At 51.3% G+C, this 56,454-nt stretch carries 56 protein-coding genes (1 of these 56 running past the window's edge); 29 read left to right on the top strand and 27 right to left on the bottom strand.

Annotated features, from left to right (window positions below):
• The 3 genes from acs to PsW64_RS05940 form a co-directional block, all read right to left on the bottom strand.
• Positions 1–51 carry the 5' end (the start) of an acetate--CoA ligase gene (acs, locus tag PsW64_RS05950; RefSeq protein WP_063303007.1) on the bottom strand. Its footprint begins 1,899 nt before the window's first position, so only the first 51 of its 1,950 coding nucleotides appear in the window; the start codon lies at positions 49–51; the stop codon falls past the left edge of the window.
• Positions 52–227: 176 nt separating this feature from the next.
• Positions 228–626 carry a DUF1761 domain-containing protein gene (locus PsW64_RS05945; RefSeq protein ID WP_082831024.1) on the bottom strand — a complete coding sequence of 133 codons (399 nt, stop codon included), beginning with the start codon at positions 624–626 and terminating at the stop codon, positions 228–230.
• Positions 627–789: 163 nt separating this feature from the next.
• Positions 790–1,392: a glutathione S-transferase family protein gene (locus PsW64_RS05940; RefSeq protein WP_063303121.1), complete on the bottom strand. Its 603-nt coding sequence runs from the start codon at positions 1,390–1,392 to the stop codon at positions 790–792.
• 463 nt (positions 1,393–1,855) lie between these two features.
• Here PsW64_RS05940 and PsW64_RS05935 point away from each other — a divergent pair, with 463 nt between their 5' ends.
• Together PsW64_RS05935 and PsW64_RS05930 are read left to right on the top strand one after the other, a co-directional pair.
• Positions 1,856–3,199: a D-alanyl-D-alanine carboxypeptidase family protein gene (locus PsW64_RS05935; RefSeq protein ID WP_063303006.1), complete on the top strand. Its 1,344-nt coding sequence runs from the start codon at positions 1,856–1,858 to the stop codon at positions 3,197–3,199.
• 64 nt (positions 3,200–3,263) lie between these two features.
• Positions 3,264–4,352 (top strand): CobW family GTP-binding protein, encoded by a 1,089-nt coding sequence (locus PsW64_RS05930; RefSeq protein WP_082830703.1) that lies wholly within the window; start codon positions 3,264–3,266, stop codon positions 4,350–4,352.
• Positions 4,353–4,418: 66 nt separating this feature from the next.
• On the opposite strand, the gene PsW64_RS05925 is transcribed toward PsW64_RS05930, so the two are convergent.
• The 6 genes from PsW64_RS05925 to PsW64_RS05900 all read right to left on the bottom strand — a co-directional run bounded on the left by PsW64_RS05925 (position 4,419) and on the right by PsW64_RS05900 (position 8,805).
• Complete coding sequence (locus PsW64_RS05925) at positions 4,419–5,300, bottom strand: 3-hydroxybutyryl-CoA dehydrogenase (RefSeq protein ID WP_063286202.1); 882 nt, start codon at positions 5,298–5,300, stop codon at positions 4,419–4,421.
• A gap of 146 nt (positions 5,301–5,446) precedes the next feature.
• Positions 5,447–6,376, bottom strand: a complete 930-nt coding sequence (locus PsW64_RS05920) for an electron transfer flavoprotein subunit alpha/FixB family protein (protein WP_063286201.1) — start codon at positions 6,374–6,376, stop codon at positions 5,447–5,449.
• Between the two features lie 24 nt (positions 6,377–6,400).
• On the bottom strand, positions 6,401–7,150 hold the full coding sequence (locus PsW64_RS05915; protein WP_063303005.1) for an electron transfer flavoprotein subunit beta/FixA family protein: 750 nt from the start codon (positions 7,148–7,150) through the stop codon (positions 6,401–6,403).
• Between the two features lie 290 nt (positions 7,151–7,440).
• Positions 7,441–8,016 (bottom strand): cob(I)yrinic acid a,c-diamide adenosyltransferase, encoded by a 576-nt coding sequence (locus tag PsW64_RS05910; RefSeq protein ID WP_057464634.1) that lies wholly within the window; start codon positions 8,014–8,016, stop codon positions 7,441–7,443.
• Between the two features lie 23 nt (positions 8,017–8,039).
• On the bottom strand, positions 8,040–8,234 hold the full coding sequence (locus PsW64_RS05905) for a twin transmembrane helix small protein (RefSeq protein WP_063286199.1): 195 nt from the start codon (positions 8,232–8,234) through the stop codon (positions 8,040–8,042).
• Positions 8,235–8,274: 40 nt separating this feature from the next.
• Complete coding sequence (locus PsW64_RS05900) at positions 8,275–8,805, bottom strand: TspO/MBR family protein (protein WP_208980591.1); 531 nt, start codon at positions 8,803–8,805, stop codon at positions 8,275–8,277.
• Positions 8,806–8,987: 182 nt separating this feature from the next.
• Between PsW64_RS05900 and PsW64_RS05895 the strand changes: the two genes are divergently transcribed.
• The gene (locus PsW64_RS05895; RefSeq protein ID WP_063303004.1) at positions 8,988–10,139 is read left to right on the top strand and encodes an MFS transporter; all 1,152 of its coding nucleotides are present in this window, start codon (positions 8,988–8,990) and stop codon (positions 10,137–10,139) included.
• 8 nt (positions 10,140–10,147) lie between these two features.
• Complete coding sequence (locus tag PsW64_RS05890) at positions 10,148–10,633, top strand: GNAT family N-acetyltransferase (RefSeq protein ID WP_063303003.1); 486 nt, start codon at positions 10,148–10,150, stop codon at positions 10,631–10,633.
• On the opposite strand, the gene PsW64_RS05885 is transcribed toward PsW64_RS05890, so the two are convergent.
• From PsW64_RS05885 to PsW64_RS05865, 5 genes are all read right to left on the bottom strand, one after another.
• Entirely contained in the window at positions 10,630–13,179 is a 2,550-nt protein-coding gene (locus PsW64_RS05885) for an SEL1-like repeat protein (RefSeq protein WP_063303002.1), read from the bottom strand. The two genes, PsW64_RS05890 and PsW64_RS05885, sit on opposite strands and share 4 nt — an antisense overlap.
• Before the next feature lie 149 nt (positions 13,180–13,328).
• Positions 13,329–14,759 (bottom strand): cardiolipin synthase, encoded by a 1,431-nt coding sequence (gene cls, locus PsW64_RS05880; protein WP_063303001.1) that lies wholly within the window; start codon positions 14,757–14,759, stop codon positions 13,329–13,331.
• Between the two features lie 63 nt (positions 14,760–14,822).
• Positions 14,823–15,134, bottom strand: coding sequence for a YrhK family protein (locus PsW64_RS05875; protein WP_063303000.1), 312 nt, complete (start codon positions 15,132–15,134; stop codon positions 14,823–14,825).
• 94 nt (positions 15,135–15,228) lie between these two features.
• Positions 15,229–16,080, bottom strand: a complete 852-nt coding sequence (locus PsW64_RS05870) for an SDR family oxidoreductase (RefSeq protein WP_082831022.1) — start codon at positions 16,078–16,080, stop codon at positions 15,229–15,231.
• An 18-nt stretch (positions 16,081–16,098) separates the two neighbouring features.
• Positions 16,099–17,340, bottom strand: a complete 1,242-nt coding sequence (locus tag PsW64_RS05865; RefSeq protein ID WP_063286194.1) for a ubiquinone biosynthesis hydroxylase — start codon at positions 17,338–17,340, stop codon at positions 16,099–16,101.
• Positions 17,341–17,467: 127 nt separating this feature from the next.
• On the opposite strand from PsW64_RS05865, the gene tesB reads away from it, so the two are divergent.
• Together tesB and PsW64_RS05855 are read left to right on the top strand one after the other, a co-directional pair.
• Positions 17,468–18,349, top strand: coding sequence for an acyl-CoA thioesterase II (tesB, locus tag PsW64_RS05860; RefSeq protein ID WP_057464641.1), 882 nt, complete (start codon positions 17,468–17,470; stop codon positions 18,347–18,349).
• Between the two features lie 88 nt (positions 18,350–18,437).
• Positions 18,438–18,818, top strand: coding sequence for a VOC family protein (locus PsW64_RS05855; protein ID WP_057464642.1), 381 nt, complete (start codon positions 18,438–18,440; stop codon positions 18,816–18,818).
• 20 nt (positions 18,819–18,838) lie between these two features.
• On the opposite strand, the gene PsW64_RS05850 is transcribed toward PsW64_RS05855, so the two are convergent.
• Both PsW64_RS05850 and tlpA read right to left on the bottom strand, forming a co-directional pair.
• Positions 18,839–19,303, bottom strand: coding sequence for a YccF family protein (locus PsW64_RS05850; protein ID WP_057464643.1), 465 nt, complete (start codon positions 19,301–19,303; stop codon positions 18,839–18,841).
• A 67-nt stretch (positions 19,304–19,370) separates the two neighbouring features.
• Complete coding sequence (tlpA, locus tag PsW64_RS05845; protein ID WP_063286191.1) at positions 19,371–20,039, bottom strand: thiol:disulfide interchange protein TlpA; 669 nt, start codon at positions 20,037–20,039, stop codon at positions 19,371–19,373.
• A 29-nt stretch (positions 20,040–20,068) separates the two neighbouring features.
• On the opposite strand from tlpA, the gene argH reads away from it, so the two are divergent.
• The 5 genes from argH (at position 20,069) to PsW64_RS05820 (ending at position 26,703) form a co-directional block, all read left to right on the top strand.
• Entirely contained in the window at positions 20,069–21,469 is a 1,401-nt protein-coding gene (gene argH / locus PsW64_RS05840; protein WP_063302999.1) for an argininosuccinate lyase, read from the top strand.
• Between the two features lie 139 nt (positions 21,470–21,608).
• Entirely contained in the window at positions 21,609–21,878 is a 270-nt protein-coding gene (lptM, locus tag PsW64_RS05835; protein WP_057464646.1) for an LPS translocon maturation chaperone LptM, read from the top strand.
• Positions 21,879–21,926: 48 nt separating this feature from the next.
• Positions 21,927–23,198: a diaminopimelate decarboxylase gene (gene lysA / locus PsW64_RS05830; protein WP_063302998.1), complete on the top strand. Its 1,272-nt coding sequence runs from the start codon at positions 21,927–21,929 to the stop codon at positions 23,196–23,198.
• A gap of 96 nt (positions 23,199–23,294) precedes the next feature.
• Positions 23,295–25,940 carry a TIGR02302 family protein gene (locus PsW64_RS05825; protein WP_063302997.1) on the top strand — a complete coding sequence of 882 codons (2,646 nt, stop codon included), beginning with the start codon at positions 23,295–23,297 and terminating at the stop codon, positions 25,938–25,940.
• A gap of 130 nt (positions 25,941–26,070) precedes the next feature.
• Entirely contained in the window at positions 26,071–26,703 is a 633-nt protein-coding gene (locus PsW64_RS05820) for a TetR/AcrR family transcriptional regulator (protein ID WP_063286458.1), read from the top strand.
• Between the two features lie 56 nt (positions 26,704–26,759).
• On the opposite strand, the gene PsW64_RS05815 is transcribed toward PsW64_RS05820, so the two are convergent.
• The 4 genes from PsW64_RS05815 to PsW64_RS05800 all read right to left on the bottom strand — a co-directional run bounded on the left by PsW64_RS05815 (position 26,760) and on the right by PsW64_RS05800 (position 30,148).
• Entirely contained in the window at positions 26,760–28,061 is a 1,302-nt protein-coding gene (locus PsW64_RS05815) for a S41 family peptidase (protein ID WP_063302996.1), read from the bottom strand.
• A gap of 166 nt (positions 28,062–28,227) precedes the next feature.
• Positions 28,228–28,626 (bottom strand): response regulator, encoded by a 399-nt coding sequence (locus tag PsW64_RS05810; RefSeq protein ID WP_057464650.1) that lies wholly within the window; start codon positions 28,624–28,626, stop codon positions 28,228–28,230.
• Positions 28,627–28,640: 14 nt separating this feature from the next.
• Positions 28,641–29,186, bottom strand: a complete 546-nt coding sequence (hpt, locus tag PsW64_RS05805; RefSeq protein WP_057464651.1) for a hypoxanthine phosphoribosyltransferase — start codon at positions 29,184–29,186, stop codon at positions 28,641–28,643.
• The gene (locus PsW64_RS05800) at positions 29,183–30,148 is read right to left on the bottom strand and encodes a zinc-ribbon domain-containing protein (protein ID WP_063302995.1); all 966 of its coding nucleotides are present in this window, start codon (positions 30,146–30,148) and stop codon (positions 29,183–29,185) included. The genes hpt and PsW64_RS05800 overlap by 4 nt, the downstream gene beginning before the upstream one ends.
• Before the next feature lie 423 nt (positions 30,149–30,571).
• Between PsW64_RS05800 and ftsE the strand changes: the two genes are divergently transcribed.
• From ftsE to PsW64_RS05775, 5 genes are all read left to right on the top strand, one after another.
• Entirely contained in the window at positions 30,572–31,231 is a 660-nt protein-coding gene (gene ftsE, locus PsW64_RS05795; RefSeq protein WP_057464653.1) for a cell division ATP-binding protein FtsE, read from the top strand.
• A 25-nt stretch (positions 31,232–31,256) separates the two neighbouring features.
• On the top strand, positions 31,257–32,303 hold the full coding sequence (locus tag PsW64_RS05790) for a cell division protein FtsX (RefSeq protein WP_063302994.1): 1,047 nt from the start codon (positions 31,257–31,259) through the stop codon (positions 32,301–32,303).
• A gap of 102 nt (positions 32,304–32,405) precedes the next feature.
• Positions 32,406–33,113 (top strand): YdcF family protein, encoded by a 708-nt coding sequence (locus tag PsW64_RS05785; protein WP_208980590.1) that lies wholly within the window; start codon positions 32,406–32,408, stop codon positions 33,111–33,113.
• A gap of 65 nt (positions 33,114–33,178) precedes the next feature.
• Positions 33,179–33,958 carry a lysophospholipid acyltransferase family protein gene (locus tag PsW64_RS05780; RefSeq protein WP_063302992.1) on the top strand — a complete coding sequence of 260 codons (780 nt, stop codon included), beginning with the start codon at positions 33,179–33,181 and terminating at the stop codon, positions 33,956–33,958.
• 158 nt (positions 33,959–34,116) lie between these two features.
• A complete protein-coding gene (locus PsW64_RS05775; protein ID WP_208980588.1) occupies positions 34,117–34,488 on the top strand; it encodes a hypothetical protein in 372 nt (123 codons plus the stop codon).
• A 13-nt stretch (positions 34,489–34,501) separates the two neighbouring features.
• Here the strand turns inward: PsW64_RS05775 and PsW64_RS27010 are convergent, their stop codons facing one another.
• A complete protein-coding gene (locus PsW64_RS27010) occupies positions 34,502–35,026 on the bottom strand; it encodes a gamma-glutamylcyclotransferase (RefSeq protein ID WP_082597033.1) in 525 nt (174 codons plus the stop codon).
• 94 nt (positions 35,027–35,120) lie between these two features.
• Here PsW64_RS27010 and PsW64_RS05765 point away from each other — a divergent pair, with 94 nt between their 5' ends.
• Positions 35,121–36,164: a DUF2125 domain-containing protein gene (locus tag PsW64_RS05765; protein WP_057464657.1), complete on the top strand. Its 1,044-nt coding sequence runs from the start codon at positions 35,121–35,123 to the stop codon at positions 36,162–36,164.
• A gap of 14 nt (positions 36,165–36,178) precedes the next feature.
• On the opposite strand, the gene PsW64_RS05760 is transcribed toward PsW64_RS05765, so the two are convergent.
• Positions 36,179–36,640, bottom strand: a complete 462-nt coding sequence (locus PsW64_RS05760) for a GNAT family N-acetyltransferase (protein ID WP_057464658.1) — start codon at positions 36,638–36,640, stop codon at positions 36,179–36,181.
• A gap of 268 nt (positions 36,641–36,908) precedes the next feature.
• Between PsW64_RS05760 and PsW64_RS05755 the strand changes: the two genes are divergently transcribed.
• Positions 36,909–37,811 carry an HpcH/HpaI aldolase/citrate lyase family protein gene (locus tag PsW64_RS05755; RefSeq protein WP_063302991.1) on the top strand — a complete coding sequence of 301 codons (903 nt, stop codon included), beginning with the start codon at positions 36,909–36,911 and terminating at the stop codon, positions 37,809–37,811.
• Positions 37,812–37,902: 91 nt separating this feature from the next.
• Positions 37,903–38,109, top strand: a complete 207-nt coding sequence (locus PsW64_RS05750) for a DUF1737 domain-containing protein (protein WP_057464660.1) — start codon at positions 37,903–37,905, stop codon at positions 38,107–38,109.
• A 64-nt stretch (positions 38,110–38,173) separates the two neighbouring features.
• Here PsW64_RS05750 and PsW64_RS05745 read toward each other — a convergent pair whose 3' ends face one another.
• From PsW64_RS05745 to PsW64_RS05730, 4 genes are all read right to left on the bottom strand, one after another.
• The gene (locus tag PsW64_RS05745; protein ID WP_063302990.1) at positions 38,174–39,223 is read right to left on the bottom strand and encodes an ATP-binding protein; all 1,050 of its coding nucleotides are present in this window, start codon (positions 39,221–39,223) and stop codon (positions 38,174–38,176) included.
• A gap of 72 nt (positions 39,224–39,295) precedes the next feature.
• On the bottom strand, positions 39,296–39,985 hold the full coding sequence (locus PsW64_RS05740) for an outer-membrane lipoprotein carrier protein LolA (protein ID WP_063302989.1): 690 nt from the start codon (positions 39,983–39,985) through the stop codon (positions 39,296–39,298).
• A 254-nt stretch (positions 39,986–40,239) separates the two neighbouring features.
• Positions 40,240–43,137 (bottom strand): DNA translocase FtsK, encoded by a 2,898-nt coding sequence (locus tag PsW64_RS05735; protein ID WP_063302988.1) that lies wholly within the window; start codon positions 43,135–43,137, stop codon positions 40,240–40,242.
• Positions 43,138–43,141: 4 nt separating this feature from the next.
• Positions 43,142–44,338, bottom strand: coding sequence for an aminotransferase class I/II-fold pyridoxal phosphate-dependent enzyme (locus PsW64_RS05730; protein ID WP_063302987.1), 1,197 nt, complete (start codon positions 44,336–44,338; stop codon positions 43,142–43,144).
• 202 nt (positions 44,339–44,540) lie between these two features.
• Between PsW64_RS05730 and PsW64_RS05725 the strand changes: the two genes are divergently transcribed.
• The gene (locus PsW64_RS05725; RefSeq protein WP_063291262.1) at positions 44,541–45,545 is read left to right on the top strand and encodes a CorA family divalent cation transporter; all 1,005 of its coding nucleotides are present in this window, start codon (positions 44,541–44,543) and stop codon (positions 45,543–45,545) included.
• 59 nt (positions 45,546–45,604) lie between these two features.
• Here PsW64_RS05725 and PsW64_RS05720 read toward each other — a convergent pair whose 3' ends face one another.
• Positions 45,605–45,868, bottom strand: coding sequence for a DUF1674 domain-containing protein (locus PsW64_RS05720; protein WP_063302986.1), 264 nt, complete (start codon positions 45,866–45,868; stop codon positions 45,605–45,607).
• Between the two features lie 212 nt (positions 45,869–46,080).
• Between PsW64_RS05720 and htpX the strand changes: the two genes are divergently transcribed.
• From htpX to PsW64_RS27745, 9 genes are all read left to right on the top strand, one after another.
• Positions 46,081–47,109 (top strand): zinc metalloprotease HtpX, encoded by a 1,029-nt coding sequence (gene htpX, locus PsW64_RS05715; RefSeq protein ID WP_063302985.1) that lies wholly within the window; start codon positions 46,081–46,083, stop codon positions 47,107–47,109.
• Positions 47,110–47,412: 303 nt separating this feature from the next.
• Entirely contained in the window at positions 47,413–48,861 is a 1,449-nt protein-coding gene (gene rsmB / locus PsW64_RS05710; RefSeq protein WP_082831021.1) for a 16S rRNA (cytosine(967)-C(5))-methyltransferase RsmB, read from the top strand.
• A gap of 273 nt (positions 48,862–49,134) precedes the next feature.
• The gene (locus tag PsW64_RS05700; RefSeq protein WP_063291264.1) at positions 49,135–50,793 is read left to right on the top strand and encodes a heparinase II/III family protein; all 1,659 of its coding nucleotides are present in this window, start codon (positions 49,135–49,137) and stop codon (positions 50,791–50,793) included.
• A gap of 163 nt (positions 50,794–50,956) precedes the next feature.
• Complete coding sequence (purH, locus tag PsW64_RS05695; RefSeq protein WP_063291265.1) at positions 50,957–52,573, top strand: bifunctional phosphoribosylaminoimidazolecarboxamide formyltransferase/IMP cyclohydrolase; 1,617 nt, start codon at positions 50,957–50,959, stop codon at positions 52,571–52,573.
• 168 nt (positions 52,574–52,741) lie between these two features.
• Complete coding sequence (locus PsW64_RS05690; RefSeq protein WP_063291305.1) at positions 52,742–54,271, top strand: ArnT family glycosyltransferase; 1,530 nt, start codon at positions 52,742–52,744, stop codon at positions 54,269–54,271.
• Positions 54,272–54,367: 96 nt separating this feature from the next.
• Positions 54,368–54,835 (top strand): GNAT family N-acetyltransferase, encoded by a 468-nt coding sequence (locus tag PsW64_RS05685; protein ID WP_208980587.1) that lies wholly within the window; start codon positions 54,368–54,370, stop codon positions 54,833–54,835.
• Positions 54,836–54,957: 122 nt separating this feature from the next.
• On the top strand, positions 54,958–55,692 hold the full coding sequence (locus PsW64_RS05680; RefSeq protein WP_063302984.1) for a carbonic anhydrase: 735 nt from the start codon (positions 54,958–54,960) through the stop codon (positions 55,690–55,692).
• Between the two features lie 12 nt (positions 55,693–55,704).
• Positions 55,705–56,157 (top strand): GNAT family N-acetyltransferase, encoded by a 453-nt coding sequence (locus PsW64_RS05675; protein ID WP_057464672.1) that lies wholly within the window; start codon positions 55,705–55,707, stop codon positions 56,155–56,157.
• An 86-nt stretch (positions 56,158–56,243) separates the two neighbouring features.
• A partial coding sequence (locus tag PsW64_RS27745; RefSeq protein ID WP_206599542.1) for a hypothetical protein occupies positions 56,244–56,454 on the top strand: 211 nt, incomplete at its 3' end.

Here is a 56,454-nt window from a genome sequence, read left to right as displayed (position 1 = left end):
CAGAGCGTTTTCGGCAATCTCAGCCGGTACTGGATATACATCACCAGTCATGGTCAATCTCCCCATTTCCTCCACGGGTAATCACATACCCAACTCCTGTGGCGTATTATGGGCAGCTGCCGTTGGGGCGTCTAGCGAATATGCTTCGAACTTTCGTAGGTCCCATTGTCTCTAGGTTCGTTTGGCCTACGAAAATTCAGCAATACGAGATATCAAGTTACCCGGAACTAGCCAGAAATCAGCGCATAAACTGCGCCTTGAACCATCAAAACACCGAGCCAATGGCCAGCATCGATGAGCGTCAGCATCCATGAAGCCCGTTGGAATTTGTGATTGACGATCAGGCCTGTGAGTACAAAGCCACCCCAGATTACGATTGCTGCAGTCACGCCACTGGCAATGATGACTGAGCCTGAGTAAACGAGGATCCCGGCAAGGAAGAAAGCCATGATCATTTCGCAGAGAAAAGTTATGACGTAAGTGGAAGGAGACATTTGAACGTCTTCTTCTGATATGCCGACAGCTTTCATCCAAGAATATGAAAGCACATAGTACCAGATAGACCCGAAAATATATGAAGCGATTCCCGCAGCAAGCACACCCGGTAAGTAAATTCCTTCAATCATATCAATACACCTTGTAAAAAAGATGGTGTGCACATGACTTGAGTATCTATTATTCGAAAAATGTATTGAAAATATTTGGTAGCTTCAAGTGCCAGCGGATTTGTAGCTGGCCGTTGAAACAATAGGAGAGGGTGGACAAGACCACCCTCAAAATTTGAGTAGGTTATTGCATTACCGCAGCTTTTTCATTGGCCTTTGCAAGAGCTGGGCGACCTAAAACTCTTGAAAAATATTCGCTAACGGGTCCTTCCGGCCATTCGAACTTGGAGACTTTGGCCCAGATTGCACAATGACCGATGATGATATCAGCAATTGTGAAGGTGTCGCCCATTGCCCAAGTGTTTTCGCCAAGGCGTTTTTCAAGCTGCTGCATCGATCTGTTCCACTCAAATCGGCAGGCGGGTTTGATGTCTGGTACGCGTTGGTCTTCTGGGTGAATGAATGAGTGTTTTGCAGCCATCCAGAGAATGGAGTCCATTTCATCGAGCGCAAAGTTGGTAAAACTATCCTGCCGGGCACGATCTAAAGTTCCTGATGGGAACGACAGGCTGGAATGTTTGTCTGCCAAATAGGTACAGATTGCTGTTGAATCGTAGATGGTTTCTCCATCAACGATCAGGGCAGGGATCTTGCCTGATGGGTTTACGGCATAAACATCTTTCTGATGAGGTTTGCTAGGCACGACCTCGTAAGGCAAGTTCAGTTCTTCCAGCAACCAGAGTACCCGCATGGTTCTTGATTGTGGGTGGCCAATAACTTTGTACATAAGTTCCTCCTCTTGGATCTGATCATCTGCGTTGATTACGAAAAAGAAAAGCAAGAATGAGTGTGACTTGAGGATAAGCTTTCAAATTACAAGGCACGCAGCGTTTAATAGGCAAAGTTGATCGATGCTGAGGTGAGTAAAAAGAAATGCCCCTTACAACTGAAGGGGTGATTACGACAGTGTCTCTTTGGTAGTTTGATTTCACAAAATAACCATCACAAGAAAATGCCTTGAAATGTTTGGAAATGGCGGTCTTTTGCTGATATTGTCACCCTAATATTTCAGGAGAGACATCAATATTTATTCCCGGTGTCTGGTGACATAGTTTTTATTGTTTACCCCTACTGTATTTCCTAACGGTAGCTTGGGCTGTTCATGAAACTAAACTAGCAACTTAGCTATCGAAGACAGCTATGCAATGGTTGTTTGCTGCATAAACTGGTAGGCGTGGAGCGGTAAGATCGTGAATTTTTCGGTTTATTGGATTGCCCAGAAACTTCGATTTTTTGCTGTTTTTGCAATAGCTTTGGCCTCCGTGCTGACAAATGCTCGTGCAGATGTTGCTGCATGGCTGTTGATGGATGCCGACAATGGACACGTTTTGGAGCAGAATGGTGCTTTCGACCGTTGGTACCCAGCTTCCCTAACAAAGATGATGACCGCCTATATCGCTTTTAAGAGTATCTCTCAGGGTGAGATGGCCATGAGCGATATGGTGATGGTCTCTCAAAACGCACTCAACCAGCCACCAAGCAAGATGGGGTTTAAGGTCGGCACGACAATCACGCTCGACAATGCCTTGAAAATGATCCTTGTGAAGTCGGCCAATGATATTGCAGTAGCTGTTGCTGAACGGGTAGGTGGGACTGAAGAAAGCTTTATCAGCCAGATGAATGCGACTGCGCGTCGGTTGGGGATGACGCATACTAATTTTGTCAATCCTCACGGGCTACCAGATAATCGTCAGATTTCATCTGCACGTGATATGGCGCTGCTTGCAAGTGCGCTGTGGAACCAGTTTCCGCAGTATCGTTCTTATATGAGTCACCCGGGAATTCGATTTGGCCGAAGAACATTTCGGTCTGGAAACAGGGATTTTCTTCTGCGTACTGCTGGGGCTAATGGCTTGAAAACTGGATATATTTGTAATTCCGGTTTCAATGTAGCGACTTCTGCAACACGCAATGGAAGAACAGTTATCGCTGTTGTTTTGGGGGCTGCTTCCAGCCTGGAGCGCTCAGCGTTTGCCAAGAAACTCATTGATAGCGGTTTCAAGAAGACAGCAGGAAGCAAAATTACTGCTTTCCGCGGCAGTGGGAACATCAACCCACCAAAGGACCACTACTGCAAGCGCAATGCCAAGCCAACGGCTCAGCAACTTGTTGATCGCTTTGGGACAAAACGTGGTTCTGCCAGCATGATGGCTTATGCCGATGCCGGCAGTCCGAGCCCACGCGGAAAATCCATTCGTCTTTCCAAGAAGAAAGTGAACTGGGGTTTGGTCTATGAAGAAATTCTGGGTCCACAGCTGAAGTCATATGCACCGGTGACTGTGCGCATTGGCAATGAGCATCCGGTTGTCGCACTGAAAAAGCTTGGAAATGCAGTGCCTTTGCCAATACCGAAACCAGGGTCGCAAAAAGGTTTGGAGCCTGCGCCGATTGGAGGCATTCAGCAACTTAATGTGCCAGTGGGCAAGGGTGCTTCTTTGCGGCCTTTGAAATCGACTTCTAAACGAGATTTGTTTGGCAGCCCGGGTGGGCTCTATGCTAATACGTCTGCCTTCGGTAAAACGCAGTCACCGTAGCTACAGGCAGTGCAGAATTATGGCTAGTACCCAAGAGAGGCGGAGTCCGCCAACCCCGATCCCAATGAGCGTCATTACTGGCTTTCTGGGAGCAGGTAAAACAACGCTTCTTAATCGAATTCTCAAAGAGCCAGTGTTGGAAAATACAGCGGTTATCATCAATGAATTTGGTGAGATCGGTCTGGATCATTTGCTCGTAGATACCATTGATGATGGAATTATAGAGCTCTCATCTGGTTGTTTGTGCTGCACTATTCGTGGTGATCTCATCAACACGCTGGAAGATATTCTGCGCCGTATCGACAATGGCCGCATGAAGAAGATCGACCGTGTGATTATTGAAACAACCGGTTTGGCTGATCCTGCTCCAGTGTTGCACACTGTGATGCTGCATCCGTATTTGGTTATGCGATACCGTCTTGATGGCGTGGTGACATTGGTCGATTCCGTCAACGGTTTGGATACGATCCATTCTCATGAGGAAGCAGTCAAACAAGTTGCTGTTGCTGATCGTATCGTGATGACGAAGACGGATTTGCAGGAGCCTTCTGATGATTTACTGGCTGAGCTGAAGCATCTGAACCCTGGCGCAACTGTGCTTAATGCTCAAGATGGCTCTGCAACGGCTGCTGCTCTCATCAATTGCGGGCTGTACAATCCTGAGAGCAAAATCCCAGATGTTCAGAAATGGTTGAGGGAAGAGGCGTACAAAGATGAGCACGCTTCACATGATCATCACGGACACCACCATCATGATCCGAACCGCCATGGCAAAGATGTTCGTGCCTTTACGCTTGAGACCGACAGCGCGATCCCCAATGCTGCACTGGAGATGTTCCTAGATCTACTGCGCTCTGCACATGGCCCTAAGCTTTTGCGCGTTAAGGGGATTATAAAGACTGTAGAACACCCGGATCAGCCTTTGGTGATCCATGGGGTGCAGCATGTCTTCCATCCACCTGCACGGCTTGCAGAATGGCCTGATGCGGATCAGAGAACGCGGCTCGTCTTCATTACCAAAGGCCTTTCTGAGGGCTTTGTGAAGAAGATGTTTGATGCATTCACTGGTGGTGTTGCTGCCGACACGCCTGACCGCACTGCGATGATGGATAATCCACTTTCCATTGGTGGATTCAGCGGTACGTTTAAGTAACCAGCTGAACCGCAGCAATAAAAAAGCCCGCTCAAGTGGCGGGCTTTTGTGTGTCTTATAAACGCTTTAGCGCGTAGGGACTGGAACCTCACCGCGGTAGTCATAGAAACCACGCTGAGTTTTGCGTCCAAGCCAGCCAGCCTCAACGTACTTCACGAGTAGTGGGCATGGGCGGTATTTGCTGTCTGCAAGGCCTTCATAGAGCACCTGCATGATGGACAGGCAAATATCCAGACCAATGAAATCAGCCAGTTGCAGCGGGCCCATCGGGTGATTTGCACCTAGGCGCATTGCTGTGTCGATTGCTTCAACAGAGCCAACACCTTCATAGAGAGTGTAGATCGCTTCGTTGATCATTGGCAGCAGAATACGGTTCACCATAAAGGCTGGGAAGTCTTCTGAAACTGCAATCGTTTTATGCAAACCGAGGGTGTAGCCCTTGGAAAGTTCAAAGGTTTCATCGCTGGTTGCAATGCCACGAACAAGCTCAACAAGTTCCATAAGCGGAACCGGATTCATGAAGTGGATACCGATGAATTTTTCCGGACGGTCTGTAGCGGATGCCAGACGCGTGATGGAAATAGACGAAGTGTTTGTGCCAAGAATGGCATCAGGCTTCAAAATCGGGCAAACACTTTGATAAACCTTGCGTTTGACCTGCTCGTTTTCACTCACAGCTTCAACAACGAGGTCTGCATCGCTTAGGGATTTAACATCGTCAGATGTTTTGATACGGGTAAGAGCGAGGTCGCGATCTTCTTCAGTGATCGTGCCCTTTGAGATCTGACGTGCCATATTGCCATTGATGCTGGCCAGGCCTCTGTCGATACGATCCTGATCGATATCGTGAAGCACGATATCGTATCCTGCCAAAGCACTTACGTGTGCGATGCCATTGCCCATTTGACCGGCGCCAATAACACCGACTTTCTTTACTTCGACCACCATTGTCAGATCCAAATTCTTACAAGCATCGGTTAAACGTGCTTTGACGTTCTCGTAACAACATACATCGCAAGTCTTGCCTCAAACAGCAAGAACCCCAGAATGAAATATTAACATCCCGGGGTTCCTGAAAAGCTAATCAAATATGATTAGAGGGCTTTTTCCAGTTCAGGAAGAGCCTCGAACAGGTCTGCGACAAGTCCGTAATCAGCAACCTGGAAGATTGGTGCTTCTTCGTCTTTGTTAATTGCGACGATGATCTTGGAATCTTTCATGCCTGCAAGGTGCTGAATTGCACCGGAAATGCCGCAAGCGATGTAAAGATCAGGTGCAACAACCTTACCGGTCTGGCCAACCTGCCAATCGTTTGGTGCGTAACCAGCATCAACAGCTGCACGGGATGCACCGATTGCTGCGCCGAGCTTGTCAGCAACAGGGGTGATGACTTCGTTGAACTTCTCTTCGGAACCGAGAGCACGACCACCGGAGATGATGATTTTAGCGCCTGCGAGTTCCGGACGATCAGACGCTGCGATTTCTTCACCCACGAAGGAGGAAATTGCCGGATCAGCAGAAGCAGCAGCAGCTTCAATCGGAGCAGAGCCGCCTTCAGCAGTTGCAGCGAAGGATGCTGTACGAACAGTCAGAACCTTCTTTGCATCAGCAGACTGTACAGTTTGGATTGCGTTACCTGCATAGATTGGACGCTTGAACGTGTCCGCAGATTCAACGGCAATGATTTCAGAGATCTGCATCACGTCGAGCTTAGCAGCAACGCGTGGCAGAGTGTTTTTGCCATTGGTTGTTGCTGCAGCAACAACAGCGTCGTAATCAGCAGCAAGTGCAACGATCAGATCGCCAACTGGTTCAGCAAGCTGGTGCTCATAAGCTGCATCGTCAGCAACAAGAACTTTAGCAACGCCAGACAGTTTGGAAGCAGCTTCAGCTGCCGCGCCACAGTCTTTACCAGCAACGAGAACATGAACGTCGCCGCCCATTTCTACAGCTGCTGTCAGTGCCTTAGCCGTTGCTTCGTTCAAAGCAGAATTGGAATGTTCAGCCACAAGAAGCGTGGTCATAATGCTAACTCCTCTTGACCTATCTTAAAGAACGCCAGCTTCGTTTTTGAGCTTGTCTACCAGCTCATCAACGGAAGCGACCTTAACGCCTGCCTTGCGTGCATCAGGCTCAGCAGTGTTGAGAACCTTGAGGCGAGGGGTAGCGTCTACGCCATAGTCCGCCAATGTTTTCTCAGCAATCGGCTTTTTCTTTGCCTTCATGATGTTTGGCAGAGAAGCGTAGCGAGGCTCGTTCAAACGCAGGTCAGTGGTGACAATCGCTGGCATGTTCAGCTTTACAGTCTGCAGACCACCGTCGATTTCGCGGGTGACGTCTACTGTGTTATCGCCAAGGTCAACCTTGGAAGCGAATGTGCCCTGTGCCCAGCCCAGAAGTGCAGCAAGCATCTGACCTGTCTGGTTGCAGTCGTCATCAATCGCCTGTTTGCCGAGGATAACGAGACCTGGCTCTTCTTCGTCAACGATGCCTTTGAGAACCTTAGCTACTGCGAGAGGCTCCGCAACGTCGTCGGTCTGAAAGAGGATACCGCGGTCAGCGCCCATTGCGAGGCCGGTGCGGATCGTTTCAGTCGCCTGCTTAGGGCCGATGGAAACAACAATGATCTCAGTTGCTTTACCAGCTTCTTTCAGGCGAAGAGCCTCTTCAACGGCGATTTCGTCGAAAGGGTTCATGGACATTTTGACGTTTGCGAGTTCAACGCCGGAGCCATCCGCTTTCACGCGAACTTTTACGTTATAGTCAACGACCCGTTTTACGGGCACGAGAATTTTCATGTTCCTAGAACCTCCACTAGAAATGCAGGGGAGTATGCGTCGCCACCAAGTTGATAAGACACAGCTTCCGCCGGGCTACCAGAGCCAAAAGGGAATGCAAATTGCATTACATTTGCGGCGACCGTACTGAGCAATTTTGGGGCTGTCAACGATCGCCTAGGGTAAATAGGTATTGGGTTTCAACCAATGTATAAGGCCAAGTGGCCTTAAGGTGAAGATAGTTGCCCATAAGTGTTGATAGTTTACCTATTCGTCAAGCACCTTTGGTCGAATTCTTCATCAAAAAATCGCTATCTGTTTTTGCCCGCTACCCACAAAACATCGCCTTCGCCTTTCAGATTTGCATAGCGTGATGCAACAAAGAAGAGGTCGGAGAGGCGGTTGAGATACTGCAGAGCTTGCTTGTTGACCTTCTCTTTTTGAGAGAGTGCTGCAACGAGACGCTCAGCGCGGCGTGAGACGGTTCTGGCTTGATGCAAGTGTGTTGCCAGAGGTGTGCCACCTGGTAATACAAATGATTTCAACGGTGTAAGCTCAACGTTCATCTGGTCGATTGCGTCTTCCAGAGCGCTGACCTGATTATCTGTGATGCGCAGCGGTTCGTATCCGAGGTCTTCGCCGGTGTCTGGTGTTGCCAGATCGGCGCCGAGATCAAACAAGTCATTCTGAATACGGCCAAGCAGTTCATCCAATACTGGCATCTCTTTGGATGCGTGCAGGCGAACTATGCCAACGACTGAGTTGGTTTCATCAACGGTTCCGTAGGCCTCAATGCGCAGATCATGCTTTTGCCTGCGCTCTCCGCTGCCAAGTGCAGTGGTGCCGTCGTCGCCAGTTTTTGTATAGATCTTATTGAGAGTGACCATTTTCTACCAGTTTCAAACCAAAATCAGGATGTGCTTGCGAAGTAAACGGAAAGCATAATCAATATGATAGCTGCGAACTGCAACAGAACACGATATCTCATAAGCTTTTGCGAACGGTTTGGATCTCCACCGCGCATCATGTTCCAAAGGCCGAGGGCGAGGACCAGAGCGACGGCGAAAAGAGCAATAGGAACTAGAGTGGCAACAATACCGCTCATCAAAATCTCCAATAATAAAAGTCTCGATTGAGGCGTTGGATTAATTCAGAACCACAATAGAGGCATTCAGGACGGCTGCAAAGCTAACCCAAAGGAGATAGGGCAGATATAGCCATGCTGCAAAGATTTGCGCTCTATAAAATAGGCGGAAAGTGAAAAAACTTAGCGCGAGCAAGATGATAAGGACAATAAGGCCAAGTGCAGGGTTTTGCTGTCCGAAGAATGCCCAAGACCAAATGCCATTTAAAAACAACACGATAACGAAAGTTAGCTGAATGCTGGTTTTCGAAGGTGGTTTGGCTGCCTCGTTGGTGCCAGTCTGTTGAAATTCGGTGGCCAGCCAGATGCTGATGCCAAGAAGTGCGTAAAGAACGGACCAGACCGGTGCGAAAATCCAATCAGGTGGATTGAAGGATGGTTTGGTGAGAGAGGCGTACCATTCAGGGATGGCCGGTGCAGTAACGATGCCGCCGTAAGCTGCTGTTGCATAACATAAAAGTCCCCATCCAACGAGACGACTCCAGACAACTCTGTTCTTTAACTTGGCTTTTGTGGTGTCGCTAAGGGGCACGGAAATTCCTTTTGAAAGGTTTTGTGCAGAATTGCGTTTTTTGCGCATATTCCGCGTTGATTTGCGTTGTTACGTCAGCAAACGAGGTTGTGTTGTATTAGGTGCTCTACACAGCTTGCATTTTTCTAAAATATCACGCTAGATATTTAATAGGTCGTTTTTCTCTCTTCAAAGCTTTTTCCATGACACAACAAGCAGTCCTTGGTGCGCGCGATGTGAATCTTATTCGCGGCGTCTTCTTTCTTCAACCCATCGCGCTTGGCGCCTGGTTTCCACGCATCGCAGAAATTCAGCAAAGACTTCAGGTGAGTGAAGGGGAGTTTGCCCTTGCTCTTGTCGGAATGCCGGTTGGGCTGCTGTTCATGCTGATGTTTGCCGGGCGGCTGACGGAGAAGTTTGGAGCGCGCCAGCTTTTGATCGCGGGCCTGTTTGCGTTCATCTGTCTGATGCCATTGCCGACGTATGCCGAATCCATTCTGCAGCTGTTTGTTTATTTGGCAGTTGTTGGCAGCGCATTGGCGTTTGTGGAACTGTGCATGAACGTGATTGCGGATAAGACCGAGCGGAAGAGCGGGCAGCTCATTATGTCGGGTTGTCATGGCTTGTGGAGCCTTGGTGTGCTGGTGGGAAGTCTGATCAGCTCGGGCTTTTCCTGGGTTGGTTACGGGCCATCTGAAAGCATTCTCATGGCAAGTGGGATGGCGTTGTTGCCTGCGCTGTTTACCTCCTACAGCCTGACAGAAGGCCGGGAGCCGGATATCGCTGAGAAGTCTGAGAATGGTTTCCAAATGCCAAGTGGGGCGCTGATTGCGGTGTGCTTCTTTGCGTTTGGCATCACCATGACAGAAGGTGCGATTGCGGACTGGTCTGCGATTTATGTGACTGATCTGTTTGATCTATCAGCTGGATACGCAGGTATTGCTTATAGTGCCTTTGCTCTGATGGTGACATTCGGGCGCTTAACCGGAGACTGGTTGCGATCTCGTGTTGACGTTCAGATCGCAGCTGCCGGGATTGTTATCCTTGCTCTCATTGGCGTCGGAATTCTGGTGATTTCGCCGAACTATGCGGTGTCATTGCTTGGTTTTGGTCTGGTTGGGCTGGGTGTTTCCGGGGGCTTTCCACTGGCTGTTACGGCTGCTGCTGAAAAACCGGGCCGCTCTGCTGCGGTCAATGTGGGCTTGATGACGCAGATTGCTCTCGGTGGTTTCCTCGTGGGTCCTCTCGTCATCGGCTATGCCGCTGATCACCTCGGTATCCAAGGTGGTTTCATGCTGATGTTACCGGCACTTGTGCTGAGCTTGCTGATGAGCCGGTCTCTGATTAAGCGGTGAGGGGAAGTATGAGAGAACTAGAAATTAGTTTTCGGAGCATTCCTGCAACGCTGACCTATAAGCTTCGCCAGCAAGTGCTCTGGCCAGACTCGCCGATAGAGCGGGTCATGGTTCCAGAAGATCACCATGCCCTTCATATTGGAGCCTTTGAAGAAGAAAACCTGATTGGTGTTGGGTCTTTCTTCTTCGATCTGCCCTCTGTGAGACTGCGAAAACTGGCAGTGTTGCCGGAAAAGCAAGGGCGCGGCATCGGAAGTAGCCTCATTCGTTTTGCTGCAAATCAGCCTGACCTACAAAAGGCAGACAACATCTGGTGCGATGCAAGAGAAGATGCCGTCACCTTTTATCAGCGCCTCGGTTTTAAGATTGAAGGCAATGCCTTCCAAAAATTTGGCGTTTCTTACCTGCGTGCACGGGTTGAGCTTGCTCAGCTTTCACAGCAACGGCTGGTGATTGACGAGCTCTTAGATGCCGCACCTCTGGTCACTCATTAAGTGGGGACTACGGGTAGGAACTTGAACCTTATCGGTGCTTTGGTTGGGTCTGATTGTTTGTTGGTTTTGAGCTTCTTCATGAGGGTTTTGGCTTTGCCGACGGCTTGATCCAACTCTTTGGTATTCAGGTGATTTGCTATGTCTTCTTGTGCTTTTAGCGCAGGTTTGCTGCCGTTCTCTGCAGCGATGTAAAACCAGACATAAGCGCTTTCTATGTCCTGCTGAACTCCGCTACCTTTGTAAAAAGCAAGACCGATGCGATATTGGGCTTCTACATGGCTTTGCTTTGCGGCGCGGAGAACCCATTTTGCAGCATCAGATTCATTCTTTGCAATGCCTTGGCCTGTGGCATTCATACGTCCAAAATTGAATTGTGCCTCAGCATGATTTTGCGTTGCAGCGAGGTAGTACCAGTTTGCTGCTTCAGTGTTGTTTTGTTCTACACCCACTCCGTCTTCGTAGGCTATTCCGATACGGTACTGCGCTTCGGCATGACCTTTTTCAGCAGCGAGGCGAACCCATCTTGCAGCTGTGGTTTCGTCCTGCTCTACCCCTTGTCCTGTGGCATAAAGAAACCCAAGGTTATACTGAGCATCCGGGTGGCCTTGTTTAGCGGCGAAATGGTACCAAGCCGAGGCTTCTGTCAGGTCTTGCGGTAGGCCTGTACCGTTGGCGTACATAACAGCGAGGTTGTACTGCGCATCAGCAACACCTTGTTCAGCAGCGCGGATGTACCACTTCAGAGCTTTACCGTAGTCCTGATCTACGCCCAGTCCGATTTCGTAGATACGTCCGAGATTGAATTGAGCGTTGGCATGCCCTTGCTCTGCAGCCAGACGGAACTTTTCTGCGGCTTTAGGATAGTCCTGTGGTATGCCTTTTCCGTTGGTGAAGGCACGACCCAGATTATAATGGAATCCGGCAAGATGCTGCTCGGCAGCCTGATGATATTCCTTTGCAATACCGGCATAGTGCTGCTTTAAGTCTTCGCCAATGTAACGCATGTCTGTGAGACGGTTTTTTGCGATCGCATTCCCGTTATCGGCTGCAAGGCGATAAAACTTTTCTGCTTCGGCGTAGTCCAGTTTTACACCTAGGCCGACGGTGTAAAGATACCCGAGTTCAAGCTGTGCTTTTGCGTGGTTTTGCTCTGCTGCGAGACGGTAAAGCTTTGCAGCTTCAGCATAGTCCTGCTGAACGCCCTGCCCATTTTGATATAAGAGTGCGAGAGAGTATTGTGCCGATTTGTCACCCTGATCGGCTGCAACTTCGTACCACTTTGCAGCCTCACTGTAGTCTCGTGGTCTGCCTTGGCCATTGGCGTACATTTGGCCAAGTTCTCGTTGTGCTGTCGCATCGCCTTGTTTTGCGGCTTGCATAAGTGATTTTGCAGATTTGTCGTAATCCTGAAGTCGGGCCTGAAGGCCTTTTAGTGCAATCTGTGCTCGGTCATGGTTTTGCTCAGCAGCAAGGCGGAACCACTTTTCGGCTTGTTGATTGTCTTGAGGTACGCCAAGCCCATCCTCATAAAGCACAGCAAGGTTGTATTGAGCTTGGTCATTTCCTTGCCGAGCAGCAAGCCGGTACCATTTTGCTGCTTCCTTGTAGTCTCTTGGTACGCCTAACCCCTTCTCGTACATGTACCCTAGCTTAAGTCTGGCGCCTGAATACCCTTGCTTTATTGAGAGGCGGTACCATTTGATGGCTTCTTTGTAGTCCCTAGGAACACCTCGCCCTTCTTTGTAAAAATAGCCGACATTGGATTGAGCTATTGCATTGCCTTGGTCGGCAGCAAGCCGGTACCATTTGAGCGCTTCCCTATTATCTTTCCGCACTCCCATTCCTCTGGAGTACATATAGCCAAGTTCAAGTTGAGCACCGGCATGATCTTTCTCTGTGGCGAGGCGGTACCATTTTACGGCTTCTTCATAATCCTTCCGCACGCCGTTACCATAATGGTATAATAGCCCTAGGTTATGTTGAGCGCCTGCATGGCCCTGATCAGCGGACAGACGATACCATTTTGCTGCTTCAGCGTAGTCTTGTGGGACGCCAGTGCCATCTTCGAGATCAATTGCCAGGCTAAACTGTGCCTTTGCATCACCTCGCTTAGCCTTACGCCAAACCTTCATCGCTGCGTTACTATAACGTTTCGGCCCCGCAAGCCCCTGGGCGTAAAAGTAATTAAGTTCGCGTTCTGCTTCCGGATGCCCTTTGTCAGCTGCGAGCAGATACCATTTTTCGGCCTCTTTGAAGCTTTGCGGGACGCCTCGTCCTTTGTGATACAAGTTGGCAAGGCGGTATTGAGCGGCGACGTGACCTTGCTCAGCGGCTAAGCGAAACCATTTTGCAGCCTTGGTATAGTCCTGAGGGACACCTTGTGCCTCTTCGTAGAGAATTCCAAGTTTGTATTGAGAATGAAAGTCACCTTGCTCAGCGGATGCCGAGATGGTTTTGAAATCCTCGGCGTACACTGGAAGGATTGCTTGGCTGGACAGTGAAATGGCCAGAGCTGCCAGAGCTAACTTCAAATGCCGCAACTGCATATTTTCCCCCGAATCTGCAACGCTTCAAACAATAGCAGAGATTACAATTTTAGGATTGGACAGTCGTAGTTCCGTCTCAAACAACCTTATTGAAAAGGTGAGAGTCCAAATCGCGATTGCATTTAGCTTTGTACAGGTTAGCTGCAGGACTACAAGATTGGGCTGACTGTTGCGATGATGTTGTTTTTTATTCGTTTGAGGTATGACCAACTGGAAACAGTTTCAAAAAAGACCTGATCTGAGCTGTCGAGGTATTGCTGTTGCCGTTCCAGAACAGCGTTCGTTATTGTCTTGTCCTGCAACAGAATGTTGTTTTCGTAGTTTAGGTCAAAGCTTCGCAGATCAAGGTTGGAAGAGCCGATCAAAGTGATCTTGTTATCCATTGTGAGTGTCTTGGCGTGCAACAGACCGCCTTTGAATTCAAAGAGATCACAACCAGCCTCCAGAAGTTTGAAGTAGTGGCTGCGACTTGCAGCTGCCACGATCCAGCTGTCGTTGACCTTTGGGAAAATCAAGGTGACCTTTACGCCTCGATAAGCCGCTGCGCGCAAGGCTTCCAGAACAGTTTCATCGGGGACAAAGTAGGGGGTTGATAGTGTGAGTTCGAAGCGGGCGGTTGCAATAAGGCAGGCAAAGAGCTGAGGCGTTGCTCCTTTGCGTTCTGTTGGGCCATCGCCCATCACCTGTGCCGGGAACCCTTCTTGTGCCGGTTCTGACTTCAATTCAAAGTCATCAAGTTTTTCACCTGTTGCCTGCATCCAATCGCTTATGAACAGAAGCTGGTTTTGTGTCACAATGGGCCCTGTCAGGCGTAGCATAATGTCCACCCAGGGAGCGTATTTTGCTTTGACCAGAAATTCCGGATCAGCTGAATTTCTACTGCCGCAGTAAGTGACTTTTCCGTCGATAATCGTGATTTTACGGTGGTTGCGCAGGTCCAATCTGCTGGTCAGGAGCGTTCGCACTGGTTTGTCCAACGGCAGGGCGACTGCCAGTTGAACGCCTGCCTCCTTCATCTTCTCCCACAGCTGTGATTTTATGAGCTGGTGTGAGCCGAGACCATCTGCCATCGCGCGGCATACGACCCCTCGCTGCGTTGCTCTGATCAAAGCGTTGGCGAGTGCTGTGCCCGTGTGGTCATTTAGCCAGATGTAATAGAGAACATGCACATAATCCTGCGCGGCATCGATGTCTGCTATCAAGCTGTCGCGGGTCGCTGTGGCATCTTCCATGAGTGTGGCGTTGTTTCCAGCAACTGGATAAAAGCCGTTTATTGAACCAGCATAATGGAAGCTGTTGCGGTATTCCGGGTTGATCAGCTGATCGACATCAGCTGGCGTGCCCATGAATTGCTTAGCGTTTTCATGGATCTCATCAAAAATCTCTTTGTGGCGTTTGTCTGCGCGATGGCCAAGATCCGTTTCTCCAAAGAGGAAATAAATGGCGATGCCGACATAGGGCAGCACGTTCAAAACGATGAACCAGGCGAGGCGAACCGGTGGTGACAAATCATCTCGCAGCAGAATTCGGATTGTAAACGTCAAAACTAATAGAACATGGAAAACTAGTATGAAGGTCATTTGAACTCGGCTGCGTTGAAATTTAGTCCCGTGGTTGGTCGTTGGCAAACGTGTTGGTTAGGTTCACTTCATATTGGGGTTTAGCCAACCCGTATTATTCTCAGTGCCTTCAGGCAGATCCTCATATTTCCCAAGGCGGATATATGCAATTTCCCGAAAGAGCTTAATTGTTGGGCGGAGTCCGAATAAAATTGATCCAACCAGAAACAGCCATGTTCCTAAATAGGTGGTTGCCTCTTTTAAAAAGAGAATGCTGCCAACGACGAACAAGGCTGCTGCAGAGAAATCAACAGCAGTGTAAGCGAGCTCGCAATACGCATAAATTTGCTTATGTCGCTCACTCATTGTGCAATTGTCAGGATGAAATAGTGCCATGGGGAATCTCTTTTATTGGGGGTATAAATCCTGAGTGCGCGCAATACGGGGCACTGGGAGTTTGCTTTGAAGAAAACCGAGGGGTCTCGTTCTCTTACTCTTCCGACTTTGCAGACCTTCTCAGGATCATATCGATCATTGAGGTTGGCAGGATGCGCCGCAGGGTGCCCATGATGTGGGTTGGAACGGTTACGTAATAACGTGCCTTAGCCTTGGGGGCTTCAATAGCGTGGGTGAGTTTTTGGACGACTGCGTCGGGTGGGAGTTTGAATTTTGTGGTGCCACCTTTGGCGAGCATGGAGAGGCGGCGGTTGTAGCTTTCGCGGAAGTGGGAGGCGTTCTTGGTGTCCTCGCCGATTTCCTCATAGAACATTTTGACAGCTGTTTTAGAGAACTCAGATTGAATCGGACCCGGTTCGATTAAGCTCACCTGTATGCCTGAGCCATGCAGTTCCAGCCGCAGGGTGTCTGTGTAGCCTTCCAGTGCGAACTTGGTGGCGTTGTAGGCGCCGCGATAATCCATGGCGACGAGGCCGAGGATTGAGGAGCATTGCACGATGCGGCCATGACCTTGTTCGCGCATCACCGGAATGACAAGGCGGGTGAGTTCGTGCCAGCCGAAGAAGTTGGTTTCGAACTGACGGCGCAAGGCATCCGTGGGAAGATCTTCGATGGCGCCGGGAAGGCCATAGGCGCCGTTGTTGAAGAGTGCATCAAGGCGTCCGCCGGTGATTGCCAGAACTGACTCAACGGCGACCTGAATAGATTCGGTTTGGCAATAATCCAAATGGAAGGCGTCAAAGCCTTCTGAGCGCAGGCGTTCTGCATCCTCTGGTTTGCGACAAGTGGGAAAGACCTGCCATCCTCTCTCTCTCAAAATGTGTGCAGCAGAGTAACCAATGCCAGTTGAACATCCGGTGATGAGGATGGAGCGTTTGTCTTTCACACGTGTACCTGAATTGACCTACAGCGGATTGCCGAGAAGGAGTTTTGGGGAAGGGCCGGCCAGGCCTGCTGCTTCGCCGATGAAGTGTTTTTTCAGGAACGGCATGCGCTCAACAAGACCGAGGCCGAGATCGCGGACGGCGCGGACCGGGTCGATGTTGTTGGAGAACAGGCGGTTCAGCACATCGGTGGTCATGCCCATCTGCCATGTGTCGAAACGGCGCCAGCTCTGGTAGCGCTCCAGAATGTGTGCTGCACCGATATCGAGGCCGAGACGGTGGGCGTCTACAAGCACCTCTGAAAGGGCTGCAACATCCTTGAAGCCGAAGTTGAGGCCCTGGCCAGCAATTGGGTGGATGCCGTGTGCAGCATCGCCTGCCAGTGCAAAGCGGTTGGAGACGAAAGAGCGCGCCAGCACGAGGTTTAGAGGAAACGCAGCGCGGGGTCCGTCCAGTTTGAGCTCGCCCAGATGGTGACCGAAGCGGCGTTCCAGTTCGATTTCAAAGGTGAACTCATCGCCATTGACCAAGCGGTTGGCTTCTGCCGTCTTTTCAGTCCAGACGATGGAGGAGCGGTTGCCTTTCAGTGGCAGGATCGCGAACGGACCGGAGGGCAAGAAATGCTCTTCTGCGCGGCCATTGTGTGGGCGTTCATGTGCGATTGTGGTGACAATGCCGCTTTGATTGTAGCTCCAGCGATTGCATTGGATGCCTGCGAGATCGCGGAGTTTGGAGCGCACGCCATCAGCTGCCACGATCAAGCGTGACTGGATGGTTTTGCCGCTGCCGAGTGTGATGTTGACGTGGGCTGGCTCTACTGCAAAGTCTTTGACACTGTCGGGCGCGAAGATGTGAACGCCTGCATCTGTGGCTGCATCATGCAATGCGCCGACCATATGATTGTTCTGAACCATGTGGGCAAATGGTTCGCCGTCATCAACATCGCCTGCAAAAGTCAGGAAGATTGGGCGCACGCTGTCGTGCAGCTTGCTGTCTGTGACGATCATTTCGGTGATCGGCTGGGATTCATCTTCAAGCTTATACCAGATGCCGAGCTGATCGAGCATGCGCACGGCACCTGCCGCGATGGCCGAGGAACGCGGATCGTTCTCAATAGCGGAGCGCGGGCGCAGATCTACCAGCGCGATTTTCATGGACGGTTCTGATTGCTTCAAAGCAAGGGCGAGCGATAGTCCAACATACCCGCCGCCGCCAATGGTGACGTCATATAGGTCTTCGGTGGCGGTCTGTTTCTTGCTCATAGAACTCTTTCCTGTAATCGTTTGCCCTATAACCATTAGGTTAGCCCAATTGATCGTTGACACTATCGATATAGCGCCACACTACTCACATGCAATCGAAATCACTACAAAAATAGGTTTGTCTGTAATGACGAAGGCTGTTGAAAATCTGCTGGATCTTTTGGATCTGGAGAAATTAGAGGAAAATCTGTTTCGTGGCACAAGCCCACAAAGCGGGTGGCAGCGTGTTTTTGGTGGACAGGTGATTGGTCAGGCTCTTGTTGCTGCCTCCCGAACGGTTGGCGCAGAACGTCAGGTCAATTCGCTGCATGGGTATTTTCTGCGTCCGGGCGATCCGAAGGTGCCAATCATCTATGAGGTTGACCGTATTCGTGATGGTGGCAGCTTTACAACACGGCGTGTTGTGGCGATCCAGCATGGTCATGCAATCTTCTCTATGTCCGCCTCTTATCAGCGCGTTGAAAGCGGGATGGAACATCAGATTGAGATGCCGGATGTGCCGATGCCGGAAGACCTGATGCCGATCTCTGAAATCTCCGATGAGCTGATCTCAAAGGCACCGGAGCCCGTGCAGAAGTACTGGAAGCGCGAACGTCCGATTGAGCTGCGTCCATTGGATTTAGGGCAATACTTTTCTCGTAAGAAGCAAGAGCCGGTGCAGCATGTGTGGGTGCGGGCGGCATCCAGGTTGCCGGATGATCCGCGCATTCACCAGTGCGTGCTGGCTTATGCTTCTGACATGACGCTTTTGGATACGGCGCTATTCCCGCATGGCATCAACGTGTTTGTGCCGAATCTGCAGGTGGCAAGTCTGGACCACGCCATGTGGTTCCACAGCGATTTCCGCTTTGATGAGTGGTTGCTTTACACGCAGGACAGCCCGCGTTCAGCGGGTGGCCGTGGTTTCAGTCGTGGCAGCCTTTACACGCGGGATGGTGTGTTGGTGGCTTCCGCTGTTCAGGAAGGCCTGATGCGGATGCGGGAGCGTCCTGTGCCTGGTAAGGGGTAAGATCAAAGATATTGCTTGGTGCAAGAGCTATACTTTGTCTGTAGCAATCTGTTTGTTTCTTTGATTTTTAAGATGACGGGGTGTGAGCATGTTTAAGCCCAATAGCGTTATTCTCTATGTCGAAGACGTGGAGAAAAGCACCAAGTTTTATACTGATGTTCTGCAAAGCAGCCCGATTGAGAGGTTTCAGGAATTTTCGCTGTTTTCTCTGGGAGACGATGTCACACTTGGCTTGCAGTCTGCGCAGGGGATTGACCCGAAACCTCAACCGTCTTTTGGCGGCTTTGAACTGTCACTGAGTGATGTGAGCCGGGAAGAGGTTGATCAGGTTTACAGTCTCTGGAAAGAGAAGGGCATTCCGATCGTTCTGGAGCCCACTGATCTGGACTTTGGCTACACGTTTGTTGCCACAGATCCTGATGGGCATCGGTTGCGGGTGTGCGCGACTGATACGACCAATGTGAGTTAGAGCACGTTGTGCCGGTTTCTCTAATATCTGTAGCTGTTTAGGGTTTCTCTGGCTTTGTATTGGCGTGCCAAGTCCGCTGTTTGGGTCGTTACAACACGGCGTCCGACGGGCCAGAAGGAAATTGCTGCGAGTTTGAAGGACTGAAGGCCAAAGGGAATGCCTATGATTGTCAGGCAGGTGAGAATGCCGGATATCACATAGCCTAGGAACAGCGAGAGGCCAAACGGCAGCCATAGGATGTTGAAGATGAAACCCAGGACCCCTGTTAAGACAGTGGTTGGCGTTGCGCCTTTGTTATCCAGATCTCTTATGTGCACAATATCCTTGCCAAAGGGCCATGCCGATAATTTGGCCATTTCCCAGGCTGCTCGTGTGTAAGGGAGGCCAATGATTGTGAGTGCGAACAGGAGGCCGTACACAAGCCACATCAGGGCCAGGTACCAGCCTCCAAGGACAAACCAGATTACATTTCCAGCGTAGCGCATAATAAATATCTCAAATTGATAAATGGATTTTGAGATGTATCTAAGTAGCCGCTACGTGAATTTCAATTCACTGAACCTTTTTCTGCCCAGCCAGCGCGGCGTTGACCAATGCAAAGGCTTCCGGGGCTGCCCAGTCGGCGGGGCCGAACATGGTGCCGATTTCGCAGCCGTCTTCACCGATCATGATTGTGCTTGGCAGGCCGGGGGCTTTGCCTTTGGTGCGCAGGTTGTTGAAGGTGTCCATGGTGTGGTCTGAGAAGTACGCCAGATCCTTCACGCCGATATCGCTCAGGAACTTCAGCGGCTTTGGATTGTTTTCACCACGGTCCATGTTAACGGCGATGACGTTGAATTCTGCGCTGCCGGCTTCACGCTGCAGTTTGTCCAGATGCGGCATTTCTTTGCGGCACGGAGCGCACCATGTGGCCCAAAGGTTGAGCAGTTTGGTGCCTTTCAGGTCTGCCATGGTGATGAAGTTGCCGTCAGCATCGTTGAATTTCAGCTGTGAGAGATTCAAAGGCTTCTCGGCAGGTAGGAAAGCGGCCACTTCGCCTGTGGTCAAACCCTTGAGATTTTTTGCGGTATTCATTGAAGAAGAGCAGGCGAGGGCTTGTGGATCCTCACTTTTTTGCTGATTAAGCGCCCATACAGCTCCGCCTACGACGACAAATCCAGCTAATGCTGCAATAAGCCCTTTTCCGAGGCCGAACTTTCCGGTAACTGTCAGTTTCTTCATATTAAACCCAAATCATAATGAGGCTAGACATGAGCAACCGCATGTGGGGGGGCCGTTTTGCGGAAGGGCCAGATGCAATCATGGAAGAGATCAATGCTTCCATTGATTTTGATCGCAAGCTCTTTCAACAAGACATAGCCGGGTCCAAGGCTCATGTTAGCATGTTGGCTGCACAGGGCATCGTTAGCGCAGAAGATGCCGAAAAGATAGCTCAGGGTCTAGACACAATTCTGTCAGAGATCGAAGAGGGCACCTTTACCTTCTCTCGTGCGCTTGAAGACATTCACATGAATATCGAAGCGCGTCTGGCTGAATTGATTGGCCCGACCGCTGGCCGTCTTCACACAGCTCGTTCACGTAACGACCAGGTTGCCACAGATTTCCGTCTTTGGGTACGCGACTCTTTGGACGATCTTGAGGCACAAGTGACCGACCTGATGCAGGCTCTTGCTGAAAAAGCAGAAGAGCATGCAGCAGTTGTGATGCCGGGCTTTACACACTTGCAGTCCGCGCAGCCGGTGACTTTCGGCCACCACCTGATGGCTTATGTCGAGATGTTCTCTCGTGACCGCTCCCGTCTGCAAGATGCGCGTGCGCGTATGAATGAGAGCCCACTTGGCTGTGCTGCGCTTGCTGGTACGTCTTTCCCGATTGACCGTGAGATGACTGCGGCTTCTCTGGGCTTTGATCGTCCGACTGCAAACTCTCTTGATGGTGTTTCTGACCGTGACTTTGCCATTGAAGCGCTAGCGGATGCATCTATCTGTGCGATGCACTTGTCTCGTCTGGCAGAAGAGATTGTGATCTGGTGTTCTGCTCAGTTTGGTTTCATCAAGCTTTCCGACAAGTTTTCGACCGGTTCTTCCATCATGCCGCAGAAGAAGAACCCGGATGCAGCTGAGCTGATCCGTGCGAAGACTGGCCGTATTTATGGCGCGTTGAACTCTCTTCTCGTGATGATGAAGGGTTTGCCGCTGACCTACTCCAAGGACATGCAGGAAGACAAAGAGCAGGCGTTTGACGCTCTGCCGAACCTGTCTCTGGCTCTGGCAGCCATGACTGGCATGATGCGTGACCTTGAGCCGAATGTGAAAACGCTGAAGAAAGCTGCCGGTTCCGGCTATTCTACCGCGACTGATCTGGCTGACTGGTGTGTGCGTGTAGTTGGCATGCCATTCCGTGATGCTCACCATGTGACTGGTGCACTTGTTAAGATGGCTGTCGATAAAGGTGTAGACCTGCATCGCCTGACATTGGAAGAGATGCAGAGCGTTGAACCGAAGATCACGGATGATGTCTACAGCGTTCTTTCCGTTGATAAATCTGTTCGCAGCCGTGTCTCTTATGGTGGCACAAGCCCGGTGAATGTGCGTAAGCAATCTCGCCGTTGGCTTAAGCAGCTTGAGCGTGAGCAGAAGACGGAAAAGTAAGTCTGTTCTTCGGATGATCTTGCAGTCATCGTTGTTACGGTGCAGAAATAAAACTGAGAGTAGGCTCGGGTTCGCCCGAGTCAGTCCTTAGGTCGAATTTCTGGTTTGGTAAGATCATCCAGATTGGAGCAGAGAAAACATGAGCTCGCAAGGCATGAAAGACATTACAAAAAGCCGTAGTTCCAAGCTTTTGATTGGCCTCACAATTGTTGCACTCGGTCTGAGTGTTTCCGCTTGTGGGCGTAAAGGCAGTTTGGAAACGCCAAGCCAAGCTCGGGCGACTGCAGATGGTGCACCGCCACCCCTGAACGATGCTCCTGTACCAGAGATCCCTGGAGATAAGGACGAAAGTCTGTTTCTGGATCCGTTGATTGGTGCGGATGAGGATGATCCCGACTTCAATTTTTAGACTGGTTCGCTAAGCCCACCGCGGTAGAGCCAGCGTAGAGGACCTACATTGCATTACTTTGAGTTTAAGGATGGCGTGCTTCACGCTGAAGATGTTGCGTTGAGCGAAATTGCAGCGGAAGTTGGAACACCATTTTACTGCTATTCCCGCGCGACATTTGAACGTCACTTCAAGGTTTTTGATGGTGCGTTTGATGGAATAGATCATCTGACCTGTTATGCAATGAAGGCGAACTCCAACATCGCTATTTTGACGGTGTTGGCCAAACTTGGCGCTGGTGCGGATGTTGTTTCTGAAGGGGAGCTGCGTCGTGCGCTGAAAGCGGGCATTCCTGCAAACAAGATTGTGTTTTCCGGCGTTGGTAAAACCCGTCAGGAAATGCGCTTTGCTCTGAATGCCGGCATCCTGTGCTTCAATGTGGAATCCGAGCCTGAGCTGAAGCGGCTTTCTGCTGTTGCTTCCGAGATGGGTAAGACTGCGCCGATTTCTCTGCGCATCAACCCGGATGTGGATGCAAAGACCCACGCTAAGATCTCTACCGGCTTGGCTGCGAACAAGTTTGGTATTGCCTGGGACCGTGCACGCGCAGTTTACAATGAAGCTGCGCAGCTGCCGGGCCTGAAAGTGACCGGTATGGACATGCATATCGGCTCTCAGATTACCGAGCTTGGGCCTTTTGATGATGCTTTGGAACGCCTTGGTGTGCTGATTGGCCTGCTGAAGGAAGATGGCATTGAGATTGACCACCTTGATGTAGGTGGTGGTCTTGGCATTCCTTACGGAAGCGGAATTGAAGCGCCTCTGCCTACTGAATATGCGAAGGTTGTTCGTAAACACATTGAGCGCCTTGGCGTGACGCTGATTACCGAACCGGGCCGCTTGATTGCTGGTAATGCAGGTATTCTCGTTACCGAAACGATCTACCGTAAAGAAGGTGAAGCGAAGAACTTCGTCATCGTGGATGCTGCGATGAACGATCTGATCCGCCCAACTCTTTATGAAGCCCACCATGACATTGGTGCGGTGAGCGAAGAGCGTCAGAACGGTGAGCAGATGCTGGCGGATGTTGTTGGGCCAGTTTGTGAAACCGGTGACTACATTGCTCGTAACCGGGAGTTGCCGAAGTTTGAGGAAGGCGACCTGCTGGCTGTCTACTCTGCAGGTGCTTATGGTGCGACCCAATCCGGCACCTACAACACGCGTCTTCTGGTGCCTGAAGTTCTGGTTGATGGCGACAAGTTTGCGATCATCCGTCAGCGCCCGAGCTACGATGAGTTACTAAATCAAGACGTTGTGCCGAACTGGGTTGAAAAGGCTTAACTCTGTTTGAAAGCCCCTTAGGTTTGCCAGATTGCTGATCTACGTTAATCGCCGTATGCTCAAAAGAAAAAGTAGGCGGCGATTAGCGAGGCCTTTGTGACCCATCAGAATGAGAATGGCGGCAATAAAAACCTAAAGAATGCCATAGCTTCTGCAAGTGAATTGCGAGAGCATAAGACGCGTTATGGCGAAGGGGCCGGGCTATTTGGCCTGTGGCAGTACCTGTTTTCTCAAAGATTATCCTATCGATTGAAAAGGCTGGCTTTTAAAGCGCAGCTTTATTTGTTTTGGGAGCGGTTTTGGCCTGCCATTCAGGTGCCGCTTATCGTGGCTTGCCTGTATGTTGCCGTTAGTTTTTTAGGGCTGTGGCAGCTGCTTGGGTTCTATGGCTCTGCGGTGGGATCAATCCTGTTTCTCGCTGTTTTCATTTGGAGTTGTTACCCGCTTTTACGTCTGAAGCTTCCCGATGAAGCGGAGGGGCTGCGCAAGGTTGAGCTTGCCAGTGATCTGCCGCACCGACCTTTGCTCTCCTATAAGGATGAGCAGGCGACCGGGATGGATGACGAAGAGGCGCTTGCGCTTTGGTCTGCCCACCAAAAGCGGTTGCGAGAGCGGCTTAAAAACCTGCGTGTTGGCGGGGTTAATCCGCGTGGGTTTGCCAAAGATCCCTATGCCCTGCGTGTTTTCGCCGTTATGTTGCTTGTGGTGGGGTATTCCGTTTCGGATGCTAACCGGTGGTCCAGCCTTTTGGCACCATTCCAGTCTCAGGGTGTGGGAAGTGTTTTACCTGCTCGCATTGATGCGTGGGTTACTCCGCCAGCTTACACGGGTGAGGCTCCTGTTTTCCTCAGCGGGGATGCCAATCAACTGCGGGATTCTCGAGATGCGCTCTCGATTGCCAGTGGCAGTGAGGTGTTGGTGCGGGCGCAGGGCACAGGCGAGTTCTCCGTTGTTTATTTCTCGCGCCGTGGACAAGAAGTTTTGGAACCGGAACGTGTTCAGCCGGGAGCTGGTGAAAGCTCTGGAGAGCTGAAAACCACCGAATGGCGCTTTCCGTTGAACTCAAGCGGACGCTTGCAAATTCTTCAAAATGACTCTCCGAAATATTCCTGGAAGATTGCTATTCGTCCTGATCTGCCGCCCCGCATTCGTTTGTTTGATGATCCGGAAGAGCAGCTTTCCGGCAGTCTCAAGCTGACTTATCTGGTGCAGGATGATTACCGTGTGGTTTCTGCTGAGGCTATTATGGAGCAGGTTCAGCGCGGGGATGAGGATAAACAAGGCCGATCTCTGGTGGAGGCGCCACGGTTTAACCTGAGCTTGCCGCCCAAAGATTCCAAAATGGCTGTCGGGCAGACCTTTCAGGATTTGACGGCCCATCCATGGGCAGGTTCTGAGGTGGCTCTTGTTCTTGTGGCTCGTGATGAGGCTGAGCAAGAGGGGCGCTCGCAACCCGTCTATATCAAGCTTCCGGAGCGCCGCTTTAATAAACCTTTGGCGCGGGCTGTTGTTGAGCAGCGCCGTAATCTCGCAATGAACGTTGAGAGCTATCCGCAGGTGGTGGATGCGCTGGATATGCTGATGATTGCGCCGGAGCGGTTCATCGATGATGCAGGGTCTTATCTGCCGTTGCGCTTTGCTTATGCCGAGTTGGTGGCAGCCAATACGGATGAGCAGCTGACAGACATGCTGGACGTGCTGTGGAACGTGGCGCTGACGATTGAGGATGGTGGTTTATCTGCTGCCGAGCGGGCTTTGCGTGAGGCGCAGGAGGCTTTGCGGAGGGCATTGGAGCAGGGGGCTTCGGAGCAGGAGATTGCTGAGTTGATGAGCGATCTGCGCAAGGCACTGGATGATTATCTGAAATCCATGGCCCAGCAGATGCGCGAGAACCCTCAGCAACTTGGCCAGATGCCGATGGATGAGAACTCTCAGCAGATCACGCCACGGGATCTGGATGACATGCTGCGCCGCATGGAAGAGTTGGCGAAAACCGGTTCTTTGGAAGCGGCGCGTGAGCTGTTGGCGCAGATGCAGCAGATGCTGGAGAACATGCAGAACGCGCAACAGCAACAGCAAGCGCCAAGCCAGCAGCAACAAGAGATGTTGCAGGCCCTGGAAGACCTTGGCGAGATGATCCAGAAGCAGCGCAACCTGATGGATGAAACGCACCAGTTTGATCCGGACAGCCAGCAGCGCCGTCCCGGCCAGCGCAATGACCAGCAGGATAAGCGTGGTCAGGGTGGTGAGATGAGCAATGAGGAGGCGCAGCAGGCCTTCCGCGAGTTGCAGAAGCAGCAGCGCAATCTCTCTGACGACCTGCAGAAGTTGCTCGACAGCATGGCAAACAACGGCGCCAAGCCGAGCAAGGATCTGGATAGTGCTGGTAACTCCATGGAGGATGCTGGTGACGCGCTTGGTGCGCAACAGGCGGATGAGGCTGTGTCTGAACAGAGTCAGGCCCTGGAATCCTTGCGCAAAGGCGCTCAGCAGCTTGCAGAGCAACTGGCTGGTCAAGCCGGTGGACAAGGGCAAGCAACCAACTCTCCGTTGAACGAGGACCCGCTTGGCCGGATGCGCCGTGTTGAGGGACCGGAATTTGGCAGTCAGGTGAAAGTGCCTGATGAGATTGAGGTTCAGCGGGCGCGGCGTATTCTAGAAGAGCTGCGTCGCCGGCTTTCCGATCCCGATCGTCCGCAGCTTGAGCTGGAGTATCTGGAACGGTTGATGAAGCGCTACTGATCAGCGGTTTCAGGATGCTTTAATGAAGAGTTAGAAAACTAGATTGATCGCGATGTCGGTCCTTCCAGTTTTCTTTGCCATTTGGCGGCTCCTTCATTGTCGTGCCCGCTTTAGCTCCTATACTTTCGCCATGAGCCAGACAGATCCAAACAAACCTGAAGTTCTGTCACACATCATCGAAGAGGTGATGGATGACTGCATCAGGGTGTTTGTGCTTAAAGGGCTGCAAGCCTGTTCCATGGAAGACTTCTATGAGGCCTGTGGACCACATCGGGCGTATGTGGAAGAACACTTCACGACTAAGCAGGACTTCTGCGCTGCGGTTTTGCTGTGGTGGCTCAACAGCATTTTTGCAGAACTGAAAAGCACGATTTCGCTGCACTCTAATCTGCATTCGGCTATCGAAGCGGTGCTATATGAGTTCATCGATATCTGTGTCGGTCATCGTGAAAGCAAGCACGGTGATAAGTTTTGTGTGCTCGACAATATGGCGTTGTTTGACGAGGAGCTGCTGGCGAAGTTTGCGATGTATTATCAGGAGGGTGTGAAGCATTTCCGCCTGAAATTCATGGATCTGAAGAGTGAACTTAAAGACCCTGATGATATTGAGAAGCTTCTGATCTTCTATGTGATGATCCTTGAGGGGCTTTATGTCCTGATCCGGCGTGGGTTCTCCCGCAACATGCTTTTTGAATATGCTGATATGAGCCTGCACACGCTGGAATTTTATGAGAAGCGCCCGTCTGATAAGGCGACTGATTAAAGGTCCGCAAGCATCGGCTGGTAAGCTGGAGCTGGACGAGGACGTTAGAGATTGGCTTAGCTGGTCACGGCTTGTCTGAGTAGTTGCTGTGCAAGTGTGAGGGCAGGGTCGTTGCCTTGGCGGATGTCTTCTGGTGTTGGCATAACTGGATAATCCGGATGTATCCCAACTCCTTCGAACCTTATCCCATCTGGAAAATCAGTACGCTTTGCCGAGATTGTAAGCTGTGTTTCGGGCAGAGGTGCCTCAAAATAGGGTTGTCCGGTTGAGCCCGCGGACGCTTCTCCAACGATTGTTGCGCGTCCGGAATGTTTTAGAGGTATCAAGAGATCTTCGGTTGCTGAGCCGCTGCCAACATCAATCAGAACAATCAGCTTTCCTCGAAACGGTGTGGCACTGGCTGGGAAGGTCTCGCCGTCTGTGAGGAGATGCATGGGCGTTGTTTCAGCGTTGGGCTGGGTGTGATGTGCGGAGAGTTCTCCGTTTTGCCATGCAGCCACGCCTTGTTCAGCCTTCTCCAGTCCGGTGATCTGAGGTGTTCGTTCCATCCAGATTGCGATCGGCTCCAGGCAGAGATTTTTCATGAGCTTCATGGGTGTGTTGCCGCCGCCATTGCCACGTAAGTCAAGGATGAGTGGGGACTGATTGTCGATCTGGCTTAGGAAGGCGAGAGCTTGTTCCTCGTACTCTGGTTTTGAGAAGCTGCGGATGATCAGGCGTGGATGCTTTCCCGACGTGTCGAGTTCAAATGCTTTGAGATATGAAAGCGGATGCTTGTGTCCTGCGCGGGTGATCTGCAGGCTTTGCCCGTCGTGAAGTGTGATGTTGAGTTGGTTTGGCAAAAGAAAGCTATTGAATAGCAGCAGGTTGCGTTCTGCCGCTTCTGGCTTTGAGGCGCTGACAAGCTTTGTGTACCCTGCAAAGAACTCATTAGCAGGAAGGTTGTTGACCTGCTCTATGATGTCTCCGGTTTTGATGTCTGTGCGGGTTGAGCCACAAACAGTCCATGCGCGCTTTGAGGCTGATACGGGTAGGGGGCGTGCCCAGAACCCGAAACCTGAGTTTTGCAAGAGCGTGAAATCAATGAAGTGGGTATGCGCGTTCTCAAGGCGAGCCAGATAGCTCTGCGTTGCGAGCAGGAAGCCACGGCGATCTTCGACGTCTTCCAATGCACCTAGATAGCGAAAGTAGAGATCTGCGTTGCTGGTTTCCGGGATGTTTTCCCAATGTGCGAAACAGCTTTCTACCGCTGAATATATTCGGCTGGCTGCATAGTACTTTGCTACAGGAGGAAGGGGCGCTGCCGGATCTTCCAAACGCATCATTGCTTGTTGAAGGGCAGAAGTCTCTTGTTCCATGGGAAAGCTCACTCAAAACCAACAATGAAATATGCGCGTAGAAAATCAGGAAACCCTGATTTTGTACAGCGTGTTGAATTTAGGTTTGGCGCTTGAGACTGAAAAAACAAAACGCGACCGCTCGGAAGAGGGATCGCGTTTCTTGAAACTTTATTGGGGAAGGGCTTTAAGCAAACGCGGTTTGCTGAGAGCCTTCTTCTTCTTCTGCCAAGGCAGTGGTGACGGCTTTTCTGACTTCCACCAGTGAAAATGGTTTTGTCAGAACGTCCTTCACGCATTTACCGACTTCTTCAGAGCGTTCACGCTGGTCTGCGTAACCGGTCATCAAAAGGATTGGCAGGCCCGGATAGCGAGCGCTACTTTGCATCGCAAGTTCGATACCATCCATCTCCGGCATTCTGATGTCGGAGAGCAGAAGGTCAAACCTGCCCTGCTGTTGCAGCAGTACAAGAGCGGCTTCGGCGCCATCTTCTACGGCGGTCACTTTGTGCCCGTCCAGCTCCAATGCACGTTTTACAAAGGCGCGGACCGCATCATCGTCTTCCGTCAGAAGTATGTGAGCCATTATAGCCCCCCTAGTTAGTCGTCACCTTCCTGCGGCACGTAGCCGATGAATGGCAACTGTCTCCATGCATGCCCCATGTCCATGCCGTAGCCGACGACGAATTTATCCGGACAATCAAAGCCCGTATAATCCGATTTAACATCGGCTTTTCTGTGGTTCGGTTTGTCCAGGAGTGCAGCAATCCGGACAGACTTGGCTCCACGTTCGGCGATCATGTCGCGTGCAAACTTCAGAGTGCGGCCGGATTCAAGAATATCATCGACCAAGATGACGTCTCTTCCGGTCACGTCGCTTTCGATATCGCGGAGGACTTTTACCTCTCCTGACGACACCGTTCCACTTCCATAACTTGAAAGGTGTAAAAATTCCATTTCCGGAACGGAACCTGCTCTGTGCAAAGCACGGGCAAGGTCAGCTGCAAAAATGAAGCTTCCTTTCAAGACCGCTACTACGAGGAGATTGTGAGGCTTGTCCTGTGAGATAGCTTCTGCGACGGCTTTTACGCGTGCCGCGATTGCTTCTTCATCAAACAGCACGCGGATTTCCGGGTTACCGGTCATCTAATGCTCGCTCTTTTCTTTTGGCGCTCAACAAAGCGCAATTGAATGTCGGCGGCTCGCTCTGGCGGATTGTTTAGCCGAGCTCTGAACCGGGTTTTATCACCTGGTGCAAGCCAGTCTTCTCTTGGCTCAACAATCCAGGAGTGTATCTCTTGCGTGTCCAGTGAGCGCAACGCCAGCTTAATCGCCGGAATATACGTCTCGCTTCTTGTAATATTTTCTACAGAACCTTCCACAACAAGCACGACGGAACCGTCGTCCACCTCACGGAATGTTCTCAGATCCTTAAACACAAGACCACGCAGATTTACGGTCATACCAGCCAACTGGTAAAGACCAGCCAAATCGGGGAAGGTTCTTACGATTGATTCACGGTAGTGCACAGCTGAAAAACAGAGTGCGAGTGAAGCAGCAAGAAGACTTGCGCCCAGCAGGCCTTTCGCGCTTATAACACCTGATTTGCGGGATGACTTGGTTTTTTTTCTAGATCTTCGGTTGGACTTTTGAGAGGCGCCTTCAGATTTCTTTTTATCGTCGGGTTTATCCTCTTCAGAACCCGTTGGTTCTTCTGATGCCTCATAGGAGTTGCCGGCCTTGTCACTGGACTGAGTGCCGGTGTCCTTGCCCATAGAACCGCTTGAATCTGAAGGTTCTTCCTTGGGTTTTCCTACAAGGTCGTCTTCTGAAAATGCTTCGTGACGATCTGCTTTATCGCCGAGACCAGCCCAATCGCTTTCATCTAAGCTTTCGGAGAATGAGGGCTCTTTGCGGTCATCATCGGGTGTTGAATTGTTGTGTACTTCGGGCTCAGCATCGAGTGCAGCAGCCCAATCGTCCTCTACCTCTGGTGTAACCTGCCAGATATGATTGCAGCTGGCGCATTTTACTTTGCGGCCAGTCTCTCCAATTTTGTCCGTTGGGATCTCGTAGGCAGTATTACATTGAGGGCAGATAATTTTCATCGAGCGTGGTCCAAAAGCGGTTGGCCTTTAAAAGGAATGGACAAGCCGCTTAAATCCTTCATTTTCTAGCGTATTCGTCTTCGAGAGCCGAAGGAGGCTGTCGGGAACACGTCTCAGAGCCACCAAATATGCAATATACTCACAAGTACTCAACTGCGTAGGCTTTGACTAGCCTAAATACAGGTGCTTCACGTCAGGTTGAGTGACTAGAATTTATACTATCTGAAGTATGAGGACCTCTATATCCTTAATGAAGTGTTAATTTATTCGAGGGATATCCAAAGGAACAGGCTCGCATAAATTTGCAGGGGTAAGTTCAGTCAAAAATTGAACGCGAGAAAATTATTTTTTAGAGTGATTTGCACGAGTTTGGCCTCATTTTTCTGATAAGGCGAAACCTAACGTCTGCTAGGGGAATTTTCGGTGATACGCTTTGAGAATGTGGGACTTCGGTATGGCATGGGCACTGAAGTACTTCGGGATTTGACCTTTTCCATTGAGCCGCAATCTTTTCAGTTTCTCACTGGTCCTTCAGGTGCGGGCAAAACCAGTTTGCTGCGCCTGTTATTCCTTTCTATGCGCCCCACTCGCGGGTTGATTTCTGTTTTTGGCAAAGACACCACTAAGATCGCAAAGGCTGAGCTGCCATCTATGCGCCGCCGGATTGGTGTGGTGTTTCAGGATTTCCGGTTGCTGGATCACCTGACCACCTACGAGAATGTGGCCTTGCCACACCGTGTTGCGGGGAAATCCGAGGCAGAATACCGTCCTGATGTGATTGATTTGCTGAAATGGGTGGGACTTGGTGACCGTATGCATGTGCTGCCGCCTGTTCTTTCCGGTGGTGAAAAGCAGCGTGCTGCTATTGCGCGGGCGTTGATCACGCGGCCTGAAGTTTTGCTTGCGGATGAGCCGACAGGTAACGTGGACCCGCCGCTTGCCCGCCGTTTGCTGCGTTTGTTCATTGAGTTGAACCGGCTTGGCACTTCCGTGGTGATCGCAACCCACGATTTCCATTTGCTGGAGCAGGTGGAAGCTCGGCATCTTATCCTCAACGACGGGCGGTTGGCTGTTCATGACTGATACTCAGCAAAGAAGAGAACCGCCAATGTCTGGCCCAAAGTCCGGGCCAAAACGTGTGCCAGCTGGGCAAAAAAGGCCTGGCAAGCCGCGGAAAGGACCGCCAAAAGGCAAGGGTGGTCGTCCGGTCAAAAAAGCGGCGGGTGCGAAACCTTCCGGGTTACGGTTTAAGCTCAAAGAAAGACCTGCCCCGATTGTTCCACCGCAGGCGATCTCCGGTCAGGCCCTGATGCTTGTTGTGGCGATCATGAGCTTTCTGGCCTGCCTGACCGTTGGATTTGTGGCCATCGTCAATGATGCGGCGAATGACTGGACCAATGATCTGGTGCGTGAGGTCACTGTGCAGATCCGTCCTGCGGATGGCGTGAACATGCTGCAGGAGATTGATCGCACGCTGGCTCTTGTTCGCGAGTTTCCCGGTGTTGGAGACGCGCGCGCTCTTTCTGATGAAGAAACCAAGGGATTGCTTCAGCCCTGGCTTGGGGAGGGGCTTGAACTGGAAGAGCTTCCGGTTCCGCGTCTTGTTCTGGTGGAGATAGATGATCCTGAGCTGCTTAATCTGGCAGATATGAAGGCTCAGATTGAGCAGGATATTCGTGCAGCGTCGGTGGATGATCACCGTGTCTGGAACCGTCAGCTTTCAGCTATGGCGAACACAGCTGTGCTTGTGGGTTTTGGTATTCTGGTGCTCGTTCTGTTTTCCATGGTGCTCTCCGTCATTTTTGCGACGCAGGCTGCTATGTCCGGTAACAAGGATGTGGTTGAGGTGCTGCACTTTGTTGGCGCGGAGGTCAGCTTTATTGCCTCGGAGTTTCAACGTCACTTCCTGGTGTTAGGGCTTAAAGGCGGGGTCATTGGCGGTACGATTGCCGCACTGAGCTTTCTGGTTATGGGCTTCTTTGGCAGCTCGGACATCACTTCCGTTAGTGGTAATCAGGTGCAGGCCCTGTTTGGGGCGGTGCAGGTGAGTGCGATTGGGTACGTTGGAATTGTTGCTGTTGTGGTGCTTGTTGCGGTCTTGACCGCCCTGACGTCTCGTCTGGCTGTCCACAGACATTTGGCAAATATGGATTAAGTGTCGTTTTCTTTCCATTTTCGCCAGTTCTGATATGTAGTCAGGAAAATATTCGTTCAGGTTTGTGGCTATAAGCATTGTAGCGACATCATGGAGCATTCTTTGAATACGCGCGACACAGCGGCTAAATTTAAAGCAACCGGTGAGCAAGAGCCGGTACCAGCCAGCGTTGATAAACGCCCTGGCCGGAAGTCGTTTGTCCGGCGCAGTGTCCGTTTTTTCTTTTTGTTGTTTCTGATTTGCTCTGTCGTTTTTGCTGCTGGCTTCTTGTGGTTTGTGGAAGTTTTGCAGCCCTCTGTGCAGGCCGTTGTACCCAAACATGCTGATGGCATTGTTGTTTTGACGGGTGGTCGAGACCGGATTTCGCAAAGTCTGGATCTTCTGGAAGTGGGAAGCGCGAAGCGTCTTTTGATCTCAGGCGTTCATCCATCAACCAGTGCAAAGCAGATTGCGCGGCTTAATTCCAAACGCATGTGGTTGTTTGATTGCTGCGTTGATCTGGACCGAAAAGCGCTCAATACCATCGGGAATGCTGAGGAAACTGCCAACTGGGTGCGAAAAAATCAGTTCAGCTCACTGTTGGTCGTTACCAGTGCCTATCACATGCCTAGAGCATTGGCCGAATTGCAAGTTCGGCTGCCGGATGCTGAGCTTTACCCAAGTCCTGTCTACCATAAAGAGCTGGATTTAGAGCATTGGTATGAAAGTTCTTCGATAACAAAGCTTCTCCTACGCGAATATGTGAAGTATATCCTCGTTCGGCTGCGAGTTGGGCTGGACGCTGTATTCCCTGTAAAACACTCCTCTTAATTTCGTAAGATGAAATCTGAATTCACCTTGGCATAGTGTCAGGTGGAAATGGTTGTGAAGGTCCTATGCTCGTCCTGCGTTCCGTTCTTTTTAACGTGCTTTTTTACATCAGCACCCTGATCATTATGATCGCATGTATGTTTTTGTTTGTGCTTCCTGTCCGGTATTGCTGGTGGCTGCTGCCATTCTGGGGCCGTGTAGAGAAGTTTCTGTTGCGTTGGGTTGGTGGTGTAAAATCTGAGATCACAGGCATCGAAAACCTGCCAGATACCGGCTGTGTCATTGTTTCCAAGCACCAGTCTGCATGGGAAACATTTGCGCTTGCTGAGTATTATCGCCAGCCAACGTTTATTTTGAAGCGTGAGCTGCGCTGGGTGCCGTTCTTCGGATGGTATCTGATGAAGTTCCGCCAGATCCCTGTTGATCGTGGTAAAAAGGGTAAGGCCCTTGCTGCCATGGGTAGACGGGCCGCTGAGGCGATTGCGGAAAACCGCAATATCATCATCTACCCTGAAGGAACACGCCGTCCTGCTGGTGCTGAGCCACAATACAAATATGGTATAGTGCACCTTTATAAGACGCTGAACTGTCCGATTGTTCCGATTGCTCTTAACTCAGGTGTTTATTGGCCGCGTCGCCGGTTCTTCCGTTTCCCTGGCACGATCAAAGCAGAGATCCTTGAGCCTATTCAGCCGGGCTTGCCACCGGAAGAGTTCTTCAAGTTGTTGCAGGAACGGATCGAGACTGCCTCCGACCGTTTGCTGGATGAAGCCGAAAAAGATACGCCGGATAACGTTATCATCAAAGAAGCCCGTGTACGGCAGGCAGAATATAAGAAAAAATAAAGATTTTGCGTGGAAATCAGATGTTTCAAAGGAAGAAGGCCGCCTTTGCCTTAAAGGCGGCTTCTTTTTTTGACAATGCTCTGGCTTAACTTGTAACATGTTCGCAGTTTGTTCTATAAAGTACTATGGGAAATAGCAGGAGAAATCAGGAGAGTGCGTTGCAGTACTCATTGTTTGATGATCGCTTGCCAAGTGGCAGGTCTCCACGCGTGTCAGAGGAGCTAGGTGCTGGCAGCCAGTTTAAATACTGGTCTGGTGCATCCGGGCATCGTTACCTCTTTACCCGGATCTCTCCGGAAGAGGTTTCTGACTATGCGGAGAACCTTGTTCTGATCACAGACAAGAAGAGCGAAGCCGTTGTCTGGCTCGGGTTTTTGGGTATGTCGAATGAAAAGACCCCAATGCCTGCGCTGAAACCTTCGCAGGGTGCATACGTACATCTTCTGGCAGAAGACAGCGCGGAGAGGGATCGCGCTCACAATGATCTGCGTACGGGGATCTTTTCTTATATCAAGCAGGAAGACGAGTAGTCGAAACCTGAAGCTATATCGAGAGTTGTCGTGCCAGCCATTCTACGTTCTGGTCTTTAATACCCATTTCCTTCATATGCGCGTGAGTGTTGAGTACATACTCCGGATTTGCGCCAGACTGACCCACAGCCCCCTTTACAATCTGCAATTGGTCTTTTAGCGGTAACGCACCTGCATATTGCTCGTGTTTCTGGTCTGCAACGAATGTGACTGCACGAACTTTGGTGCCTTCCTCGTCCAGCAAACGGACACGGCGGTGTGTTTCCAGATACACCATGGTTTGCTGTTCACGCTCGCGGAGATACCCAAGTGTGTGCTGCCAGTTTTCTGGTGAGACCCTGAATGCCATGCCGATGCAAGCACCGCCTTTATCCAGCCCAAATACCAGTCCAGGGTTGTCTTGAGTCCCGCGATGAACCCATGAATACACACAGAGAGATCTATGAACGCCATGCAAGATTGCGGGGACTGCTTGCTCGAAAGTAAAGCCAGGGCGCCAAATTAGTGAGCCGTAGCCAAATATCCATAAATCTCGCATAACTATTTTCTCGTAGAATTCTTTGAGTGACACGCCTATCAGGCTCGTAATCAGCATGCAACTCACAGCACTGTGTGAGGGTAACGGAGAGTAGATGACTGAACCAAAAGTATCCCGGCCTCCAAGAAAGTCGGCGTATTTCGTTTTGGCGATCCTTGTCGCCTTGATTATTGGCGGGTGGTCCGCCTATTGGGCAGTTGGGCGCGGTATTGTTTCTGACGTTATTCGCAACGGTGTGAAGGTTGCTGAAGCAGACGGCGGAAGTCTTGAATGTGGTGACCAGCAACTTGGCGGTTACCCGTTCCGATTTGAACTGACCTGTACCCCGTTCCGCATGGACAAGAACGGAGAGTGGTACTTTATCAATGAGTTACGCGGTGTAGCGCTGGCTTATAACCCGACCCATGTGATCTTTGAGGCGACTGGCCCCGCCGAGGCAAACTTTGGCCAGCAGGGGCCTGCATACTCTGCGCATTGGAAAACGGCTCAGGCGAGCGTGGTGGCTGAAAACAGTAAGCCTGCTAAAATTGACGCCGTCTTTAAAGAGCCGAAGCTGACTTACACCATTGGCGAGCAGTCTGTTGAGCTGAATGCTGAGCGGACAGAAGCGCATATGCGCCGCGTTGAAGGCAATGAGGACGCGCTTGATCTGGCTGTGCAGGTCAATGGCCTGACAGCAGGTAAAGTGTCTGATGATGTGCCGCTGGATATCAGCCTTGTTATTCAGTTGCCGGAGGGTTCAAAGCTTCTGGACGGCAAAGTTCGCAATATTGCTGATTTGATGGTTGATGAAGAATTAAAGGTCAACCTCTCCAGCTTGCAGCTGAAAAGCGGCGAGTTTTCCGTCAACACGGGTGGTGATCTGGTGATTGACCGTCAGGGGCGTTTGAATGGAACGCTGCCACTGGTGATCACTGGTATTCATCAGCTGGAGGATGTGTTGCGACCATTGTTCCCACAAGGCTCCAAGATGCTTGAATCGCTGCAAAAGACTGCGATGAGTATTGGGCAGGGAAGTGCGGTAAATGGCGTGCCGACGCTCAAGATCCCAGTGACCATAGAGAATGGGCGTGCTCGTATCGCGTTCTTTGATCTGGGGCCTGTGCCTCAGTTGATCATAAAAGAAAGCGGCTCGTAAGAGCCGCTTTTGGTTTATGCGAGAGCCAGACGGTCAATCGGGACGATAAAGCTGTCTTTGTCGTCTGGTTCTGCCAGATTTTCAAAGAGGCTGTTGTCGACCTTGTTTTTGTTTGGCACCAGCCAGCGGACGTGAAGCCAGTCACGTTCTTTACCGATCCTGGAGATTTCTTCCACAAGAGTGCGACCGATGCCGGTATGGCGGTGGTTCTGCACGACGTAGATATCATCCAGCTGGCCAATGCGCAGGCCAGAGATCAGGTCTGGAATGTCAAAGAAAGCGGCAAAGCCAACCAGTGTCTCGCCTTCGAATGCACCAATGATTTCGATGGACTTGTCTTCGAGCAGGCGCTCGGAAAAGACTTCGTCCGGGCGACGTGGAGCACCGCGCTTAAGAGCTTGCGCATTCTCTGCAATGAGAGGGGCCAAGTCTGGTGCGTCACCGGGTTTTAAGGCTCTAAAAGAAAGATCAGCCATTATACCTCTTCCCGTTCCTTCGTTTGATTTTGCGTTATAGAGTGACCCCAAAAATCCCTTAAAATCAAGGTGTGAAAGTCTCATAGGGCTTGGAATTTTGTGGGATGCCTAATTCCTGAGGCTGGCTTGATTTTCATCGATGCTATTATTGCGGCCAAAGACCTAGTGTTTGACGGTTCAAAACTCGCAAATAGCACGAATGGTGAGTAGTGAAGGCGGATTGAGGTCTCTAAACTCAGCCTGATTTTGCAACGCAACAGGAAGTGTCATGTCTAGCTCAGAGCAAGTTCACAGTATCAGACCGCGTCGTAGTGCGCTTTACATGCCAGGTTCAAACGCACGGGCACTGGAAAAGGCCAAAGGGCTGGATGTGGATGTGCTGCTGTTGGACCTTGAAGACGCTGTTGCGCCTGACGCCAAAGAGATGGCACGCACCCAGGTGTGTGAGGCTGTCGCTGGTGGCGGTTACGGGCATCGTGAGCTTGTTATTCGTATCAATGGGATGAAGACCCCCTGGGGCCAGGAAGATCTGAGAGCGGCTGTTGCTGCCAAGCCGGATGCTGTGCTTCTGCCGAAGGTGGAAAGCCTTGCTGATATCAAGCCCGTTGCTGATTATCTGACAGAGCAGGGTACTGACAGTGTTCGCATCTGGGCGATGCTTGAGACACCCGGTGCGATCCTTAATGCCTCTGAAATTGCTGAGGCTGCCAAGGACCCGCATAATCGTCTGGACGTATTCATCATCGGCACCAATGATCTGAGCAAGGAGAGCGGTGCGCAAATCCTACCGGGCCGTGCTGTTTTGATGCCTTGGCTGATGACCTTCCTGGCGATAGCGCGTGTTGGTGGTGCGGATATTCTGGATGGCGTTTACAACAACTTCTCTGACCTTGAGGGCTTTGCAGAAGAATGTAAGCAGGGGGCAGAGATGGGGCTGGATGGAAAGACGTTGATTCATCCGAAGCAGCTTGGGCCTTGCAACACTGCGTTTGCGCCGAGTAAGGCGGATGTTGAGTGGGCGAAGAAGATGATTGCCGAGTTTGAGCTGCCAGAAAACCAGAGCAAAGGCGCCGTGCAGGTTGACGGCAAGATGGTTGAGCGTCTGCATGCAGATATTGGCCGCAAAACGGTTGCGATTGCTGAGGCTATCAAGCGGCACGTGAACGCGTAAATTTGAACTCTGCGCACGTTTTAACCTCTGGTATCTGATAGGTGTGGCTGGTAGGTTCCCGCCCACACCAGAAGAATTTAAAGGAATAAACATGCGCCTTTACCGCCTCATCACCGAACCGGATTCTGCAAAGTTTTGTCACCGCGTCACTGAAGCGCTCAACAAAGGTTGGGAACTGCAGGGCTCTCCAACCATGACTTATGACGCAACTCAGGGCCTTACCATTTGTGGTCAGGCTGTGGTCAAGCATGTTGATGGTGAGAAGTACACGCCAGAGACCAAGCTCGGCGCTTGGTAAGACACGTCTTTGATTGATGTTGGAAGTGGCGGGAATTTCCCGCCATTTTGCTTTTGGGCTGCCGTTAAGCGCTTTCCAGCATGGCCTCTAAAACACCCCGATAGACCGCTCTAATGCGATGATGATGGTTTGGGGAAGCCTGCCAGAAGTTGGTGAGGCCGGGGCCTGCATTTAGTTCCAAGACGTTTGCTGGTGCGTCGCCTTTGCTGAGGTCATCGCAAAGGATATCGACGCCTGCATAGCGCAAGCCGCATACACGTGCAGCTTCCACGGCCAGATCTTTGAAGCGTTGTGAGGCTAGGTCGGTGACGTCGACCGCTTCACCACCGGTTGAGAGGTTGGCGTTGGAGAGGAGCTGCAGGAATTCTCCGTTATGGAGAGTGGTTGCCAAATCGTAGCCTGCTTCCTGAATGGCTTTGAGGATGCGCGGGTCGTCGTTTTCAACCTTATAGCCGCCGCTGCGGGTGGTGAGGGTTTTGACTTTTGCAGCCAATAGTTCTGCAATGGTGCTGGTGCCATCTCCGATGATGGAGAGAGGACGCCGTTCGATGATGGCCAGAATGGTTCCATCAAGTACAATCACGCGGTAGTCACGGCCTGAGACAGCTTCCTGTATCAGCATGCGGTCGTTGGATCGCAAAGCGTTTGTCAGGTGGGAGATGAGTTCCGCCTCATCAGAAATCTTCTGAACGCCAACGCCCTGGGTGCCTTCATTGGGTTTTATGAAAACCGGATAGCCCAGTGACTGAGCGATCTCGCCTGCACCTGTGAGCGTATTCAGGCTTTTGGCGACATGTGGGTTGGCAGTGCTTAGGTGCCTGATGGCTTTGTCTGAATGAATGAGTTTGAAGTTTGGGGTGGGCAGGCCAGCGTCCTGTAGCAGGCGACCGCAGAAATCCTTGTCTCGTGCAGCTTCTCCAGCTGCATAGCTATTGAGTGCGAAAGCACCGCCCTTGATGGGAAAACGTTTGCCGCCGCCTGTTTCGATATAGCCGAAATAGAAGAACTCGCTGTCGAGGGCGAGTTTGATGCCTTTCTCCTGACACAGTTCTGCAAGCAAGCGTGGGGCAAGAGGGAGGTTCGGCAGGTCAGGCGCAACAGGGATAAACTGCATTCAAGTTCTCAAGCTAATAAAAAAGGAGCGCCGAAGCACTCCTCTTCATACATCAGAATTTTGCTTAAGGCTCTAGTTGTTGCCGCGTCGCTGACGGGAATTCGCGATGTAATCAATCTTGAACAGATCCGGGTTGGTCGCGCCGTTCTCAGTCACGTCATAGATTGCAACAGACGTGTCGTAACCCTGTGCGTCGCGTACAGTCCATTGCTTGAGCTTGTAGTTCCTTGCGTCGAAAATCAGCGTCAGGCGGCCAGATGTGAAACGGGTTTTATCGTCGATCGCGATTGTGATGAGATCTGGTTCAACAGCCACGTTGGTTACATTGGCGTCTGTCTTGAGGTCGATTTTATCAGCCAGCAGGAAGCGCAGCGGTGTTTGGGAAAGAGGCCAGATGTCCTGTGTCTGCAACTTACGGTCCTTCACTGAAACCATGCTGCCGTCAGCAATGATATCGAGTGTAGAAGGCTTGTTGTAGTAGAAGCGGACTTTGCCCGGGCGGCTGATGAAGAACTGGCCTTCTACACGCCCGCCGGTTGGGCCAAACTGCACGAATTTGCCGTGCATGTTGCGAACAGAGTTGAAATACTTGCTAACGGCGTCAATGGCTTGCACGTTGGTCAGCGCGACTGGCTGTGCCTGCTGGGCTGTTTGAGCGGCGGAGTGTTCCGCTGTCAGTGGGACAGAAACAATAAAAAGCGCTGCCGCAATTGCGAGGCTTTTGCCAATCCTACCAAAAGAGATCGCCTGAGATGCAATCATAAATATAACTCCGCTGTCAAAACTCGTAGAACAACCGTAAGGCGAGTTGATTAACTCTTCTCTAAATCCAGCTTGCGGTTATTTGTGAACCCTCATTCTGAAAGGCTATCGTTACCATAAGGCGAAGATGGGGCATATGCCTCAAATTCCATAAATTCGCCTAGAGATCTCCGAAAAGACTGATCAACTTTTCGGGAGTGTTTTACAGCAGTCTCCCCGTGATTGGCTATAGGCAGACTGCTGTAAGAGAGGTATCAGAACTGTTCGCCGTTTTCTGGAAGCAGGATCTCGCGCTTACCGGCATGGTTCGCTGGGCTGATCATGCCTTCCTGCTCCATGCGCTCAATGAGAGAGGCAGCGCGGTTGTAGCCGATTGAGAGGCGGCGCTGAATGTAGGAGGTTGATGCTTTGCGGTCTCTGGCAACGATTGCGACGGCCTGATCGAACAGGTCGTTGGTTGCGTTGCCGGAGCCTTGGGTCAGAGCGTCGTAACCGCCTTCAGAATCAGCGTCTTCAGTCACGTCAGAGAGATAAGTTGGTGTTCCTTGCTCTTTGAGGTGTGAGACGATGTCTTCCACCTCATCATCAGCGACGAATGGACCGTGAACACGTTGGGTTCTACCGCCAGCAGCCATGTAAAGCATGTCACCCATACCAAGCAGCTGTTCTGCGCCCATTTCGCCAAGGATTGTGCGACTGTCGATCTTAGACGTCACCTGGAACGAAATACGGGTTGGGAAGTTGGCTTTAATAGTACCGGTGATGACGTCCACGGATGGGCGCTGGGTTGCCATGATCAAGTGGATACCAGCTGCACGGGCCATCTGTGCCAGACGCTGGATTGCGCCCTCGATGTCCTTACCGGCCACCATCATGAGATCAGCCATCTCATCGACGACCACGACGATGTACGGCATTTTCTCCATTGGCAGTTCTTCTTCTTCGAAGATTGGCTCGCCAGTGTTTTTGTCAAAGCCGGTCTGAACGGTTCGGGTGAAGCTTTCGCCCTTCTTCATGGCTTGCTCAATGCGGGTGTTGTACCCGTCGATATTGCGCACGCCCATCTTGGACATTTTCTTGTAGCGATCTTCCATCTCACGAACGGTCCATTTCAAAGCCACAACAGCTTTGTTTGGATCGGTCACAACAGGGGTGAGAAGGTGCGGGATGCCGTCATAAATGGACAGTTCCAGCATCTTTGGATCGATCATGATCATCTTGCACTGCTCAGGGGTGAGCCTGTAGAGCAAGGAGAGGATCATGGTGTTTACAGAAACGGACTTACCGGAGCCAGTGGTACCTGCGACGAGCAAGTGAGGCATGCGGGCAAGGTCGGCGATGACAGCTTCACCATTAATGGTTTTACCGAGTGCCATAGCCAGCTTTGCCTTGGACGCGTCAAAGTCCTCAGAATCCAGAAGTTCACGAAGGTATACGGTTTCGCGCTTGGCGTTTGGCAGCTCGATACCGATGGCGTTTTTGCCCGGAATAACGGCTACACGTGCAGAGATCGCGCTCATGGAACGGGCGATGTCGTCTGCCAGGCCAATAACGCGGGAAGATTTGATACCCGGAGCTGGTTCCAGTTCGTAAAGCGTGACAACAGGTCCCGGGCGAACTGCGATGATTTCACCACGGACGCCAAAGTCACCCAGCACGCCTTCCAGAATACGGGCGTTTTGCTCAAGCGCATCTTTGCTCAGGCGTTGTTTGCCATCGGCTTGAGGCTCAGCGAGCAGTTCAATGCTTGGCAACTCAAACGGTGGTTGTTTGATAATTGCGGTAGATCTTTTTTCCTGAGCAAACGGGCGCGGTACAGAGCGTCCCGGAGCAGGGCGTGGTGGCTGTTGTTGAGGCGCCGCCTGCATTGGTGGTTCTTGCTCATCAGGACTTGCAATGCCGATCGGTGCATCTGGCTGAGGGCCGAGATGAAGGTCTTCGCCCTCATGGTATTCATCTGGTCCGAGCACATATCCCTGTTCATCATAAACGGGTTCGCCTGCAGGAACTGGCTCCCACTGTTCTTCAGGATAGTGCTCGTTTTGTGCAGCGTAATGTTGGGTGTTGTCGTGTTGTGGGTCAAACTGCACATCTGACCGCTCAGCCTGATCTTCCTGCTGATAGTAATCGCTGAGGCCATCGTCTTCGACAGGCATAAGCTTGGCCGCTACTTTGCGTCTTAAACGGGAAACCAGTCCGCCTTTTTCAGCGGGCTCGTCCTCATCAGCTTCGTGCTCTTCCCACTGTTGGTCTGCCTGCGGATCGTGCTGTTCTTCTTCGTAGTATTCAGGTTGCTGAGGCTGGTTTGGATCATGCGGAGCTGCTGCATAATCTTCTTCTTGCCAATTTTGCTCAGTGACCAGCTTGCGCTTGAAGACCGTGCGCTGGATCGCGCTGGTTGCCATGAGCTTCCAGTGGCTTAGCGCGCCAATGATTGCATAATAGCGGTTGTTTTCGCCGTCATAGTCTTCCTCAGAATCTTCCGTAAACGGCAACGCTTCGTGAGGAGTGTATTCATCCTCAACAGTTTCGTCTTCGGCGAATTCTGCAGGGGTTGGGTCTTTGCCGATGAGGCCAGCTGCGTAAGCTAATAGCACAATTGAAGGCAGACCAAGACCGACAGCACCGGTCAGGGTTCTCATGCCGGTTGAGAGCTCTGGCAGGATTGCGGTTGGAACTGAGAAAATCCAGTCGCCAAGGAAACCGCCAAGTCCTGTTGGCAATGGCCAGCTTGATGGAATTGGAATGGCCGCCAGACCACCTGCAAACAGCACGGTTCCGACAAGCCATGTCAGAAAGCGTTTGCGGGTGACACCAGATGTATATTTGAGAGACAGGCGCCAACCCCAGATGAAGATGGGCACTAGAAAGACAGCTGTTGCCAGCCCGATTGTCTGCATCAGAACGTCTGCAACAATGGCTCCAGTCTGACCCAGTGCATTATGAATCTCCGCATTGGTTGCGTGATTCAAGCTTGGGTCGTCCGTTGACCATGTTGCGAGGGCTGCCGCCACACAGAGACCGATGACGAGTATCACCGCGCCACCAATGACGATTATGTTGCTTTTGATAAAGCGCTTGATCGGGCTCTCTGTATCAGCCAGTGAAACAGAGCTTGCTTTTGGTCGTTGCATTGCAGCAGCCTGACGCATTCAATTACTCCAGAGAGTCCAAAATTCTTCGGAAAGCTTCCTTGCTGACTTCCAAAGATTCAACGAGGGCGAGGCGGATGTATTTATCACCGGGGTTGGAACCGTCCGGCATATCCGAGGCGATGTAAGCTCCTGGGAGGGACTTCACGCCCACTTCGCGCCAGAGCTTTTCAGCGATCTGTGTTCCTGAACCCCAGCGGGATACATCCAGCCAGAGGAAGAAACCACCTTCTTTGCGTACTGAGCCAAACAGAGGAGACAACATTTCCTCAGCGGCGTCATACTTTTCATTGTAGAGGCGGCGGTTTTCGATCACGTGTCCTTCGTCACCGAACGCGCGTACGGCGAGCGCTTGCACAGGCATTGGGACCTGTGGTGCTGCAACGTTGCGGAAATCTGCGAAGAACTGGATGAACTCCGGATCTCCGGCAGCAAAGCCACATCGTGCGCCGGGGAGGTTGGAGCGTTTGGACAGTGAGTTGAATGTCACGACATTTTTCAGCGTGCCATCAAGAGCTTCAGCTGCTTCCAAAATGCCTGTTGGAGGCGTGTCGCGATAGATCTCAGAATAGCACTCATCAGCAAAGAGCAGAAAGTCGTGTTTGCGTGCCAGCTTGATGAGCTTTTGCCAATATTCCATAGGCGCAACGGTGCCTTGTGGGTTGGCGGGGGACGCGAAATAGTATGCGACGGTGCGGTCGAGCAAAGCTGGATCGATGGCATCCAGATTTGGCAGAACTCCGTCTGCTGGTTCTGGCAAAAGAATTTCGTCAGCACCCGCAATATGAGCGCCAGCACCATAGGATTGGTAAAACGGGTTCGGCAAAATAACAGCCGGCTTGCCGTCTTTCTTTAGATAATCGCGTGCGCAAACACAGCCAAAGACAAGACCTTCGCGAGAGCCGTTGAGCGGAATAACGCTTTTGTCCGGATCGAAAGCATCAGAGAGTTGAAAACGGTTTTTGACCCATTTGCCAACAGCTGCACGGAATTCATCAGTGCCACGAATTGCTGGATACTTGCGGAAGCCGCTCTGATTTTCTTCAAGTACTTCAATGACGTAGCTTGGAGGTTCATGACGCGGTTCACCGATTGTCATGACAATTGGATCAAGACCCGGTTCGATTCCAGCGAGCTGCTGATTCAGCCGCTGAAACGGGTTTCCTCCGCTAGATTTTTTCTCAATTTCTTTCGTGGACACAAGAATTCTCGCAGGAATGATTTACAACAAATGCTCGGAGCACCAAAACTCTAGTGTTTTTTGGTAAATTGGCTGTTAACCAATTTACTGTGCGCTAAGCTGAATAGGTGTTTCTTCTGGGGTTTGTCATCTGATTTTTTAGAAGTGTGGGTTTTGATGTGTGTGCTGAGTTAGGATCGAACTTGGGCCGAGATTTGTCGAAATGGCACAAACCACAGAAAACATTGAGGCGAGCCATATTCATTTGGATTCCTCATTTGTCATTGTTTTTTCCAAGTCAAAAGGCATGCGCAGACTCACGTTAGAACAGTTGCGTGACTATGAGCTGGAGCCCGACGAATTTTATTGGGCTTATTTGCAGCGGATTGCCGCTCAGAACCGCGAGTTTCTTGAAGAAGTTGGGCTGGAACACAGCGATATCGATGATCTTTTAGCCCGAGAGGTGCGTCCGCATTGCCATGTGCGCACAAGAGGGGCGTTTATTGCCATCAACGTTTTCAATGAGTTGCCCAAACAAGAAAGCGGCGACATGGAATGTGCCCAGATCTGGGTGGATGCTAAGCGGATGATCTGCATCTGGCACGATCCGCTGGATGTTTTTCAAAGTTTACTTGAGGGGTTCAAGACCCGTGTGCCACCAGAAAGCACGGCAGAATTCTGGGCTCGATTGGTGTTGGCGATTGCGGAACGTGCTGAAGAAATGGTTGAAGTGCTTCAGGACAGGATCGATCATCTTGAGGATGTGGTGCTGGAGACAGGAGACCACCCTTGGGAAAGCGAACTTGCGCAGGTTCGTCGATTAGCAACCATTGTCAGGCGCAGCATGCTGGCGCATCTGGATATCTTGAGGAATTTTGAGATTGAGAAGTTTGAGTGGGTCAATCGGATCAACAAACGTCGCGTTCGTGAGGCGGGTGACCGGGCCCTTCGAATTGCCGAGGAGATGGATGCTATCCGTGAACGGGCAGAAATAGTTCACGATCAGATCATGTTTAAACGATCAGAGAACACCAACCGCTACATGCTGATGATGGCGGCAATTGCCGTTGTGTTTTTGCCGCTTAGCTTTGTGACTGGTTTGCTGGGTATTAATGTCGGCGGCATCCCGGGCAGTCATGACCCGGTTGCGTTTAGTATTGTCAGCGGGCTTCTGATTATTTTCGGCGTGGGACTGTTTGCGATCGTCCGGTGGTTTAGGATTTTCTAGAGGGCTGGCTCCGTGCGTCGTCTTATCAGATAGCCGGAACCACCAGTCGGGAATACGTTCTAGAAATCGCTGGTAATGCCTTTGACTTCCCAATCGCTGTAGCGGGCAGGGTCCAGACCACCACGGCCATTGAGCTCTTTCGGCATTTCTTTTTGGGCTGTGTCGATCTCTGCGCGGCGCTCTTCAGCTTCTTTTAAAGCACGTTGGGCGGCAGGGGGTAGGTCTTCAAACCCGCGTTTTTTTGGCGCTTCTTCAATCTGCTCCGTCGTATCGACTTCTTGTGTTTTAAAGTTTTCGACGGCTGATTTGTTGTTTTTTTCCATTTCAATCCCCGTTGGCTGATGCTGCTTATCGCTGTTGTAAGCTTGCGTTTGCCATTTGGAGCTACCACTTAAGCTGGTAGTGGTAGTTTCACAATGATCGCGTAGGCTTAGATATAGGCGCGAGAGCCTGTATTTTGCAATGGGCACTGCGTTCATTGGTGGATGACCGGTAGAATTGGCGAACTAAGAGAACAGATTGGAGCATTGAAACCATGAACTATGTACGGACCGGTATGCTGCTTGCGGCGATGACCGCTTTGTTTATGGGTATTGGCTTCATGCTTGGCGGCCAAACCGGCATGCTGATTGCTCTATTGATCGCCGGCGGCATGAACATCTTCTCCTATTGGAACTCGGATCGCATGGTTCTGTCCATGCACCATGCACAGGAAGTGGATGAACGACAGGCCCCGGAGCTCTATGGCATGGTTCGTTCCATGGCGGCACGTGCTGAGCTGCCGATGCCAAAGGTTTATGTGATCAACAACCCGCAGCCCAATGCGTTTGCGACAGGCCGAAACCCTGAGAATGCGGCAGTTGCAGCAACGACTGGTCTTCTGAACTCTCTTTCCAAAGAAGAAGTTGCGGGCGTGATGGCGCACGAGTTAGCGCACGTGAAAAACCGTGACACGCTGATCATGACAATCACTGCGACGATTGCTGGTGCGATCTCCATGCTGGCGAACTTTGCGCTTTTCTTTGGCGGAAACCGCAACAATCCGCTTGGTCTGATTGGGTCGATTTTGATGATGATCCTTGCACCGATGGCGGCGGCTTTGGTTCAGATGGCGATTTCCAGAACGCGCGAATATGCGGCTGACCGTATGGGTGCGCAGATTTGTGGTAACCCGCTTTGGCTTGCTTCCGCTTTGCATAAGATTGCTGGTGGCGCGGCGCGGGTTGTAAACGAAGACGCAGAACATAACCCTGCAACGGCGCATATGTTCATCATCAATCCGCTTTCCGGTCAGAATATGGACAACCTGTTCTCGACACACCCGAACACAGATAACCGGATTGCTGCGCTTCGTCAGATGGCTTCTGAAGCTGGCTTTACTGAAACACGTAGTTCTGGCGGTGGTGGTCATTTTAACGTGCGCGAGACGTCGCAAGCTCAGCCGCAGCGTGAAACACGTCGCCCAAGTGGCCCATGGGGAGCATCCCGCCAATCAGGCCAGCGCGGTGGGAATGACCAACCTAGACGTGATGAACCGCGGAAGCCCAAAGGGCCATGGGGCTAAAAGCAAGGGAAATCTGCGAATGCGAACCGTCTCTCGCATTTGCTTTGTTGATTGTACCGTGTTTACCTGAATAACTATTCGCGCTTCCCAAATTGTCTTTGCAATATTAAAGGTTCTGTGGTTAGCCGAGCAGGATTTGACAGTTCTCCTTTGGTTACAACTGGCAGTAATCCGCCGAAACTCTAGTGGAACCTGATGAAACCGGTTGGCCTCTGAGTGAGGCTCTTCACACAAGAATGCATCTTTAAAAGAATAGATGGCGCCGAAGGTCTGGCGACACATTCTGGAATACATGGATCAACGATGAGCGCAGAGCGTAAGAATACATCCTCTCAGGACAGAAACTCCAAGTTCAAGGGGAGAAAGCGTTCTGGAGCACCGAAGACTCCAAGAGACAATGACAGAGCTTCTGAAACGGAGAGCGTAGAGGGTACCTTTAAAGATCCCGGCTACGCAGCTCGTAAGGCTGCCACCGATCTGATTGGTAAAGTTTTGAGCAAGCGCATGCCACTGGATGGCGAGCTTGATCTAAACAACGGTCATCCGGGCTATAAACGCCTTGAGCCGAATGATCGAGCGCTTGTTCGTGCAATTATTGGCACTGCGCTGCGTCGCCGTGGTCAGATTCAGGATGTGGTTGATCGCTTTCTTGACCGTCCTATTCCTGAGAAAACCGGTCGTGTTCTGGACATTCTTCATGTTGCCATGGCGCAGTTGTTCTTTATGTCCGTGCCGGATCACGCAGCGGTTTCCCTTGCTGTGACGCTCGCTGGCCGTGATGCACGTGCCAAGCCGTATAAAAACCTCGTCAATGCTGTTCTACGCCGTGCAACACGTGAAGGTGCAGCGATTATTGCTGAACAAGATACTGCGAAGCTGAATGCTCCTGATTGGATGTTTGCACGCTGGTGCGAAGTTTATGGCGAAGAAGCTGCGCGTGCGATGTCCTCTGCGCATATGCAGGAGCCGTATCTGGACCTGAGCGTGCCAGCAGACCGTGATGATTGGGCAGAAAAGCTGGGTGGTGAAGTTCAGCTGGGTTACTCCGTACGCTTGCAGCCAGATGGGCCGATTGAAAAGCTGGAAGGCTTTGAAGATGGCAAATGGTGGGTTCAGGATGCTGCAGCTGCTGTTCCAGCCCGCTTGCTAGGTGATATCAAAGGCAAAGTAGTTGCAGATTTGTGTGCTGCCCCCGGTGGTAAGACCATGCAGCTTGCCGCCGCTGGCGCCGATGTAACGGCTGTCGATATCTCAGCCCGTCGTTTGCAGCGCTTGACACAGAACCTGAAGCGCGTTGGTTTGGAAGCTGAGACTGAAGTTTCTGATCTTCGTGAGTTTGTGCCGGTTGATCTGTTCGATGCGATCTTGCTGGATGCACCTTGCTCTGCCACCGGTACCATTCGCCGTCACCCAGATGTGGCATGGCTGAAGCGTGAAGATGATGTGCTCAAGCTTGCTGACCTGCAGTACGAATTGCTTGAAAAAGCACTAGGTTGGTTGAAGTCGGGCGGAACTCTTGTTTACTGCACCTGTTCACTGGAACAGGAAGAGGGCGAGCTGCAAGTTCAGCGCTTGTTGCTGGAGCATCCTGAGGTGCAGCGTGTGCCTGTTACAGCTGAAGAGCTGGGCGGCGTTGCTGAGGCGATTAATTCTCAAGGCGACTTTCGTGCGATGCCAGGTCAGAACCCATCCTCACGTAAAACATCCGGTGGTCTGGATGGCTTTTTCGCGGCTCGTTTGCGTCTCTCTTAAAAAGAGCTGGTGGAATGTCACCATGGATTTGCGCAAAGTGGGTATGGTTAACGAGATTTAAAGAGCTTGGGCGCAAACCATTTGTTAAGTTTGTTTAGAGCGTGTTGTTGCAAATCGCTTTCTTGCTCACGCTCTAAATCTTTGTTTTTGTGCGTATCCTTATCTGAAACCGAAACTGCTTTTCGGGGATACGCTCTAATGGAGTGCTGAAGGGGTATGACGGGCGCAACGGTGTCTGAAAGACTTAGAATCCTTAGTCTTTTGACACAAAACATGGCTCAAAACAGTCTGAACTGGGCGCGAGGGGGATCTATGTTCCGCTTGTTCTCGTTTGGAAGTGCGCCATCGCGTCTGCTTATTGCTCCTCAGGATCTGCGCACTGCAGATGCTACAAACGCCGCTGATATTTATGCTGGCCGGTTCCTGTTTGCTGGGCATCTGGTTGAAGTGGGTGGGCAATCTCCGTTTGATGTTGAGCCGCCAAATCTCCAATGGTCAAAAGCGCTGCATGGGTTTTCATGGCTTCGCCATTTACGTGCTGCTGAGACCAACATGGCACAGCAAAATGCCCGTGCCTTGGTTGAGGACTGGATTAGGTCCTGTGGTCGCTGGCATGATAGCGGCTGGAAGCAGGAAGTTGTTGCGCGCCGCGTGTTGAGCTGGATGGCTCAATCTCCGTTATTGCTGACCGGATGTGAAGCGGATTTCTATCGTGCCTTCATGCGGTCGCTGTACCGGCAGGTGCGCTATCTACGCCGGACTATGAACAAAGCGCCGGATGGCTTGCCGCGTCTGACAGTTGCCATGGCGAATGCTTGTGCAACGGTTTCCATGGATGGGCAGGGGCGTCACGTTAAACAAGCTCTGAAACGCCTTGATCAGGAATTGAAGCGTCAAATCTTGCCGGATGGTGGTCATATCTCCCGGCATCCCGGTGCGATTATTGAGATCCTTGTTGATCTGCTGCCAATCCGCCAGGCGCTTGTGATGCAGGGGCAAACGGTGTCTCCAGTCATGATGGAATCCATTGACCGCATGATGCCGATGATCCGCTTCTTCCGTCATGGTGATGGATCCTTTGCTCATTTCAATGGCATGGCTTCTACTCCGGGTGATGTGGTTGCGACCATCCTTGCTTATGATGATGCACGTGGAACACCGCCTGTTAGTGCACCGCATTCCGGTTATCAGCGTCTCACTGGTGGTGATAGCCTTGTGATGATTGATGTGGGAGCGCCGCCGCCAACGCGCTTCTCTAGCAATACGCATGCTGGTTGCCTCTCCTTTGAGTTCTCCTCAAAGCGCAATCGCATTGTGGTGAACTGTGGCGTCTCTACACGAGAGCAAGTTGCCTGGAAGATGGTGGCTCGTTCCACTGCTGCACATTCGACAGCCGGGATTGGCGATACGTCTTCTTGCCGTTTTCTGACGTCCTCTCGTTTTGATAAGGTGTTGGGTAATCCGGTGTTATCCGGTCCCAAAGATGTTGAAGCGGAGCGACAGGACACGGACCTTTCTGACCGTGTGATTGCGAGCCATGATGGCTATGTAGAGCGCTATGGCATTGTTCATGAACGTGATCTGACGCTGTCGCGTGATGGAACAGTTCTGGATGGAATTGACCGGTTCAAGCCAACGTCTGACAAGACAGAGGAAGAGACAGTCACGATCCGCTTCCATCTACACCCACAGGTAAGCTGCACCATGTTGCCATTGGGTGATGCTGTTGTTTTGCAGTGTGCGGATGGTGAAGCCTGGGAGTTTTCTGCTGATGGGATTGAGTTCTCTGTTGAGGAATCAATCTACCTGTCAGACGTTTTCGGTCACCGTCAAACGCAGCAGATTGTTCTTAGTGTTGGTGTAAAAGAAGCGCTGAGTGTGACCTGGATGCTAAGAAAGACAGCCTCTGCCAAGGCGCGGCGGAAGACCTAACGTCATTTGTGCTCTTGGCCTTTAGGGGATGTAAACTGCTCCTAAAGGTTACCCGTCAAACCGCTCTCGATCCCCATAAAATGGGTTCCCACAGCTGTGAATAAGTGTTATTTGGCGGGCGTCAAAACCCTTCCATTTTCTCTAAGAGAGTAGGCTTTTACCCATGGCCGTTGTCTCCAAAGGCGTTCCGATACCTGAACTCGTATCGGTTAAGCGTGCGCTTCTTTCTGTCTCCGATAAAACCGGTCTTGTTGAGTTTGCGAAAGCGCTTTCCGAACGTGGAGTTGAGCTGATCTCAACAGGCGGAACTCGCAAAACGATTGCTGAGGCTGGCCTCCCAGTTAAAGATATTTCCGAGGTTACTGGTTTTCCTGAAATCATGGATGGCCGTGTTAAAACGCTTCATCCTATGGTGCATGGCGGATTGCTGAGCATTCGTGATGATGCTGAGCATGTTGCTGCGATGGATGAGCATGGCATCACTGGTATCGACCTGCTTTGTGTGAACCTTTATCCATTTGAAGATACGGTTGCATCTGGTGCTGACTACGCAAACGGTGTCGAGAACATCGATATTGGTGGTCCGGCGATGACACGCGCTGCTGCCAAGAACCATGCCTATGTAACCACTGTTGTTGACCCAGCTGATTATGCTGCTGTGGTTGTGGCGCTGGATACGCATAACGGTCAGTCTCCGATTGCTCTTCGTAAGAAGCTGGCGCAGAAGGCTTTTGCTCGTACCGCTGCTTATGATGCTGCTGTTTCCAACTGGATGGCAGAGCAGATTGATGAGGCAGCTCCGGATTATCGCGCGATTGGCGGTACGCTGAACGAAGTGATGCGTTATGGTGAGAACCCGCATCAGGCAGCAGGCTTTTATGTAACTGGTGAGAAGCGCCCAGGTGTGGCGACGGCTCGTCAGGTGCAGGGTAAGCAGCTCTCTTACAACAACATCAATGATACGGATGCAGCGTTTGAGCTTGTTTCCGAGTTTGATCCGGCTCGTACGGCAGCTGTTGCTATCATCAAGCATGCGAACCCATGCGGTGTTGCTGAAGCGCCTACGCTGAAGGAAGCCTACGAGAAGGCGCTGGCGTGTGATCCGGTTTCTGCGTTTGGCGGCATTGTTGCGCTCAACGGGACACTGGATGCGGATGCTGCTTCTGAGATTACCAAGATCTTCACTGAGGTGATTATCGCTCCTGATGCGACAGAAGAAGCGATTGAGCTGGTTGCGAAGAAAAAGAACCTGCGCTTGCTCCTGACGAATGGTCTTTCTGATCCGCGCGCCAAGGGTCTGTTTGTGAAGACTGTTTCTGGTGGCTTGCTGGTTCAGGATCGCGACAGCGGTGTTGTTGATGATCTGGATCTCAAGGTGGTGACAAAGCGTGCTCCGTCTGATCAGGAACTGGCAGATCTGAAAATGGCCTTCCGTGTTGGCAAGCATGTGAAATCCAATGCGATTGTCTACGTCAAAGACGGCGCAACTGTTGGCATTGGAGCAGGGCAGATGAGCCGCGTTGACAGTGCTCGCATCGCAGCCCGCAAAGCTGAGGATGCCGCTGAGGCTGCTGGCCTTGCTGAGCCGTTGACCAAAGGTTGTGTGGTTGCGTCTGATGCGTTCTTCCCGTTCGCTGATGGTTTGCTTTCTGCTGCTGAGGCTGGTGCCACTGCTGTTATTCAGCCAGGTGGTTCCATGCGTGATGATGAAGTGATCAAAGCTGCTGATGAAGCTGGCTTGGCAATGGTCGTTACTGGAATGCGCCACTTCCGTCACTAAAGGGCAGCATCCTTTATAAATTCTAGGCCTTCGCAGGTTATGCTTGCGAAGGCTTTTTTATTGGCCGCTGGTTTTAATTAAAGCTGAAAGCCAATGCTTAGTTGTAATTGGTATGATGGAGGGAACGAAAACAAGGCGCAAAAGCGTCGATAACTGCGCATGGTGCAGATGCTGCAAGATCAAGGGTTCCTTCCCAAACTTCAACGCGTCATAGTCTCGGATAACTGGGCTACGTTCATCGCGAAACACTTTGTCTGGCTTCTTGCCGGATACTTCATTGTCCAGACCATTACTCGTTATTTTGCGTCTCCCGTATTGGGCCTGGATGAAGCGGAGCAGATTATTGCGGCTCAGAGTTTTCAGCTTGGATATGGCCCGCAGCCGCCACTTTATACTTGGCTGACAATCGCTTTCTTCTGGGTGTTTGGAGAAGGGCTCTTTGCAACGGCTCTTCTTAAAAACACCTTGTTGTTTCTCGGCTATCTGGGTGTTTGGCTCACAGCGCGGAAGGCCTCTGATCCGACGTTGGCAGCTATCGGGACGGCCTCACTTATCTTTCTGCCGCAGATCTCCTGGGAATCGCAGCGGGCGTTGAGCCATTCAGTTTTGATGTTCGCGTGTTCTGCATGGACGGTTTATCTCTTCCTGACCTGCATCGAAAAACCAAGCTGGTGGCGTGCTGTTGTGTTTGGTGTTGTGATCGCAGCAGGTGCACTTTCCAAATACAACTATATGTTTTTGCTTGTCGCTTTGATCGTAGCTGGCTTTTGCATTGAGGACGGGCGCAAGTTCCTACGTTCAAAATACATTCTTGGTTCTGCTGCTGTTGCCGTCGTGCTTTTGCTTCCTCCTGCTTTCTGGATGTTTGAGAACCAGGACCTCATCTATGCACGTGTCCATAAGTTCGGAATCGAAAAGGTTGAACGGCATTTTCTGACCGGGTTTATCTCTCTGGTAAATGCAGCTTTGCAGTTTGTCATTGTGGCTGTGGTCCTGTTCTTTTGCGCATGGGCGACGAGCTTTTATTGGAAGGATGCTGAGCAGCACGACCAATATGTGAATGAGACCATTCGCAAACTTCTCACGCTTGTCGTTATCTTTGGGCTGGTTATTGCTGCTGTGTCTGTTGTTGCAAGTGGCGCGACCAATGTGAAAGATCGATGGCTTCAGCCAATCCTGTTTCTTGCTCCGCTGGTTGCTTCGCTGTGGCTGTTTGCTGAGGTCTCAATACGTCAGGCCAAGATCATTCTTGGAACAGCTAGTGTGCTGGCAGTGCTGATCGTTGTGCTCATTCCCTTCAACTTTGCTTTTGGCAGTTTTAAAAAGCCAAGTGCGCATTCGCTTCCTTCTCAGGCAATTGTTGATACGCTGGCGCAGTATGGTGTGCGAAGTGTTCTGACTACGTCTCACAGCATTGCGGGTAACATTGGCGACCTGAAACCGGGTTGGGCAGTAACCATTCCAGAGTATTCCGGAATCGATATCAATTACGCCTATCCGGTTGCGATCCTTTGGAAGGGGCACTCCAAGGCTGTCCCTGAGAACATGTCTGCCCTTTATCAGAAGCTTAAAGGCAAGCCGATCCCTAACAGTGAAATCCATAAGGAAGCTGCGCCTTACTATCATTGGTCAGAATATCCGTTCGAGTATAGCTTCATCATTGTTGAGGGGAATAATCAGGCGGCCTCACAGCATTAGAGTTTTACGGCTAAATTCTCCCAGTTTTGAGAATAGGTGGATGCTCTGAAAATTGGTAGGCTGGTCATCGCGACTTGAGATCAGGGAGATGGGTCCGTGATATTCGATGAGATTACAGTGGAACCTGCCAGAGAAGCGGATGCGCATCGCTTGGGTGAACTCGTCTTTGCGATGGAAAGCGAACTTTGGCCGGAAGATGAGCTTGATGTCGGGCAGTTCAAAATGACGGCTGAGGATATTCTGTCCGACGATGGCTCTCGCTATTGGGCTTATCTGGCGCGGTCTCAGGGGGAGCTTCTCGGGCTCATTACACTGTCGGAAAAGAAGGCCATTTATGCTGGTGGCAGGTTTGGTGAAATTGTCGAGTTTTACGTTGTGCCGTCTGGCCGGTGTGCCGGAGTTGGCAAGATACTACTGCAGCAGGCGGTGTTGAAGGGGCAGGAGATGGACTGGCCTTACCTGGAAGTGGGAGCGCCGCATCAGCCAGCCTGGAAAATAACGCTGAGTTTTTATCTTAATAACGAATTCAGAGAAATTGGTCCGCGGCTGGAAAGAGAAATTTAGGTGCGATTGCGAGTTCTTTTCGTTTAGGGCTGTTTCATTCAATTCAACAACAGAATGTCCAGAATGGGCTCTTAGGCTGGCTGCAACTTTTGTTGTTTGGCCAGGAGAAGCCTATGTGTTGGATGTGCAATGACAAAGCGGGTTTGGTTGGATCACCAGCGCGCCGCAAGTTTCTGAAAACAGCTGGTGTGTTTGGTGCCGCTTTGGCAACGGGTGGTGTTGGTGCTGTTTCGTCTGCCAGTGCGCAGGAGCCGCCTATTCCTAAAAACGAGATTGGTGGTGAGGCTGCTCTTAAGCGTTTGATGGATGGTAACAAGCGCTATGTTGAGGGGAATATCTCTCCTGCTGATTTCCAGAGTACACGTGCTGCACTGGCTGCTGGGCAGAACCCGTTTGCGGCGATCCTTGGCTGTGCGGATTCCCGTGTGGCGCCGGAGCTGGCGTTTGATACGGGGCGTGGGGATCTCTTTGTCGTGCGTGTCGCCGGTAATGTTGTGACGCCGGAAGGGCTTGCGAGCCTTGAGTTTTGTGTTGATGTGCTTGGTACGCAGCTCATCATGGTGCTGGGTCACGAGAAGTGCGGTGCTGTGAAGGCGGCGATTTCTTCTGTTCAGAGTGGCAACCAGTTTCCCGGTCATATTCAAACGCTTGTTGAGCTTCTTCGGCCTCCTGTGCAGCAGGCGCAGGGTGAGAAGGGGGATGTTCTCGTTAATGCCATCAAAGCCAATGTACAGTGGGGCGTGACGGCTTTGCAGCAGGCATCGCCTATTTTGGACAAGCACTTCAAGGCGGGGACGTTGAAGGTGGTTGGTGGGGTGTATGACCTTGATACGGGCAAAGTTACAATGGTGACATAAGAGGGATCGCAGATGGTTGTTCCCATAATCAGGGTGTCTGAAGCGAAGGACCTTCCGGCTTTGTTGGAGCTTGAAGCGCATTATATGGCGGAGCTGGAACCGCAGAACTTTGAGCGGTGGAAGACGTGTGAGGCTGTGCATCGCAAGCGGATGGAAGAGGCTTTGTTGCGCACTTTTGCCGCTGAAATGGCGGATGACATCAAAGGCTATTGCTATTGGGGGCTTCTGAATGACAGTGCCCATATCTTCAACGTGTATGTGCATCCGGATTTTCGCCGCTATGGTTTGGCGAAGTATCTGCTTGAGCGCACGGAGGAGGATATTCAGCGCAAGGGCTTTAGCCAGTGGACGTTCAACCCGATCAAGACCCACCCTGCGAAGGTGTTCATTGAGCAGCTTGGCTATAGATTGCAGTGGGAAGATACGGATCGGCTTCACATGTTCAAGGAGAAGGCGGCAGCGTGAGCCTTCCTGTTTTGCAAACAGCTTTAGCACCGCTGGAAATGTCCGGCGGTGTTTTCACGTGAAACTCCCAAAATGGGGAGGGCAAGGTGAGCAGGCAGTGCCTGCGCATTTTATTGGTTATGAGTCTTCGGCATTGGCTGTCGCCTTGCCCGGGCATTTTGGTATGGACAACATCGCCTCTTATCCTGAAAGACACGATAGCCAGTTTCCTGGAAGGACAATGGCTTATTCCAGCAAGTTTCCTTGCTAAAACAGTTCCTTCATCCCTGACACGCAACCACTCTGACTGGTTCGTGT

The organism is Pseudovibrio sp. W64, assembly GCF_001623145.1.
GTDB lineage: Bacteria > Pseudomonadota > Alphaproteobacteria > Rhizobiales > Stappiaceae > Pseudovibrio.
The sequence above is the reverse complement of the archived record's forward strand: the minus strand, read 5'-3'. Positions and strand labels throughout refer to the sequence as shown.

What these genes read in the sequence shown, in the direction of transcription:
- PsW64_RS05945 (WP_082831024.1), bottom strand. Translation starts at nt 626, where the DNA reads ATGATTGAAGGAATTTACTTACCGGGTGTGCTTGCTGCGGGAATCGCT.
- PsW64_RS05940 (WP_063303121.1), bottom strand. Translation starts at nt 1,392, where the DNA reads ATGTACAAAGTTATTGGCCACCCACAATCAAGAACCATGCGGGTACTC.
- PsW64_RS05930 (WP_082830703.1), top strand. Translation starts at nt 3,264, where the DNA reads ATGAGCGTCATTACTGGCTTTCTGGGAGCAGGTAAAACAACGCTTCTT.
- PsW64_RS05925 (WP_063286202.1), bottom strand. Translation starts at nt 5,300, where the DNA reads ATGGTGGTCGAAGTAAAGAAAGTCGGTGTTATTGGCGCCGGTCAAATG.
- PsW64_RS05920 (WP_063286201.1), bottom strand. Translation starts at nt 6,376, where the DNA reads ATGACCACGCTTCTTGTGGCTGAACATTCCAATTCTGCTTTGAACGAA.
- PsW64_RS05915 (WP_063303005.1), bottom strand. Translation starts at nt 7,150, where the DNA reads ATGAAAATTCTCGTGCCCGTAAAACGGGTCGTTGACTATAACGTAAAA.
- PsW64_RS05910 (WP_057464634.1), bottom strand. Translation starts at nt 8,016, where the DNA reads ATGGTCACTCTCAATAAGATCTATACAAAAACTGGCGACGACGGCACC.
- PsW64_RS05905 (WP_063286199.1), bottom strand. Translation starts at nt 8,234, where the DNA reads ATGAGCGGTATTGTTGCCACTCTAGTTCCTATTGCTCTTTTCGCCGTC.
- PsW64_RS05895 (WP_063303004.1), top strand. Translation starts at nt 8,988, where the DNA reads ATGACACAACAAGCAGTCCTTGGTGCGCGCGATGTGAATCTTATTCGC.
- PsW64_RS05890 (WP_063303003.1), top strand. Translation starts at nt 10,148, where the DNA reads ATGAGAGAACTAGAAATTAGTTTTCGGAGCATTCCTGCAACGCTGACC.
- PsW64_RS05885 (WP_063303002.1), bottom strand. Translation starts at nt 13,179, where the DNA reads ATGCAGTTGCGGCATTTGAAGTTAGCTCTGGCAGCTCTGGCCATTTCA.
- cls (WP_063303001.1), bottom strand. Translation starts at nt 14,759, where the DNA reads ATGACCTTCATACTAGTTTTCCATGTTCTATTAGTTTTGACGTTTACA.
- PsW64_RS05875 (WP_063303000.1), bottom strand. Translation starts at nt 15,134, where the DNA reads ATGGCACTATTTCATCCTGACAATTGCACAATGAGTGAGCGACATAAG.
- PsW64_RS05865 (WP_063286194.1), bottom strand. Translation starts at nt 17,340, where the DNA reads ATGAGCAAGAAACAGACCGCCACCGAAGACCTATATGACGTCACCATT.
- tesB (WP_057464641.1), top strand. Translation starts at nt 17,468, where the DNA reads ATGACGAAGGCTGTTGAAAATCTGCTGGATCTTTTGGATCTGGAGAAA.
- PsW64_RS05855 (WP_057464642.1), top strand. Translation starts at nt 18,438, where the DNA reads ATGTTTAAGCCCAATAGCGTTATTCTCTATGTCGAAGACGTGGAGAAA.
- PsW64_RS05850 (WP_057464643.1), bottom strand. Translation starts at nt 19,303, where the DNA reads ATGCGCTACGCTGGAAATGTAATCTGGTTTGTCCTTGGAGGCTGGTAC.
- tlpA (WP_063286191.1), bottom strand. Translation starts at nt 20,039, where the DNA reads ATGAAGAAACTGACAGTTACCGGAAAGTTCGGCCTCGGAAAAGGGCTT.
- argH (WP_063302999.1), top strand. Translation starts at nt 20,069, where the DNA reads ATGAGCAACCGCATGTGGGGGGGCCGTTTTGCGGAAGGGCCAGATGCA.
- lptM (WP_057464646.1), top strand. Translation starts at nt 21,609, where the DNA reads ATGAGCTCGCAAGGCATGAAAGACATTACAAAAAGCCGTAGTTCCAAG.
- PsW64_RS05820 (WP_063286458.1), top strand. Translation starts at nt 26,071, where the DNA reads ATGAGCCAGACAGATCCAAACAAACCTGAAGTTCTGTCACACATCATC.
- PsW64_RS05815 (WP_063302996.1), bottom strand. Translation starts at nt 28,061, where the DNA reads ATGGAACAAGAGACTTCTGCCCTTCAACAAGCAATGATGCGTTTGGAA.
- PsW64_RS05810 (WP_057464650.1), bottom strand. Translation starts at nt 28,626, where the DNA reads ATGGCTCACATACTTCTGACGGAAGACGATGATGCGGTCCGCGCCTTT.
- hpt (WP_057464651.1), bottom strand. Translation starts at nt 29,186, where the DNA reads ATGACCGGTAACCCGGAAATCCGCGTGCTGTTTGATGAAGAAGCAATC.
- PsW64_RS05800 (WP_063302995.1), bottom strand. Translation starts at nt 30,148, where the DNA reads ATGAAAATTATCTGCCCTCAATGTAATACTGCCTACGAGATCCCAACG.
- PsW64_RS05790 (WP_063302994.1), top strand. Translation starts at nt 31,257, where the DNA reads ATGTCTGGCCCAAAGTCCGGGCCAAAACGTGTGCCAGCTGGGCAAAAA.
- PsW64_RS05780 (WP_063302992.1), top strand. Translation starts at nt 33,179, where the DNA reads ATGCTCGTCCTGCGTTCCGTTCTTTTTAACGTGCTTTTTTACATCAGC.
- PsW64_RS27010 (WP_082597033.1), bottom strand. Translation starts at nt 35,026, where the DNA reads ATGCGAGATTTATGGATATTTGGCTACGGCTCACTAATTTGGCGCCCT.
- PsW64_RS05765 (WP_057464657.1), top strand. Translation starts at nt 35,121, where the DNA reads ATGACTGAACCAAAAGTATCCCGGCCTCCAAGAAAGTCGGCGTATTTC.
- PsW64_RS05760 (WP_057464658.1), bottom strand. Translation starts at nt 36,640, where the DNA reads ATGGCTGATCTTTCTTTTAGAGCCTTAAAACCCGGTGACGCACCAGAC.
- PsW64_RS05755 (WP_063302991.1), top strand. Translation starts at nt 36,909, where the DNA reads ATGTCTAGCTCAGAGCAAGTTCACAGTATCAGACCGCGTCGTAGTGCG.
- PsW64_RS05750 (WP_057464660.1), top strand. Translation starts at nt 37,903, where the DNA reads ATGCGCCTTTACCGCCTCATCACCGAACCGGATTCTGCAAAGTTTTGT.
- PsW64_RS05745 (WP_063302990.1), bottom strand. Translation starts at nt 39,223, where the DNA reads ATGCAGTTTATCCCTGTTGCGCCTGACCTGCCGAACCTCCCTCTTGCC.
- PsW64_RS05740 (WP_063302989.1), bottom strand. Translation starts at nt 39,985, where the DNA reads ATGATTGCATCTCAGGCGATCTCTTTTGGTAGGATTGGCAAAAGCCTC.
- PsW64_RS05735 (WP_063302988.1), bottom strand. Translation starts at nt 43,137, where the DNA reads ATGCGTCAGGCTGCTGCAATGCAACGACCAAAAGCAAGCTCTGTTTCA.
- PsW64_RS05725 (WP_063291262.1), top strand. Translation starts at nt 44,541, where the DNA reads ATGGCACAAACCACAGAAAACATTGAGGCGAGCCATATTCATTTGGAT.
- PsW64_RS05720 (WP_063302986.1), bottom strand. Translation starts at nt 45,868, where the DNA reads ATGGAAAAAAACAACAAATCAGCCGTCGAAAACTTTAAAACACAAGAA.
- htpX (WP_063302985.1), top strand. Translation starts at nt 46,081, where the DNA reads ATGAACTATGTACGGACCGGTATGCTGCTTGCGGCGATGACCGCTTTG.
- rsmB (WP_082831021.1), top strand. Translation starts at nt 47,413, where the DNA reads ATGAGCGCAGAGCGTAAGAATACATCCTCTCAGGACAGAAACTCCAAG.
- PsW64_RS05700 (WP_063291264.1), top strand. Translation starts at nt 49,135, where the DNA reads ATGGCTCAAAACAGTCTGAACTGGGCGCGAGGGGGATCTATGTTCCGC.
- purH (WP_063291265.1), top strand. Translation starts at nt 50,957, where the DNA reads ATGGCCGTTGTCTCCAAAGGCGTTCCGATACCTGAACTCGTATCGGTT.
- PsW64_RS05690 (WP_063291305.1), top strand. Translation starts at nt 52,742, where the DNA reads ATGCTGCAAGATCAAGGGTTCCTTCCCAAACTTCAACGCGTCATAGTC.
- PsW64_RS05680 (WP_063302984.1), top strand. Translation starts at nt 54,958, where the DNA reads ATGTGCAATGACAAAGCGGGTTTGGTTGGATCACCAGCGCGCCGCAAG.
- PsW64_RS05675 (WP_057464672.1), top strand. Translation starts at nt 55,705, where the DNA reads ATGGTTGTTCCCATAATCAGGGTGTCTGAAGCGAAGGACCTTCCGGCT.